General features: G+C 68.3%; 56 protein-coding genes (1 of these 56 running past the window's edge). 28 read left to right on the forward strand and 28 right to left on the reverse strand.

The annotated features are described in order from the left end of the window. Positions 1-62: 62 nt before the first annotated feature. Together ACIRRA_RS39125 and ACIRRA_RS39130 are read right to left on the reverse strand one after the other, a co-directional pair. Positions 63-344 carry a hypothetical protein gene (locus ACIRRA_RS39125; RefSeq protein WP_402779270.1) on the reverse strand — a complete coding sequence of 94 codons (282 nt, stop codon included), beginning with the start codon at positions 342-344 and terminating at the stop codon, positions 63-65. A gap of 790 nt (positions 345-1,134) precedes the next feature. Continuing rightward, positions 1,135-1,653, reverse strand: coding sequence for a hypothetical protein (locus ACIRRA_RS39130; protein WP_402779273.1), 519 nt, complete (start codon positions 1,651-1,653; stop codon positions 1,135-1,137). Between the two features lie 262 nt (positions 1,654-1,915). Between ACIRRA_RS39130 and ACIRRA_RS39135 the strand changes: the two genes are divergently transcribed. Then, complete coding sequence (locus tag ACIRRA_RS39135) at positions 1,916-2,611, forward strand: TetR/AcrR family transcriptional regulator (RefSeq protein ID WP_402779276.1); 696 nt, start codon at positions 1,916-1,918, stop codon at positions 2,609-2,611. A 45-nt stretch (positions 2,612-2,656) separates the two neighbouring features. On the opposite strand, the gene ACIRRA_RS39140 is transcribed toward ACIRRA_RS39135, so the two are convergent. Next, complete coding sequence (locus ACIRRA_RS39140; protein WP_402779279.1) at positions 2,657-3,415, reverse strand: class I SAM-dependent methyltransferase; 759 nt, start codon at positions 3,413-3,415, stop codon at positions 2,657-2,659. Positions 3,416-4,090: 675 nt separating this feature from the next. Here ACIRRA_RS39140 and ACIRRA_RS39145 point away from each other — a divergent pair. Further along, positions 4,091-4,759: a hypothetical protein gene (locus ACIRRA_RS39145; protein WP_402779281.1), complete on the forward strand. Its 669-nt coding sequence runs from the start codon at positions 4,091-4,093 to the stop codon at positions 4,757-4,759. 135 nt (positions 4,760-4,894) lie between these two features. Here the strand turns inward: ACIRRA_RS39145 and ACIRRA_RS39150 are convergent, their stop codons facing one another. From ACIRRA_RS39150 to ACIRRA_RS39170, 5 genes are all read right to left on the reverse strand, one after another. Beyond that, positions 4,895-6,493, reverse strand: a complete 1,599-nt coding sequence (locus ACIRRA_RS39150) for an FAD-binding oxidoreductase (protein ID WP_402779283.1) — start codon at positions 6,491-6,493, stop codon at positions 4,895-4,897. A gap of 113 nt (positions 6,494-6,606) precedes the next feature. Further along, positions 6,607-7,200, reverse strand: coding sequence for a TetR/AcrR family transcriptional regulator (locus tag ACIRRA_RS39155; protein ID WP_402779285.1), 594 nt, complete (start codon positions 7,198-7,200; stop codon positions 6,607-6,609). A 24-nt stretch (positions 7,201-7,224) separates the two neighbouring features. Continuing rightward, complete coding sequence (locus tag ACIRRA_RS39160) at positions 7,225-7,815, reverse strand: TetR/AcrR family transcriptional regulator (protein ID WP_402779287.1); 591 nt, start codon at positions 7,813-7,815, stop codon at positions 7,225-7,227. Positions 7,816-8,206: 391 nt separating this feature from the next. Further along, positions 8,207-9,295 (reverse strand): dihydrodipicolinate reductase, encoded by a 1,089-nt coding sequence (locus ACIRRA_RS39165; RefSeq protein ID WP_402779289.1) that lies wholly within the window; start codon positions 9,293-9,295, stop codon positions 8,207-8,209. Next, the gene (locus tag ACIRRA_RS39170) at positions 9,292-10,116 is read right to left on the reverse strand and encodes an SDR family oxidoreductase (RefSeq protein WP_402779291.1); all 825 of its coding nucleotides are present in this window, start codon (positions 10,114-10,116) and stop codon (positions 9,292-9,294) included. The genes ACIRRA_RS39165 and ACIRRA_RS39170 overlap by 4 nt, the downstream gene beginning before the upstream one ends. A gap of 95 nt (positions 10,117-10,211) precedes the next feature. Between ACIRRA_RS39170 and ACIRRA_RS39175 the strand changes: the two genes are divergently transcribed. From ACIRRA_RS39175 to ACIRRA_RS39195, 5 genes are all read left to right on the forward strand, one after another. Continuing rightward, positions 10,212-10,793, forward strand: a complete 582-nt coding sequence (locus ACIRRA_RS39175; RefSeq protein ID WP_357005620.1) for a TetR/AcrR family transcriptional regulator — start codon at positions 10,212-10,214, stop codon at positions 10,791-10,793. A 265-nt stretch (positions 10,794-11,058) separates the two neighbouring features. Then, complete coding sequence (locus ACIRRA_RS39180; RefSeq protein WP_402779294.1) at positions 11,059-12,378, forward strand: SPFH domain-containing protein; 1,320 nt, start codon at positions 11,059-11,061, stop codon at positions 12,376-12,378. A gap of 76 nt (positions 12,379-12,454) precedes the next feature. Then, on the forward strand, positions 12,455-14,263 hold the full coding sequence (fadD11, locus tag ACIRRA_RS39185) for a fatty acid--CoA ligase FadD11 (protein ID WP_402779427.1): 1,809 nt from the start codon (positions 12,455-12,457) through the stop codon (positions 14,261-14,263). 287 nt (positions 14,264-14,550) lie between these two features. Continuing rightward, complete coding sequence (locus tag ACIRRA_RS39190; RefSeq protein WP_402779296.1) at positions 14,551-15,162, forward strand: TetR/AcrR family transcriptional regulator; 612 nt, start codon at positions 14,551-14,553, stop codon at positions 15,160-15,162. Positions 15,163-15,176: 14 nt separating this feature from the next. Next, the gene (locus tag ACIRRA_RS39195; RefSeq protein WP_402779298.1) at positions 15,177-15,830 is read left to right on the forward strand and encodes an enoyl-CoA hydratase-related protein; all 654 of its coding nucleotides are present in this window, start codon (positions 15,177-15,179) and stop codon (positions 15,828-15,830) included. Positions 15,831-15,892: 62 nt separating this feature from the next. Here ACIRRA_RS39195 and ACIRRA_RS39200 read toward each other — a convergent pair whose 3' ends face one another. Continuing rightward, positions 15,893-16,801: an alpha/beta fold hydrolase gene (locus ACIRRA_RS39200; protein ID WP_402779300.1), complete on the reverse strand. Its 909-nt coding sequence runs from the start codon at positions 16,799-16,801 to the stop codon at positions 15,893-15,895. 131 nt (positions 16,802-16,932) lie between these two features. After that, positions 16,933-20,043 carry a crotonase/enoyl-CoA hydratase family protein gene (locus tag ACIRRA_RS39205; protein ID WP_402779302.1) on the reverse strand — a complete coding sequence of 1,037 codons (3,111 nt, stop codon included), beginning with the start codon at positions 20,041-20,043 and terminating at the stop codon, positions 16,933-16,935. A 154-nt stretch (positions 20,044-20,197) separates the two neighbouring features. Between ACIRRA_RS39205 and ACIRRA_RS39210 the strand changes: the two genes are divergently transcribed. Then, the gene (locus ACIRRA_RS39210) at positions 20,198-20,533 is read left to right on the forward strand and encodes an ArsR/SmtB family transcription factor (protein WP_402779304.1); all 336 of its coding nucleotides are present in this window, start codon (positions 20,198-20,200) and stop codon (positions 20,531-20,533) included. Then, complete coding sequence (locus tag ACIRRA_RS39215; protein WP_402779306.1) at positions 20,530-21,003, forward strand: SRPBCC family protein; 474 nt, start codon at positions 20,530-20,532, stop codon at positions 21,001-21,003. The genes ACIRRA_RS39210 and ACIRRA_RS39215 overlap by 4 nt, the downstream gene beginning before the upstream one ends. A gap of 10 nt (positions 21,004-21,013) precedes the next feature. On the opposite strand, the gene ACIRRA_RS39220 is transcribed toward ACIRRA_RS39215, so the two are convergent. The 6 genes from ACIRRA_RS39220 to ACIRRA_RS39245 form a co-directional block, all read right to left on the reverse strand. Beyond that, positions 21,014-21,895 carry a GNAT family N-acetyltransferase gene (locus ACIRRA_RS39220; protein ID WP_402779308.1) on the reverse strand — a complete coding sequence of 294 codons (882 nt, stop codon included), beginning with the start codon at positions 21,893-21,895 and terminating at the stop codon, positions 21,014-21,016. A gap of 185 nt (positions 21,896-22,080) precedes the next feature. Continuing rightward, the gene (gene mshC / locus ACIRRA_RS39225; protein ID WP_402779310.1) at positions 22,081-23,319 is read right to left on the reverse strand and encodes a cysteine--1-D-myo-inosityl 2-amino-2-deoxy-alpha-D-glucopyranoside ligase; all 1,239 of its coding nucleotides are present in this window, start codon (positions 23,317-23,319) and stop codon (positions 22,081-22,083) included. 170 nt (positions 23,320-23,489) lie between these two features. Beyond that, positions 23,490-24,287, reverse strand: coding sequence for an SCO1664 family protein (locus tag ACIRRA_RS39230; protein ID WP_402779313.1), 798 nt, complete (start codon positions 24,285-24,287; stop codon positions 23,490-23,492). After that, positions 24,271-24,855: a DUF3090 domain-containing protein gene (locus ACIRRA_RS39235; RefSeq protein ID WP_402779315.1), complete on the reverse strand. Its 585-nt coding sequence runs from the start codon at positions 24,853-24,855 to the stop codon at positions 24,271-24,273. Before ACIRRA_RS39235 ends, ACIRRA_RS39230 begins: the two co-directional genes overlap by 17 nt. A 26-nt stretch (positions 24,856-24,881) precedes the next feature. Next, the gene (locus tag ACIRRA_RS39240) at positions 24,882-25,616 is read right to left on the reverse strand and encodes a histidine phosphatase family protein (RefSeq protein ID WP_402779317.1); all 735 of its coding nucleotides are present in this window, start codon (positions 25,614-25,616) and stop codon (positions 24,882-24,884) included. 16 nt (positions 25,617-25,632) lie between these two features. Then, complete coding sequence (locus tag ACIRRA_RS39245; RefSeq protein WP_402779429.1) at positions 25,633-26,583, reverse strand: undecaprenyl-diphosphate phosphatase; 951 nt, start codon at positions 26,581-26,583, stop codon at positions 25,633-25,635. A 273-nt stretch (positions 26,584-26,856) separates the two neighbouring features. Between ACIRRA_RS39245 and ACIRRA_RS39250 the strand changes: the two genes are divergently transcribed. The 4 genes from ACIRRA_RS39250 to ACIRRA_RS39265 are packed head-to-tail and all read left to right on the forward strand — an operon-like array spanning position 26,857 to position 30,975. After that, complete coding sequence (locus ACIRRA_RS39250) at positions 26,857-27,816, forward strand: aldo/keto reductase (RefSeq protein WP_357005662.1); 960 nt, start codon at positions 26,857-26,859, stop codon at positions 27,814-27,816. 20 nt (positions 27,817-27,836) lie between these two features. Further along, entirely contained in the window at positions 27,837-28,874 is a 1,038-nt protein-coding gene (locus tag ACIRRA_RS39255; protein WP_402779320.1) for a hemin ABC transporter substrate-binding protein, read from the forward strand. Continuing rightward, positions 28,871-30,136 carry an iron chelate uptake ABC transporter family permease subunit gene (locus ACIRRA_RS39260; RefSeq protein WP_402779322.1) on the forward strand — a complete coding sequence of 422 codons (1,266 nt, stop codon included), beginning with the start codon at positions 28,871-28,873 and terminating at the stop codon, positions 30,134-30,136. The genes ACIRRA_RS39255 and ACIRRA_RS39260 overlap by 4 nt, the downstream gene beginning before the upstream one ends. Next, positions 30,133-30,975, forward strand: coding sequence for a heme ABC transporter ATP-binding protein (locus ACIRRA_RS39265; RefSeq protein WP_402779324.1), 843 nt, complete (start codon positions 30,133-30,135; stop codon positions 30,973-30,975). Before ACIRRA_RS39260 ends, ACIRRA_RS39265 begins: the two co-directional genes overlap by 4 nt. Positions 30,976-31,035: 60 nt before the next feature. Here ACIRRA_RS39265 and ACIRRA_RS39270 read toward each other — a convergent pair whose 3' ends face one another. The 4 genes from ACIRRA_RS39270 to ACIRRA_RS39285 form a co-directional block, all read right to left on the reverse strand. Beyond that, positions 31,036-31,386: a YrdB family protein gene (locus tag ACIRRA_RS39270; RefSeq protein WP_402779326.1), complete on the reverse strand. Its 351-nt coding sequence runs from the start codon at positions 31,384-31,386 to the stop codon at positions 31,036-31,038. Further along, positions 31,383-33,485, reverse strand: coding sequence for an MMPL family transporter (locus ACIRRA_RS39275; RefSeq protein WP_402779328.1), 2,103 nt, complete (start codon positions 33,483-33,485; stop codon positions 31,383-31,385). The genes ACIRRA_RS39270 and ACIRRA_RS39275 overlap by 4 nt, the downstream gene beginning before the upstream one ends. After that, complete coding sequence (locus ACIRRA_RS39280) at positions 33,485-34,021, reverse strand: hypothetical protein (protein ID WP_402779330.1); 537 nt, start codon at positions 34,019-34,021, stop codon at positions 33,485-33,487. Before ACIRRA_RS39280 ends, ACIRRA_RS39275 begins: the two co-directional genes overlap by 1 nt. A 104-nt stretch (positions 34,022-34,125) precedes the next feature. Next, entirely contained in the window at positions 34,126-34,518 is a 393-nt protein-coding gene (locus ACIRRA_RS39285) for a hypothetical protein (protein ID WP_402779332.1), read from the reverse strand. Between the two features lie 181 nt (positions 34,519-34,699). Here ACIRRA_RS39285 and ACIRRA_RS39290 point away from each other — a divergent pair, with 181 nt between their 5' ends. Genes ACIRRA_RS39290 through ACIRRA_RS39300 form a run of 3 tightly spaced genes read left to right on the forward strand, consistent with a single transcriptional unit; the run spans position 34,700 to position 37,086 of the window. After that, a complete protein-coding gene (locus ACIRRA_RS39290; protein WP_402779334.1) occupies positions 34,700-35,725 on the forward strand; it encodes a hypothetical protein in 1,026 nt (341 codons plus the stop codon). Beyond that, on the forward strand, positions 35,725-35,988 hold the full coding sequence (locus tag ACIRRA_RS39295; protein ID WP_357005688.1) for a DUF5703 family protein: 264 nt from the start codon (positions 35,725-35,727) through the stop codon (positions 35,986-35,988). The genes ACIRRA_RS39290 and ACIRRA_RS39295 overlap by 1 nt, the downstream gene beginning before the upstream one ends. A gap of 18 nt (positions 35,989-36,006) precedes the next feature. Further along, complete coding sequence (locus ACIRRA_RS39300) at positions 36,007-37,086, forward strand: quinone-dependent dihydroorotate dehydrogenase (protein ID WP_402779431.1); 1,080 nt, start codon at positions 36,007-36,009, stop codon at positions 37,084-37,086. 130 nt (positions 37,087-37,216) lie between these two features. Here the strand turns inward: ACIRRA_RS39300 and ACIRRA_RS39305 are convergent, their stop codons facing one another. Further along, positions 37,217-37,630: a hypothetical protein gene (locus tag ACIRRA_RS39305; RefSeq protein ID WP_402779337.1), complete on the reverse strand. Its 414-nt coding sequence runs from the start codon at positions 37,628-37,630 to the stop codon at positions 37,217-37,219. 984 nt (positions 37,631-38,614) lie between these two features. Between ACIRRA_RS39305 and ACIRRA_RS39310 the strand changes: the two genes are divergently transcribed. From ACIRRA_RS39310 to ACIRRA_RS39325, 4 genes are all read left to right on the forward strand, one after another. Then, a complete protein-coding gene (locus tag ACIRRA_RS39310; RefSeq protein WP_402779339.1) occupies positions 38,615-40,123 on the forward strand; it encodes a carbohydrate kinase family protein in 1,509 nt (502 codons plus the stop codon). A 141-nt stretch (positions 40,124-40,264) separates the two neighbouring features. Then, on the forward strand, positions 40,265-41,188 hold the full coding sequence (locus ACIRRA_RS39315; RefSeq protein WP_402779341.1) for a GTP cyclohydrolase II: 924 nt from the start codon (positions 40,265-40,267) through the stop codon (positions 41,186-41,188). A 170-nt stretch (positions 41,189-41,358) separates the two neighbouring features. Further along, complete coding sequence (locus tag ACIRRA_RS39320) at positions 41,359-41,970, forward strand: GTP cyclohydrolase II (protein ID WP_402779343.1); 612 nt, start codon at positions 41,359-41,361, stop codon at positions 41,968-41,970. Between the two features lie 188 nt (positions 41,971-42,158). Further along, a complete protein-coding gene (locus ACIRRA_RS39325; protein WP_402779345.1) occupies positions 42,159-43,988 on the forward strand; it encodes an AMP-dependent synthetase/ligase in 1,830 nt (609 codons plus the stop codon). A gap of 114 nt (positions 43,989-44,102) precedes the next feature. Here ACIRRA_RS39325 and ACIRRA_RS39330 read toward each other — a convergent pair whose 3' ends face one another. Next, complete coding sequence (locus tag ACIRRA_RS39330) at positions 44,103-45,410, reverse strand: hypothetical protein (protein ID WP_402779347.1); 1,308 nt, start codon at positions 45,408-45,410, stop codon at positions 44,103-44,105. Positions 45,411-45,543: 133 nt separating this feature from the next. Between ACIRRA_RS39330 and ACIRRA_RS39335 the strand changes: the two genes are divergently transcribed. Continuing rightward, positions 45,544-46,095, forward strand: coding sequence for a TetR/AcrR family transcriptional regulator (locus ACIRRA_RS39335; RefSeq protein ID WP_402779349.1), 552 nt, complete (start codon positions 45,544-45,546; stop codon positions 46,093-46,095). 63 nt (positions 46,096-46,158) lie between these two features. Here the strand turns inward: ACIRRA_RS39335 and ACIRRA_RS39340 are convergent, their stop codons facing one another. From ACIRRA_RS39340 to ACIRRA_RS39350, 3 genes are all read right to left on the reverse strand, one after another. After that, the gene (locus ACIRRA_RS39340; protein WP_402779351.1) at positions 46,159-46,695 is read right to left on the reverse strand and encodes a YbhB/YbcL family Raf kinase inhibitor-like protein; all 537 of its coding nucleotides are present in this window, start codon (positions 46,693-46,695) and stop codon (positions 46,159-46,161) included. A gap of 76 nt (positions 46,696-46,771) precedes the next feature. Next, positions 46,772-47,296 (reverse strand): hypothetical protein, encoded by a 525-nt coding sequence (locus tag ACIRRA_RS39345; RefSeq protein ID WP_402779353.1) that lies wholly within the window; start codon positions 47,294-47,296, stop codon positions 46,772-46,774. Positions 47,297-47,657: 361 nt separating this feature from the next. Then, the gene (locus ACIRRA_RS39350; RefSeq protein WP_402779355.1) at positions 47,658-48,155 is read right to left on the reverse strand and encodes a flavoprotein; all 498 of its coding nucleotides are present in this window, start codon (positions 48,153-48,155) and stop codon (positions 47,658-47,660) included. Positions 48,156-48,217: 62 nt separating this feature from the next. On the opposite strand from ACIRRA_RS39350, the gene ACIRRA_RS39355 reads away from it, so the two are divergent. The 6 genes from ACIRRA_RS39355 (at position 48,218) to ACIRRA_RS39380 (ending at position 51,639) form a co-directional block, all read left to right on the forward strand. Further along, positions 48,218-48,577: a helix-turn-helix domain-containing protein gene (locus ACIRRA_RS39355; protein ID WP_402779357.1), complete on the forward strand. Its 360-nt coding sequence runs from the start codon at positions 48,218-48,220 to the stop codon at positions 48,575-48,577. A 134-nt stretch (positions 48,578-48,711) separates the two neighbouring features. Next, entirely contained in the window at positions 48,712-49,455 is a 744-nt protein-coding gene (locus ACIRRA_RS39360; protein WP_402779359.1) for a hypothetical protein, read from the forward strand. Positions 49,456-50,342: 887 nt separating this feature from the next. Next, positions 50,343-50,549 carry a hypothetical protein gene (locus ACIRRA_RS39365; RefSeq protein ID WP_402779361.1) on the forward strand — a complete coding sequence of 69 codons (207 nt, stop codon included), beginning with the start codon at positions 50,343-50,345 and terminating at the stop codon, positions 50,547-50,549. Between the two features lie 26 nt (positions 50,550-50,575). Continuing rightward, positions 50,576-50,791, forward strand: a complete 216-nt coding sequence (locus ACIRRA_RS39370) for a hypothetical protein (protein WP_402779363.1) — start codon at positions 50,576-50,578, stop codon at positions 50,789-50,791. A gap of 6 nt (positions 50,792-50,797) precedes the next feature. After that, complete coding sequence (locus tag ACIRRA_RS39375; protein WP_402779365.1) at positions 50,798-51,202, forward strand: hypothetical protein; 405 nt, start codon at positions 50,798-50,800, stop codon at positions 51,200-51,202. Beyond that, entirely contained in the window at positions 51,199-51,639 is a 441-nt protein-coding gene (locus ACIRRA_RS39380; protein WP_402779367.1) for a hypothetical protein, read from the forward strand. The genes ACIRRA_RS39375 and ACIRRA_RS39380 overlap by 4 nt, the downstream gene beginning before the upstream one ends. A 156-nt stretch (positions 51,640-51,795) precedes the next feature. Here the strand turns inward: ACIRRA_RS39380 and ACIRRA_RS39385 are convergent, their stop codons facing one another. The 3 genes from ACIRRA_RS39385 to ACIRRA_RS39395 form a co-directional block, all read right to left on the reverse strand. Beyond that, complete coding sequence (locus ACIRRA_RS39385) at positions 51,796-52,074, reverse strand: hypothetical protein (RefSeq protein WP_402779369.1); 279 nt, start codon at positions 52,072-52,074, stop codon at positions 51,796-51,798. Positions 52,075-52,150: 76 nt separating this feature from the next. Beyond that, positions 52,151-53,500: a M20/M25/M40 family metallo-hydrolase gene (locus ACIRRA_RS39390; protein WP_402779371.1), complete on the reverse strand. Its 1,350-nt coding sequence runs from the start codon at positions 53,498-53,500 to the stop codon at positions 52,151-52,153. Between the two features lie 169 nt (positions 53,501-53,669). Then, positions 53,670-54,887 (reverse strand): hypothetical protein, encoded by a 1,218-nt coding sequence (locus tag ACIRRA_RS39395; RefSeq protein ID WP_402779373.1) that lies wholly within the window; start codon positions 54,885-54,887, stop codon positions 53,670-53,672. Positions 54,888-55,255: 368 nt separating this feature from the next. Between ACIRRA_RS39395 and ACIRRA_RS39400 the strand changes: the two genes are divergently transcribed. Continuing rightward, positions 55,256-56,423: the 5' portion of an FAD-dependent monooxygenase gene (locus ACIRRA_RS39400; RefSeq protein WP_402779375.1), read on the forward strand. The gene runs 350 nt beyond the window's last position; the window shows 1,168 of its 1,518 coding nt (coding positions 1-1,168); the start codon lies at positions 55,256-55,258; its stop codon lies beyond the right edge, outside the window.

The following is a 56,423-nucleotide window of genomic DNA, read 5'->3' on the forward strand; positions in this document are numbered from 1 at the left end:
CAACGCTCAACGTCACGCTCGACAACTTCCGATCTCGCCCACATCGTCAGAGAACTACTTGATCACCATGTCTCGGACGAGAGTGACAGATAGGGTTCTTCGGACGTCCAAATCCCCCGCCAGCCGAGAACCTCACACGTCACAAATGTGTTGAGTTCCCACTGCTCTTCCTCCTTCTCCTCGAACGTGGCCGGGGCATCCGGTTCACCGCCGACATCGTGCGGCGTCTTCATATAAGCCCTGAAGAGGGCGCTATCGATCTCATCCGGGTAAGCCCAGTCCTGAAGCCGATGAAACCCGAGCCGCAGCTGACTGACCAAGTCCCCCATGACCGAATTGGCCACGACCTCACCTCCGCGTGGATCGGCAGCAAAATCACAGCAATCTGACTGTAGCGCCGATAGAACCTCGCCGGAACCGATCACCACCTCCGCCCCCGCCCGGCCCTGGAACACGCACCGAACCCCCCGGGGGTAGAGCTGGTCCAAGCCGGACTGGTCTCGGTTGATGGGGTGTGTTCGCTGCGCCAGATTCCGGATTGGCCCGAAAGCCTGGGGTGCGCGGGCTGCGGGTGCTGCTGGTGTCCATCAAAGCGGTCCAGGTCGTGCATCGGCACGAGGCCGGTCAAAGTGAAGTTCCAGATCTGGCGGACGAGATTCCCTGCGGTACGCCGGGTTTCCGGGCGGGTCGCGTAGCTGCGAGCCATGGTCAGGAAGTCTTCGGGTTCGACGCCGGCGACATCACGGACATGGGTGGTGGGGCCGCCCACCTCCCAGGTTGATACGCTCCGGTTCGGCGCGGCTGCGGACGGCGACTTCACCGGGGTTGCCGTTCATTCCGTGCCGGGGTGCAGAATCGGTGAAAACGAAATATCTTGGCGCATTTGCCCTTTGATGGAAAACTTCCGGATCGAGCCGAAATCTATGGCTGGGTATGCTGGTTCCATCGACCGCTCCCCGACCCGCCTACGGCTCGCCAATTCGTCACAGTGATGTATTGATCTGGACTGCCCGGGATGGTGGAATGTGTTGCCATCAGGGCGAACTCGCGGCCGGATCAGGTCTTCGGTGTCGCGAGATGGCAGGTGACTCGATGTATCCCGCCCTCGCCTCTCGGCAAGCCCCGGGATGGGCCTTACTCCGCGGGTTCGGTGTGCCGGATGCCTCGCCAGCCCAGCGGGAGTTGGACGCGGCCTGCCCGGATATCACCGATGAGGTGCGCGTAGCCGTCACGAACTTCGCCGAGATGGACCCACGCGGAGTGCCGAAGCTCCTCGCAGTCGCTGTGCAGCACCGTCCACCATGCCTCGGCGTAGGTCTTCGCCACATGGCTGATCACCTCGCCGAAGGTGTGGGTGTGACGACGGGCGCACCGGCTGTGGCGCATAGTGGACGCGGCCCAAGAGTTGATCTTGTCGATGACCTTCGCGATATCCGCGCACAGCGCCGCCTCGGTGATCTCCGGTGCATTCCGCCGCGGATTCACAACCGCCGAAATCAGCGCAGCGTGCAGATCACCGAGTTCTCTGGCCCACGTGATGAGCGGGAACGGCTCGGCGAGCCGCCCGGCGATCGCGGCCAATAGCTGATCCGGCGACAGCAGAGATGCCGCGTCCGTCGCCTGATCCCCGTACGCCACTACACCCGCATTCATGGGCGACCACACGTGGCGCTGCCAGAGAAGCCGGTCATGCGATATGTTCTGAGGCTCGTCGCTCAATGACGGCCTCGGCGGGATGGGCGTGTTGATACATGGGCGGTAGGTCAACTTTTCGCGATGAATGGTTGATGTAGAGAACGCGCCGCTGCGACTCGGGGCATAATGCTAATAGTGACTGCGCACTCAGTCAACGACTGATCGAGCAGGCGGTCGATGCGAGGGTGTCCGGAAGATTGGACGAGGAGGGGCGGGATCAGTGAATAGACGTGCGGCGGGACCGGGCAAGTCGGGCGCGATTCTCGATATTTTCACGCGCCATGTCGCCGAGAAGGGCTATGACGGAACGAGTTTCAGTGGCGTCGCAAGCGAGCTGGGCATCTCGCAGGGGTTGATCGTGCACCATTACGGCACGAAGGCGCGGTTGTTGGAAGCTCTGCATGTTTCCTACATGCGGCGCCGTATCGATGAGGCGGAGCGAATCGTGTCGACCTTCGCCACACCGCCCGAGCGGCTGGCCGGGCTGTTGCACGCGGCCATGCTGTATCAGGTGCACGACCGAAATGGGACCGTCGCATTCCAGCGCGAGGTGGCGCGACTCGCGCAGGAGGATGAGGATTCCGAAGGGCGCAAGCTGCGGAGGCAATACCTCGGAATCCTGCTCGGCGTCCTGGACGCGGGTATCGCATCCGGCGACTTCCGGCCCGTCGATACCAGCATCCGGAGCCTGCTCATTTTCGGTGCCGCGCAATGGGCGTGGACGTGGTTCGAGCCGGAAGGGCGCAGATCTGCCCAACAGGTCGGTGCCGAACTGGTAGATCTCGCTCTCGGATCTCTGTTGGTGGACAGGGCATCGCTGCCGCGCCTCAGCGATCCCGAAGGCCAGATCGTCACAACGGTGATCGGCATCATCTCCACTGCGCCGGAGGCGTCTCGAGCAGCGTCAGGGGAATGATCAGCGTCGACCTGAACCAGTCGAAGGTGTGGCGGCTCGGCAGGGCTAGTCGAGGCGCGTGGCGGTCACGGCCCACACGGGCAGGTGCACCCGGTTGTTTTTCAGCAACGGCCCAATGATCTGGAGTTGTTCCAGCATCGGCTTCATCCGATCGGCCCATCCAGAGTCGTCGCTCATCTCCTTGGTCATATAGGTGAACGTCTCTGGGCTGAAGTTGCCCTGGTAGGTGGTGGTTCCCAGGTGGTCGAGGCGCCACCCGGCCGCGGGCAGCACGCGGTCGAAATTCTCGGCCGGCAAACCTTCGAGCTGCAGGCCGTTGACGTTGTGGCGGCCGAATTCGAACATGAACAGTCGCGCCCCCGGTCGAGTGGCCCGGTGCAGGGCCTGCAGGTACCGGGTCTGGATTTCTTCGTCGTCGAGGAACACGTGGTAGAACGCGCTGTCGATGACGGTGTCGAACCGATCCTCCAAGCCCTCGAGTTTGGTGGCGTCGGCCACCTCGAAGTCCACCGTCACCCCGGCGCGCTCGGCGTTGCGCTTGGCCCGCTCGATCGCCGACGGCGACGCGTCGATACCGGTGGTCGAGTAGCCCTTGGATGCGTAGTAGATCGCGTGATGTCCCGGGCCGGTTCCGGGGTCGAGCACCTCGCCCCGCACAGCGCCGTAGGCCACCAACTGCTGCACCACCGGCTGTGGTCCGCCGATGTCCCAGGGGATCAACGCGGGAGCACCCTGTTCCGATGACGCCTCCCGGTACAGCGCTTCGAAGTCCGGCTGATCGTTGTGGTTCGGTTCCCTGCTCATGACTCCTCCTTCTATTGCGGACGGGCAACACCTGAAGGGCCGTGCTAGCGATGAGACCAATGGTTCCGATGGTGGCGCATAAGTTCTCGGATGCTCAGTTTAGTTGGTGGACCACCGGCGCTCGCTCGGTGCTGTTGTTCGGTCCGCTCGGGTGCCGAATATGCTGATCGGACGAAATGAAATCCTTTGGCGTATTTGGCTTTTGGTGGAATTGCCGAATCGGGCCGAGGTCGCCGATCATGGCCCGGCTGTGCGCCGGTCGCCTCTCGTCCCTCCGGCTGCCGCCGGTCCCCCAGCCCGCGGGTCTCGGACTTTAATACGTCACAGTGACGCAATAGAGTGGACTGGCTGGATGGTGGAAACTGTTGCCGCCAGGGCGAACTGAGCCGATGTGGCCATCCGGCGCACCGGAGGTCGCGTGAGGGGCAGTCGGTCGAGCCAGTGCCCAACGGCGGCCATGTTGTCGTGTGGTGTCGGCGATATGGGTGGGGTGATCACATGAGCCGATCGCCACTCCCCTGTGTTGATGGTCGGCCGACCAGGAATCCCTCCGGCCGGTTGGTTCGTGTTGCTAAGAGTTCCGCTCAGTGGGACACGGGCCGGTCGCGGGCCCGAGGACTGGGTTACTGTCCGGGTTGGTTCGATGATCAGCATCACATTCCGGGTGGCAGGGCTATGAAACTGACGTATTTGCTGTGGGGGGCCGAATTGAAGACAAGCCTGCATGATGGCGAACTGCGGCAGGCCCTGTCCTACTGCGGTGTCAGCGAACTGCAGGTGAATATCCGTGACGAGTATGTCGCCGCGGCCGAGCTGTGGATGTGCACCTATGACACGCCCGTCGACGCCGTGGTGACGCTGCGTGGGGTCGAGGATCCAGATCAGATCACCGCTCTGCTGCGGCCCCTGGCCGATCGGCTCGACGGATTCGTCGTCGACGAGCTCACTCCGTTGCGCCCGCCGCGCACCGAGAGCGGTGTCCGCGCCGACGCATTGGCGCGCATTGCGGTGATGAGGATTCCGTCGGGGATGACCCGCGCGCAGTGGCTGGAGAACTGGATCGGCGACCACACCCAGGTCGCGCTGGACAACCAGGCCAGTCTGGGCTACATCCAGAATCCGGTGCTGGGCTCGATCACCCCCGACGGGCGGGTCGACGCCGTTGTCGAGGAACTGTTCCCGATGGCCGCGATGTCGGATCCACACGCCTACTGGGGAAGTGGCGGTGACGACGCCGAACTCGAGCGCCGCTGCACCCGCATGCTCGACAGCATCGCGCGCTTCGGCGCCGACCGCGACCTCGACGTCATCCCGACCAGCCGCTACGTCTACTCCCTGCGCTGACCGGTCCGCCACCCGCACGGGATGCCCCGGCCGGCAGGCGATTCCGGTGCGCAGCGGTATCGGATGGGCGTGGCGTGGATGGTGTAGGCCAGATCCAGCCGCAGCGGGCGCCGAACCGCTCGCGCAGGTAGCTGTTCACGACAGCTCCTCGCGGTCGATGAGGACGCCCGGGTTGAGGATCCATGCGGGGTCGAGGGCGTGCTTGGTGGCGCGCAGGGCGGTGGCGAACGGGCCGGGTCGTTCCCGGTCGTACCAGGGCCGGTGGTCGCGGCCGACGGCGTGATGGTGGGTGATGGTGCCGGAGTTGGCGGAAATGGCTTCGGAGACAGCGGTTTTGATCTCGTCCCATTGTTCGACGGTGCTTCCCCACCGGCCGGCGGCGTAGACGCCGAAGTAGGGTGCGGGCCCGTCGGGATAGACGTGGGTGAACCGGCAGGTCAGCACACCGGTGACGCCGGTGGCCCGGAACGCGTCGGCGGCCGCGGTCTCGATGGCGGCGCGCAGCTGGTCGAATCGGTCCCAGGTGCAGGCGGTTTCGAAGGTTTCGGTGATCATCGACTGAGCGGCGAGGGCATCACGCTGGTAGGGCATGCGCAGGAACGACGAGCGCCAGGTGTCGGAAGGGTCGGCATCGGATGCCGTGGCAGGTGCCACGTCGCGGGTGCGGCCGCCGAACCCGGCGCAGATCTCGACGGCACGGCGCAGGGCATCGTCGACGGGGTGGTCGGCGGATTCGAATCCGAGGACCAGGGCTCCCCCGGCGGCGAGGACTCCGGCGTTGAGGAACGCTTCGGCGGGGTCGAGCAGCCGGCAGTTGGCCGGGTTCAGCCCGGATTGCGCCAGGGTGCGAGTCGCGTCGCCGGCGGCGCGGTAGTCGTCGAACAGGACCGAGGCTTTCGCGCGCCAGCGGGGCCGATCCTGCAGCCGCATCCACGCTTCGGTGATGACGCCGAGGGTGCCCTCCGAGCCGAGGAACAGGCGGTCGGGAGCGGGTCCGGCGCCGGAGGCGGGTAGCCGCCGCGATTCGCTGACCCCGACGGGGGTGACGACGCGCATCGATTCGAGCAGGTCGTCGATGTGGGTGTAGAGGGTGGCGTAGTGTCCGCCGGCGCGGGTGGCGAGCCAGCCGCCGAGGGTGGAGAACTCGAACGATTGCGGGAAGTGCCGCAGGGTCAGGTCGTGGGGTCGCAGCGCGGATTCCAGTGCGGGCCCGAGGATTCCGGCCTGGATGCGGGCGGCGCGGCTGGTGCGGTCGATCTCGAGGACCTGGTCGAGCGCGGTGAGGTCGAGTGCGACGCTGCCGGGATAGTCGTGGCAGTCGCGGGGTTCGACGCCTCCGACGACCGAGGTGCCGCCGCCGAAGGGGATGACGGCGAGTCCCGCGGTGGCGCACCAGTCGAGGACGTCGACGACGTCCTGGTCGGTGCGCGGGCGCACGACCAGGTCGGGGACATCGCCGATGCGGCCGAGCAGGTTGCGCACGATGTCGCGGAAGGCCTGACCGTGGCCGTGCAGGACGCGGTCGGCGGTGTCGTAGGAGGCGAGCCCGGCCAGCGAGTGCGGGGCGCGGGTGCGGGATTGCGAGATCGGGAGTGCGGTGAGCGCGGGTGGCTGGTGGATGGTGAGGTCGGCTTCGGGGAGCAGGGCCGCTATCCGCTGGGTGAGTGCGGTGCGTTCGGCGCCGGTGACGGCGTCCTCGACGGTGCCCCATCCCCACCACGATCTGGTTGCCATGGTCGTGTCCTCCACTCGCCATTAATGACTGCTGGGTAAATTACTACATGGTCAATAATGGTGGCGGCAAGAGGCGACATCGCGGACACCGCTGTGCGGCCACCGGATTCGGGTCATGCGAACGCGGCGATGAGCCGGCGGGTCCGGGCCGCCATCTCCGCCCCGGGCACCTGCGGATGCCGCTGCCACCAGTGGATCAGCGCGGTCACCGCACCGATCCACACCTCGGTGAACGCCGCGAGATCCACCGGATCGGTGATCTCACGCGCCGCCATGAACGCCGACATGCCACGCGCGGCCTGCCCCTCGATCCGCGCCCGCGCGGCGTTCGCGGCCTCCGCGGCCGGACCGTCGGCCGGATGACTGCGATCCAGCAGCACATTCCAGTCGTGCGGGCGGTGCTCGAGCGCGCCGAAGATCGCCAGCAGCGTCTGCTCGGCCATGGTCGGATCCGCGGTCCCCGACAGCACCGGCTCGATCGCCTCGGTGACCGCCCGGGCGGCCCGGTCCACACAGGCGGCATAGAGTCCGTCCCTGGTGTCGAAACACGTGTGCACCAACGTCTTCGACACCCCCGCCTGCTTGGCGACGGCCGCCATCGACAGGCCCGCGTAGCCGACCCGCGCGATCTGTGCGGCGGCGGCGTCGAGGATCTGCTCCTCGCGTTCGGCGCGCGGCACATTCTTGCTGCCCGCGGTGCGTGCCATGTCAGCCCTTCCCGGATACGGCGGTCACGACAGTGCTGTGATCAGGCGGCGGCTGCGCGCGATCATCGCCGCGGCGGATTGTTCGGGATGGCGGATCCACCACGACACCAGCGCGGTGACCGAACCCATCCAGATATCGGTGAACACCGACAGATCCTGCGGATCGCCGACCCCGCGCGCCCGCATGACCGCGTCCGCGCCGTGCGCGGCCTGCGCGGCGATCCGCCGGCGCGCCGCCCGGGCGGCGTCCGCGGCCGGACCGTCGGCGGGATGACTGCGATCGAAGAGCACATTCCAGTAGTACGGGCGATCCTCGAGGACACCGAAGATCGCAGCGAGGGTGTTCGCCGCCATCTCCAGCTCGGCCGGACCGGCGATGACGCTGTCGATCGCGTCACCGATCGCCGCGGCGGCCCGCTCGACACATGCGGCGTACAACCGGTCCTTCGTGCCGAAGTAGGTGTACACCAACGGTTTCGACACTCCGGCCTGGGCGGCGACCTCACCGGGATTCAACCCGGCATACCCGACCGCGGCGATACGTTCGGCGGCGATCTCCAGGATCTGGTTCTCCCGCTCGGCGCGCGGCACACCCTTGGTTCCCGCCGTACCCATTCCACCGTCCTCGGTCACACACCCTGTCATCAGCAACCTACCGAACCGGCGAACACGCCCGGCCCACCCGCCGCGCGCGCCGGGAACCGGGCGGACCTGTCGGGCCCGGCCCGCGACGTGGTCTGCCTCGCCGGCTCTCACGCGTGCCGTGATGGACGCCGGGTGGCTGCCGACAGGTGGAAGCTGTTGCCGCCGAGGAGGATCGGTGGTTGTCGAGCCGACGGCGCACCAGCTCGGGACGCGAGGACCGGCCCACCGCTGCCGACCCCCGCGCGCCCGCCCTGTGCGGCGATCCACCGGCGCGCCGCCCGGGTAACGCTCCAGCGCGACCCGGACATGAGCGGAGCCCCCTCCGGGCAGGTGCCGGAGGGGGCTCCCACGCGCCGTCCTGTCAGCGGATGGTGCCCGCGCCCGGGATCAGCGGCAGATCCAGTGGCGTGACCCAGCCCGGCGGCAGGGCGTTGACCGCGGGCACGGCGTTGAGGGCGCGCATGCCGGTCGCCAGACACCCGGCCACGGCGGGGGTGCGGCCGGAACCGTCGGTGAAGCGGAACGAGGTCTCCTGCGAGATCGACGGGCTGCCGAGGATGTCGACCCGGTAGACGTCGTCCTTGGTACCCGCGGGCCAGTCCGGTGCGGCGTCGAGGCCGATGCGGTTGACGTGTTCGAGAGTGATGACCTCACGGCCGCGATACACGCCGTTGATGGTGAAGCGGATCGCGGCGACCGTACCGGCCTTGATGATGCCCTTGGCCGAGGGCCGGTCCTCGGGCGTCACCCACTTGTCCCAGGTGGTGGTGATGGCGTCGAGCTCGATCCCGGCGGCGGTGGCGATCATGGGAACCGTTGCGCCCCAAGCCATCACAAGCATGTCGGGGTGCTCGAGCAGGGCAGTGAATTCGGGCGGGTGGCCGATACCCATCTCGAATTCGTAATCGCCCTCGTAGTCGGTGTAGTCGAGCAGCTCGGAGGCGCGCACGGATTCGACCTCACCGCACAGGCCCATCAGGGTCATGGGGAACAGGTCGTTCGCGAAGCCCGGGTCGATGCCGGTGGTGAAACACGACGCCCCGCCGGCCGCACACGCCTCGGTGATGGGGTCGCGCCAGAACGCGGGCAGCTTGTCCATGTGCGGCCACACCCACGGGGTCATGGCGGTCGAGCACACGTCGATGCCCGCGCGCAGGAACGACCCGATGACGCGCATGTTCTCATCGGCGAACGCCGCCGTCGGCCCGTAGTGTACGACCGCGTCCGGGCGCAGCGCGATCAGCTCCTCGACCGAATCGGTGGCGAGCACACCGGTTTTCGCGGCCCCGCACAGGTCCCCGGCGTCCTTGCCGACCTTGTCTGGATTGCTCACGCCGACCCCGACCAGGTCGAACAGCGGGTGGCGCAGGATCTCGGCCAGCACCATGGACCCGACCACGCCGGTCCCCCACAGCACGATGCGCTTGTTCACGGTTGCTCCTGTACTCATCGGTGGAACTCGCCGCAGTCGACGGTGAGCATCTGGCCGGTGACGGCGGTGGCGAGATCACTGGCCAGGAACAGGGCCGCGCGCGCGACCTCCTCGGGTCCGGCGAGGCGGCCCAGATCGGTGGGTGCGGCCTTCTGCCGGTAGATGTCGTCGTGGGTGACCCCGGCCTGGCTCGCCAGCCAATCGAAGTAGGCCTTGTTGATGTCCTCGTACACATACGACGGTGCGACGGAATTGACGCGGATGCCGCGCGGCCCGAGCTCGGTGGCCAGCGACGAAGCCAGGTGCGCGAGTGCGCCTTTGGACAGTTTGTAACCCGAGTACTCCGGTTGCGAGCTGTAGGACACGCACGAGTTGAGCATGATGACCGACCCGCGCGAGCGCTCCAGCGCGTCGGCGAACAGCGCCGACAGTCGCAGCGGCGCGAACACGTTCGTCTCGTTGGCGTGGCGCAGCGCCTCCACCTCGATCTGGGTGATCGGGTACATGGGCGGGATGGCGAAGGCATTGTTGATCAGGCAGTCGACCCGGCCCAGTTCGGCCAGTGTGGTCTCGACGAGCGCGGCGCGCTGGGACTCGTCGGTGATATCGGTCCTGGCGACCACGGCGGCGCGGCCCAGGGCGCGGACCTCGTCGGCGTATTCGTGCAGGCGTTTCTCGGTGCGTCCGGCCAGCACCAGATCCGCGCCCATGCGGGCGGCTTCGATGGTGAGCGAATGGCCCAGGCCCGGTCCGACACCGGAGACCACGATGACCTTGCCGGCCAGCAGCGGCACCGGCTGATAGGTGTCGGCGGGGGTGACCTGCGGGGCAGCTGACACGACTCCTCCTCGAGTCCTCAGCGGTTACAGAATGTAACGACTTTGATGTGACAGACTGTATCGACTCCTGCCCGCAGCGACAAGGACGGATTTCCGTGACCACACGCCACCGGCTGGGCCCGCACCGCGACCCCGCGGTGGACGCCGCTGTCCTCGACGCCACCCGCGCCCTCGTCGTCGAACAGGGCTACGGCGCCACCTCCATCGACGCCATCGCCGCTCGAGCCGGCGTCAGCCGCCCCGCCATCTACCGGCGCTGGCCCTCCAAGGCCCACCTCATCGCCCAGGCCGTGTTCCCCGACGTCGGATCCGCGGTCGTCGCACCCGATCTGCTCGCCGAGATCCGCAAGGTCATCGGTGGCACCATCCAGCTGTTCGGATCGGCCGAAACCCGCGCCGCCATGCCCGGACTCATGGCCGAGATGCGCCAGGACTCGGGCCTGTACGAGAAGCTGTCCGCCCGCCTGGACACCCCCACGCGCGACGAGCTCGCCGACTACCTGCCCGGCGACGCCGAACGCCCGGGCCTGGATCCGAACACGGTGCTCGACACCATCGCCGGAGCCGCCCTGTTCGCCATGTGCATCCGCGACATCGACGATCTCGACGGATTCGCCGCCTCCCTCGAGGATCTGCTGCTCTACGGCATCCTGGGGACCCGCCCCGCCGCTGAATGAGCCGGTGCCGCCTCACATCTCGGCGAGACCGACATCGAGCATCGGGGCCGGCGAGTCGAGCAGCGGCCGGCGTTCGACCACCTTGCCCTCGGCCACCCGCATGAAACGCATGAACCTGCCCGTACGCCGCCCGCCGGAGCGAATTTCGCTGGGCGGAACGGTCTTTCGGCGGTAGCGTGCCCGCCATGGCGGCGAAGAGCAACAGCTATCTGGATCAGGTCGTGGCACAGCAGGCCGAGCTGGAGGAGATCTGCAACCTGCCTCCATGCGGCGGATGCGGCGGAGCGCCCCGCCGGCGGCGAGCGCGCCGAGCCCGTTGGGTGCGCCGAGCCCGGCGGGTGCGCTGGCCAAACGCGCGGGACGGGTCGGCCCCACCCGCGAGCACACCCCGCAGGGCCCGGTGGAGGTGCGGGTCACCGGATTCTGGCGCTGGCAGACCGTGCTCGTGCCACCCAACGCGTTCGTGGTCCACACCCGCCGCGGCACGGCCGAGCCGCGGCACATCGGGCTCGGGGTGTCGTTCCGGTTCAACCCGGCCACCGACTCGTATCTGGTGGTGCCGGGCGCGATCCAGACGATCCTCATCAACGCCTACTGCATCTGCCGCGAACTGCAGGGCGTCCTCGTGCAGGGCTACGTGCAGTGGATCATCGACGATTTCGCCACCGCCTACCGCAAACTCGACTTCTCCGACCCACAGGACCCGATGCGGCTGGTCAATGTGCAGCTGCGTGAGCAGGCCGAGGCCGCGATCAAGGACAAGGTGTCCACCATGGCGGTGCGCGATGTGCTCTCCGACAAGCAGCCCATCATCGAGGAACTCACCGCCCGCCTGCGCACCGTCGCCGAAGGCGCGGGCGAGGCCGGGGCGCGCGGTGGCCACGGGCTCGGCCTGTCCATCGTGACCGTGCAGATCAAGGAGGCGGTCGTCTCCTCCAACACGCTGTGGGAGAACCTGCAGAAGCCCTACCGCAGCGAACAGAACCGGGTCGCGCGCCTGGCCGAACTCGATGCCCAGGAAGCGGTTTCGACCCGCGAGGCCGCCGCCGGCCGCGCCGGGGAGGAACGCCGTATCGAGAACGAACGCGAACTGGCCGAACTGCGCGCCCGCAACGACGCCGCCCGCTTCGACCGCGAATCCACCGAACGACTGCGCCGCACCGCCCGCGAGCACGACGTCGACCGCGAGGTCGCCGACCTGGCCCAGCAGACCGCCCTGCACGCGCTGCGCCTGGAACGTGACAAGCACGCCGAACAACTCGAGAACGCCCGCCTGCAGCAGGAGCTGCGCCGCCTGCAGCTCGAGGCGGAACTGGCGCTGGCACAGGCCAAGACGCGCGCCGCGCACGAGGCGGCGCTGCTCGACCTCGACCGCGAACGCGTCGGCATCGACAACGCCAACGCGCGCACCGACACCACCGTGCACGCGCAGCTGATCGAGACCCTGCCCGCCATCGTCACGGGCCTGCCCGCTCCCGCCGAGCTGAAATCGGTGCAGATCGGCGGCGACACCACCGGATTGGCGGGCGTGGTCGCGCAGGTCAGCGAGATCGTGGCCGCGCTGCGGCCCGCCCGGGACTCCTGAGCTGCCGCATTCGGGCCCGCGACACCCACTCCGCGCCTTACCGTCTGAGAAGGCTTCGATGGTGAGTGGATCGAGAATTGTGATGAGCGAACCGAATACGTCCCCCGCCGCATTCCAGGCGACCGCCGCGATCGACCCCGGTGCGGTCGCGGTCCGCGATATCGGCGGCACCCACACCCTGACCTGGGCCGACTACGCCACGCAGGTGCGCGAGGTTGCCGCGGGCCTGGCCGCGCTGGGGGTGGGGCGCGGGGACACCGTGGCGTTCATGATGGCCAACCGCGTCGAGTTCTACCCCCTCGAGGTCGGCGCCCAGCACACCGGCGCCACCTCGTTCTCGGTGTACAACACGCTCTCGGCCGAACAGCTGCACTACGTGTTCGGCAACGCCGGCAACCGGGTCGTGCTGTGCGAGGCCCAATACGTCGACCGCATCCGCGCCTGCGGGGTGCCCATGCAGACCATCGTGTGCGTCGACGCGCCCGCCCCCGGAACGCTGACCGTCGCGCAGCTCAAACAGTTGGGGCGCAACGATTTCGACTTCGACGCCAGCTGGCAGGCGATCCGGCCCGACGACATCGTCACCCTCTGCTACACCTCCGGCACCACCGGCAACCCCAAGGGCGTGGAGATCTCCCACGCCAACCTCGCCTTCGAATGCCGCGCCTACGCCTCGGTCATGTCCGTCGAGTTCGGCGACCGCATCACCTCGTTCCTGCCGACCGCGCACATGGCCGACCGGGTCACCAACCTGTACCTGCACGAATACTTCGGCACCCAGATCACCGTCGTCCCCGACCGCACCCAGCTGCCCGCCGCCCTGGCCGACGTGCACCCCACCATCTGGGGCGCGGTCCCGCGCGTGTGGGAGAAGCTCAAAGCGGCCGTGGAATATTCGGTCACCGCCGAAACCGACCCCACCCGCCGCGCCGCGCTCACCTGGGGGCTCGAGGTCGCCGCCCGCAAAGCCGACGCCCAGCTGGCCGGGCAGCCGATCGACGCGACCCTGGCCGCTGAATGGGACAGAGCCGACGCTGCGGTACTGGGGCCGTTGCGCGCCAAACTCGGCCTGGACCAACTCAAATGGGCGCTGTCGGGGGCCGCGCCGATCCCGCCGGAAACCCTCGGATTCTTCTTCGGCCTGGGCATCCCCATCTCCGAAGTGTGGGGCATGTCCGAATTGACCTGCATCGTCAGCGTCTCCCCGCCCGCCGAAGCCCGCCTCGGCACCGTCGGGCGGCTGCTGCCCGGACTGGAATCCAAGATCGCCGACGACGGCGAGTTCCTGGTCCGCGGGCCCCTGGTCATGCGCGAATACCGGCACGAACCCCAGAAGACCGCCGACGCCCTCGACCCGGACGGGTGGCTGGCCACCGGCGACATCATCACCTGCGACGCCGACGGCTACCTGCGCGTGGTCGACCGCAAGAAGGAACTCATCATCAACTCCGCCGGAAAGAACATGTCCCCGGCCAACATCGAGAACACCGTCAAAGCCGCCACCCCGCTCATCGGCGCCCTGGCCGCCATCGGCGACAACCGCGCCTACAACACCGCTCTCATCGTCCTCGACGCCGAATCCGCCGCACCCTACGCCGCCCAGCACCGGCTGCCCGACGCCTCGGCGGCCGCCCTGGCCGCCGACCCGGGCGTCATCGCCGAGATCGCGCGCGGCGTCGCGGCCGGCAACGCCAATCTCTCGCGCGTCGAACAGATCAAACGCTTCACCATCCTGCCCACCTTCTGGGAACCCGGCGGCGACGAGATCACCCTCACCATGAAACTGCGCCGCACACCGATCGCCCGCAAATACGCCACCGACATCGACCGCATGTACACGCCCACCCTCACCGACGGCGTTCACGAACCCGCCACCACACCCTGATCCGCTGAGGTAGCCGATCCGGCCGTCTCCGCACCCCGTCGCGGAGGCGGCCGGATCGTGTTCGCGCCGGGCTTGATTCGTGACCGGTCCGAATCCCGTCTGCGCGGAAGGGGATTCGGACCGGGGCATGCGTATAACCGGGATATCGGCACCAAACGCCCGCGAGCGCGGCGCGACCCGGACACCCCGCGGGTCGTGTGTGTGATCGGGCTCGGCGTCCCCGCCGGACGGGCGGGCAGGGAACAGACCCCTTCATAACAGAGCACTTGCTCTGTTATGGTCGGTGCATGCCCCGCCCCCGCACCCACGACCCCGACCTCGTGCTCGACGCCGCCGAGGCCCTGGCCGTGCGGTCCGGGCCCACCGCGGTCACCATCCGCGCGGTCGCCGCCGTCACCGGCGTCTCCAACGGAGCGCTGTACCACACTTTCGGGTCACGGGCGGAACTGCTGGGGCGCACCTGGATTCGGGCCGCCCACCGGTTTCTCGCACTCCAGGCCGCCATGGTCGGCGAGGCCGGGGACGGTGTGGAAGCCGTCATCGCTGCCGCCGAGGCGCCCGCGGAATTCGCCGCCCGCCACCCGATGTCGACCCGGCTGTTCTTCACCGTCCGCCGAGACGACCTGCTCGGCGACGACCTGCCCGAACCCGTCCACGCCGAACTCGCCGCCACCCAGGCCGCCCTCGTCGACCTGATGAAAACCCTCGCCCGCCGACTCTGGGACCGCGCCGACGCCGCCGCCGTGGACACCCTCACCCTGTGCCTGGTCGACCTGCCGACAGCGATCCTGCTCGACCGCGACCGCCTCGCCAATCCCCTTGCCCGCGATCAGCTCCGGGCCGCCGTCCGCGCGGTCCTCGACCTCGGGCCCGCACCCGCACGACCGAGAACCTCCTGAGGAAGGACACCCCCATGCCCACACTCACCTACCACGACAAGATCGCCGTCCTGGATCTCGGCGGCGACGAGAACCGCTTCTCACCCGAGTTCCTCGACCAGATCGGTGCGCACCTCGACACCGCCGTCGCCGACGGCGCGCACGCCCTGGTCACCACCGCCTCCGGCAAGTTCTACTCCAACGGCCTGGACCTGGACTGGCTCTCGGCCAACGGCGAACGCGCCGAATGGTATGTGGCGCAGGTGCAGTCGCTACTGGCCCGCATGCTCACCTTCGAGCTGCCCACCGCCGCCGCCCTGCCCGGGCACGCCTTCGGCGCCGGCGCCATGCTCGCCCTCGCCCACGACTTCCGGGTCATGCGGGCCGACCGCGGCTACTTCTGCTTCCCCGAAGCCGACATCCGCATCCCGTTCACCCGCGGCATGGCCGCGCTCATCCAAGCCAAACTCACCCCCAGGACAGCGGTCGCGTCCATGACCACCGGACGCCGCTTCGGCGGCCCCGACGCCCTCGCCCACGACCTCGTCGACGCCACCACAGACCTCGACACCCTCACCGACACCGCACTCGGGATGCTCACCCCGCTCGGGGTCAAGGACCCGGCCACCCTCGGTGCCATCAAGGCCACCATGTTCGCCGACGCCGTCGCCGCCCTGAACAACGCCTGACCCTGCTCACCGGGTGCGGCCGACCGTCGACACCGCCGGCCGCACCCGGTAGCGGGGCTTCCTCAGCCGGCGTTCCCGTTCGCCGCATGCAGATGCGGTAACAGCAGTTCCGCCACGGCCTCCGGACGTTCGGCCTGCAGGAAATGCCCGCAGCCGGGTAGCTGCGCGTGCTGCACACGTGCATGCTCCGCCAGCACGCGCTGCAGATCCGGCGACATACAGCCATCGCGCAGCCCGGCCAGCGCCAGCGTCGGCAATGGCGCGGCCTCGGCCATCAGGATGTCGCTGAACTCGCGAGTCGCCCTGCGCTGCACCGTGAACAGCGACCGGTAATACCGTGTCGCCGCCCACGCCATCACCGGATCGGTGAAAACGGCCGCCACAGGCGCGAATTCGTCCTCGCTGAAATCCCATCCCGGCGACCATCGCCGCCACAGCGCTCGCACGAACCCCGCACCCCGGCGCGTCAGTAGCCGCGGCGACCACCCCGACTGCATCACCGGGATGTACGACGACAACACCAACTGCCGCGGCAGATACCGCCACATCCCCGCCGCCACCCCGCCCCCGAACGGCGGAATCGCCAGCAACGTCAACGACTCCCACCGCTGCGGCTCCTGCTTCGCCAGAATCGTCGCCACGAACGCACCCCAGTCGTGCCCCACCAGGTGCGCGCGCGGCCCACCCAGCTCCGCATGCCAGGCCGCCACATCCGCACTCACCGCCATCAGGTCATAGCGCGCCGCCCGCGACGCCGACCCCGGCGTATACCCGCGCAACCACGGTGCCAGCACCTGATACCCGGCCTCGACCAGCAGCGGGATCAACCCGTCCCACGTATGCGGCGTATCCGGAAACCCGTGCAGCAGGATCACCAGCGGCGCGTCGGCCGGACCGACCTGACGAGCGGACAGTTCCAGGCCATCACGGCGCAACGTCAGCGTGCGCGCAACAGGATGATCGATCGGCATGCACACACCTTCTCACTAGTGTCGATTGTCGAATTCCATGACACCTGAACACATTCGGCCACCACCACGCGAATCCTCGACCCGGTGGCGGGTTCACCGGCGGTCACCCGCCGAACCCGCCACCGCCGCGGTCAGCGGCCCTGCCAGGCGGGGGGACGCTTCTCCACGAAAGCGCGCATACCCTCCCCGGCGTCCTGCGACGACAGGGCGGCCGCGGCGACCTGACCCTGCTTGCCGAACGCCTCGGCCACCGGCCAGTCCGGGGCCTGCTCGATGATCTGCTTGCTCGCATCGATACTCAGCGGAGCATTCACCACGATCCGCTCGGCCAGCGCCAGCGCCGCCTCGAGAGCCTTACCCGGCTCGGCGACCTCGTTGATCAACCCGATCTCGGCGGCCCGGGCCGCGGTGATCGGGTCACCGGTCAGCGCCAGCTCCATGGCGATCGCGCGGGGTAGGCGCTGCGACAGGCGGAGCACGCCACCCCCGACGGCGACCAGGCCGCGTTTGACCTCCGGGATGCCGAACGTCGAATCGCTCGCCGCGACAATGAGATCTGCTGCCAGCGCCAATTCGCAGCCCCCGGCCAGCGCGGGACCCTCCACGGCCGCGATGAGAGGCTTGCGCGGCGGCTGGGAGACGATGCCGAGGATGCCGCGCTTCTCGGTGACCGGCACCTCGCCGCGGGCGGCCGCCTTGAGATCCATACCGGCACTGAAATATCCACCCGCACCGGTGAGAATCGCGATGCGTGCATGCGAATCGCCCTCGTAGGCGTCGATCGCGCGTTCCAGGCCCAGCGCAGTGGCCAGGTTGATCGCATTGCGCGCCCGGGGCCGGTTGATGGTGATGATCATGATGTGGCCGCGGCGTTCGATGAGCACCGGTGCGGGCGGCGGGGGCGGCAACGCGACCCGGGGCAGACCCGCCGTGCTCAACCCGTGACCACTGGCGTCGGATTCGGCCGCGCCGGACTCGGAGGTCACCGGGCCGCCATCGGATTCCCCTGTGCTGGACTCGGATTCGGTGACCCGCGCGGGCACCGGGGTGATCGCGTCGCCGTCCACGGTCACCGGCAGGCCCAGCCAGTCGTCCGCGGTGAGGGCGGAGAGCAGGGCGGAATCGGTGGAGCGCACCAGGACTCGCTCACCCTTCGGGGTCAGCACGCTCACGATCGCGGCCTCGGGACGGCCGTCGCGGCCATAGGGCAGCGTGTAGGCCTCCACCACAGCCTCGCCGGTGTAGCCGGTGCGGGCCGGGCGCGCCGGGGGATGCTCGATGACCGGGGTCAGATGCCGGTAGCCCTGTCGCGGCGGGGTAGCCGAGTACACCCCGAGGGCGTGCTTGGTCAGATACCAGCCCAGAGACGTTGCCAGACCGAAGGATTCCGGTTCGGCGCGCAACCGCTGCACCAGTGTCGCCACCGCGTGACCGCCGTAGTTGTTGCCCGGCCCGCCACCGAAGGTCAGGCCCCCCGTCACCGACAGCGGCCGCTTCGGATCCTCCACCGGCAGCCCCAGCTCACGGGCCGCGATCTGCACCGCCACCGGGAAACAGGCATACAGATCGACATGGGCCAGCGCGTCGGCGGTGATGCCCGCATGGTCGAGCACCGCCGCACCCAGCGTGCGGATCGCAGGTGACGCCGCCAATTCGCTGCGCTCACTGACGAACCACTCGTCGGTGCCCGAGGCGCCCGCGTGCAGGAACACCCACTTGTCCTGCGGAATACCCGCCGCCTCGGCGGCCGCCGCGCTGGCCACGATGATGCCCGAGGCCATGTCCACCGTCAGGTTCGCGCACTCGAGTTTGGTGTAGGGCGCGGAGATCATGCGATTGGCCTCGGTCACCGTCGCGATCTCGAGGGCCGGGAACTCCTGCGGCTGCCAGGCATTCGGATTGGCCGCCGCCACCGCCGAGAACCGCGACCACAATTCGGCCACCGCCGCCGCATGCTCGGCCAGCGTGCGACCCAGCCGGCCCCGATTGGCCGACTCCAGCAGCGCGTACATATTGATCGGCGCCTGCAGCCCGGCCGCCGACTCGGCCGCATTGTTGGCCCCCTTGTCGATCCCCACCGTGCGCGTCGGCGCCACCGCCGGATCCTGCACCGGCCAATCCAATTCGATCCCGGCGCGCTGCGCCGCCGCCTGCGTGGCCCCGGCCTCGGCACCGGTGACCAGCACCAGGTCGTAGTCGCCGGCCGCGATCGCCGCAGCCGCCTCATTGAGCACCAGCTGCCCGCCGTCACCCCCGAACGGGCTCGACTGCGCCGTCTCCGCGGCGCCCGCGCCCACCGCGCGCGCCACCAGCGCACCCAGATCCCGGTACTGCCACGACGTCGGCGACACCGCGAACACCGCATTCGCCTGTGCCAGCAGCGCTTCCCCCACCCCGGCATCGGCGGCCGCCGCGCGCAACGCCCGCACCGCCAGCTGCGCGGGATCACCGTAGGACGGGTCGGGGGTGCGCTGCACCACCTGCCCGACGCCCACCAGCACCGGCGTGCCCGGCGCCAGCAGCGTCCCGGAAGCCCGGTGCCGCACCGCCTTGTGCGCCGTCCGTCCCGTCGAGCCCGACCTGGCCGCCGCCACGGCCGCGGGCAGCGCCGCCAGGGAATCACGCAGCGCGTCACCGAGCGCCCGCGCCACCGTCGCGCCCAGCGGCCCGTCGACCGGCTGCCCCGACAGACCCGCGTCGAGGTACACGCTCGACCCGGACCCGTTGGGCGCCACCGTGATCCACAACCCCAGACCCAGCCCCTGCGGCCCGCGGCCGCGCATCGCCAGCCCGGTGTCGCCGACCTCGGTCACCGTCCACACCACATCCGCCGGGATCCCCATGAACTTGGCCACCTGCGTGTACTCCATGCCCACCGCCGCCGCCCCCGGCGCCTCCCCACGCCAGCCCGCATGGAACACCACCCACTCCGGAAGCCGTTGCAGCTGCGCCAGATACGCCAGCGTCGCCGCCGGGCCGGTCTCGAGATCGTGATGGGCGTGCGCGGCGCGCGGGTAGTCCGCCAGCCCCGCCGGCACCGCGTGCCCGACCGGGACCGCCGCCTCGCCGGCACCGCCGTGACCGGTCAACCCGGCGATCAGTTCCCGCACGATGCGCGGATCGCGGCGCACACTGTCGACCAGCTGCCCACCCGCGCGCAACTGTTTGAGCACCGACGCACTCCGATCGAGTCGCTGCCCGACCGTCGCACGCAAACGCTCGAAACCCGGCACCGCACTCACGGCCCACCTCCTCACCGAGGGTCCACACCATCCGGCCCTCACGGTATCGGCCGCTCACCGGCCGCGGGAAGGGCAACGGCGACTTCGCACCCCGCCAACCGGATTCGCCACCACCCCTTCCGGCCGTCTTTGTGTAAGCGTAGACTTACGGTTCGTGGGTACTTACCAAAGCGCCGCTCTCGACGCCCTCGGTGACCCGACCCGGCGAGCCATCTTCGAACGCCTCGGCCAAGGCCCGTGCGCGGTCGGCGAACTCGCCCGAGAACTTCCCGTGTCCCGGCCCGCCGTCTCGCAGCACCTCAAGGTGCTCAAACAGGCGGGACTGGTCCGCGACGAAGCCGTCGGCACCCGGCGCGTCTACCGGCTCGACCCCAGCGGCATCGACGCGCTGCGCGCGTACTTCACCCACTTCTGGTCGACCGCGCTGTCGGCCTTTCGCGACGAAGTGAACCGCCAAGCCCAGCAGGACAACACCCAGGAGCAGTCATGACCCAGCACGCCGACACCGTCACCGTCGAACTCACCGTCGAAGCTCCCCTCGACAAGGCCTACCGCGTCTTCACCACCGGCATGGACAGTTGGTGGCCGCGCGAGCACCACATCGGCTCCGGCCCGCTGGCCGAAGTCGTCGTCGAACCCCACGTCGGCGGCCGCCTCTACGGCCGTGAGGCCGACGGCACCGAATGTCCGTGGGGCCGGGTGCTGGTGTGGTCACCCGACACCCACTTCGCGTTCTCCTGGGACATCGACCTGAGCTGGAAACCCGAATCCGACCCGGCCCGCACCAGCTGCGTCGATGTCACCTTCACCGCCCTCGACCCCGGCCGCACCGCCGTCACCCTGGTGCACTCCGGCTTCGAGAACCACGGCCCCGGCTGGGAATCCATGCGCGACGCCGTCGGCTCCCCGGACGGCTGGCCCGCACTGCGCGACAACTACGCCAAGGTCGTCGCCGCCTGACCCGGCACCCTCACCACAGGCGGGTGAACCACACCTGATCCCGCAACCGGATCCCGTCCACCAGGATCTCCTCCGAATACCCGGCCGCGGCGGTGAACACATCGGGCACCACCCGCGACATCCGGAAACCGCACCGCTGATAGAACCGCAGATTCCCCAGATCGGCGGTGGCGGTGGCCACCTCCAGCCGGCGCACCCCGGCGTCGGTGGCCGCCGCCACCACCCGATCGATCAACCGCCTGCCCACCCCGGTACCCCGCACCGGTTGCGCCACAGCGGTATTGACGATCTCCCAGGTCGACTCCCCGGCCCCCGGCGCGGCCTGGATATGGCCGACCACCGCACCGGAGTCGTTGCGCGCCACCCACACCCGCCCCCGGCCGATATACCCGGCCAGCAACTGCTCGGAATCCTCGGCCATCCGGAACGACCATGCGATCTCGGCGCGATCACCGAGGAACTCCTCGATCCGCACCGCCCCCGCCGCCGGCGGCACCACGATCAACATCCACCTCTCCGGATCCAACACCGCGAACGCCCCCGCCGCCACCCAATACGGATTGTCCGGAACCACCTCGGCCACACCGTGATCGGCCAGCCGCGCCCGCAACCGCGCGAACCCCGACCGCGGATACAACACCACCGCATGCTCGGGGCCGGGCGGCGCGGGCGGCGGCGCGCCCTCGCGGCGCACCAGCTCCAGCTGCGCCGACGCGTCCGGCATCCCGAACACGAACCCGCTGTAACCGGCATGATCCTCGAACGCGGCAAGTTCGGTCAGCCCGACGATCTCCCGATAGAACGCCGCGCACTCCACCAGCCGATCGGTCTGCCGCGCGAAACGCGCCGCGGCCAGCGACCACTCGCCGCGACCGGACTCCGAGGCAACCACAGGCAATCCTCCTCACAGACAACGACACCCGCAGGCCAGCATCCTCGGTCCAGCGGCGAGCAGTCGACCCATTTCTCTCGAACCACCTGCCCGCCCGGCCCCGCGGCCCCGTCGCCGAACGGCCGAAACACGAACGCGCGAGCCCGGATCCGGGCTCGCGCGTTCGATTCACGCTCTCGTATGGCTCAGAGCGCGACACCCAGCAGCGCGTCGACGGTGTCCTTGATCAGACCCGGCGCCGCGGTATCGGGCCCGCCGTAGGCCAGCGCCTGCTGCGCCCACGCATCGATCGCCGCGATCGCCTTCGGCGTGTTCAGATCGTCGGCCAGATGCCGTCGCACCCGCGCCACGGTGTCACCGGCCTCGGGACCCGACTCCAGCGCCACCGCCGCCCGCCACCGCTCCAGCCGCGAAACCGCCTCGGCCAGCACCGCATCCGACCACTCCCGGTCGGCGCGATAGTGGCCCGCGAACAGCCCCAGCCGGATCGCGGCCGGGTCGGTGCCCGCGCGGCGCAGCTTCGACACGAACACCAGATTGCCGCGCGACTTCGACATCTTCTCGCCGTCGAGCCCGATCAGGCCCGCGTGCACGTAGTGGCGGGCGAAGCGGCGTCCCTTCACCAGCGCCTCGGCGTGCGCGGCCGAATACTCATGGTGCGGATAGATCAGATCGCTGCCGCCGCCCTGCACATCGAACTCGGTGCCGATCCGGTTGAGTGCGATCGCCGCGCACTCGATGTGCCAGCCGGGACGGCCCGCCCCGAACGGCGCCGGCCACGACGGCTCACCCGGCCGCTCCGCGCGCCACAGCAGCGCGTCGATCGGATCCCGCTTGCCCGGCCGCTGCGGATCCCCGCCGCGCTCGGCGAACAGTCGCTCCATCGTCGCCCGGTCGTAGCCGGACTCGTACCCGAACTGCTCGGTCGCGTCGTGACGGAAGTAGATGTCGGCGTACTCCGGATCGTCGACCACGTACGCCGCCCCCGAGGCGAGCAGCTTGTCGACCAGCTCCACCACCTCCTGCACCGACTCGATCGCGCCGATGTAGTCGCGCGGCGGGACCACCCGCAACGCGGCCATGTCCTCACGGAACAGGTTGATCTCCCGGGTGCCCAGCTCCCGCCAGTCGATGCCGTCGCGCTGCGCGCGCTCGAACAGCGGATCGTCGACATCGGTGGTGTTCTGCACGTAGTGCACCTCGTGCCCGCCGTCGCGCCACAACCGGTTGACCAGATCGAAGGTCAGGTAGGTGGCCGCGTGCCCGAGATGGGTCGCGTCATAGGGGGTGATGCCGCACACGTACATCGTCGCGGTGGCGCCGGGGGTCACCGGGCGCACCTGCTTGTCGGCGGTGTCGAACAACCGCAACGCCGGTCCGGATCCGGGGACGGTCGGGACAGCGATATCGGACCAGGACTGCATGAATCGAGGTTATCGCTGTGATCGCGCCCCATCCCCGCCGCCCCCGCACCGGTGTGCTGTGCGACACCCGCCCGCCGTGGCCGACCAGCACCCTAGTCGCGGGCGCGAGGGTGTCAAGAGTTGCAATCACGACGATGCGAACGTCGCCGCCGACCGCGCGGCCGGCCGGGTCAGAACGCGGGCCAGGGAATCGGGCGCTGACTCACCGGCATCGGCATCACCGGTTCCTCCAGCAGTGCCCGCCCGCGCGTCTCGAGCGCGTCGAGCTCGGTGTCGGTGAGGAACTCCGCCAGCCGATCGCCCAGCTCACCGGGCAGTGCCTTGACGAAAACCGTGATGTCGGTGAGCAATTCGTCCCCGATCGGCTCACCGGCCCAGCCCCACAGCACCGTGCGCAACTTCGGCTCACTGTGCAGGCAGATGCCGTGATCAACACCGTAGACCCGCCCGTCGAGCCCCTCGAGGGCGTGCCCGCCCTTGCGGTCGGCATTGTTGAGTAGCACATCCAGCACCGCCATCCGATGCAGTCGCGGATCATCGGCGTGTACCAGCGACACCGGATGCCCACCCGGATCCAGCGCCCGCAACACCTCCCGATACCCCTCGGGCACCGCATCCACCGGGACCAGATCCACCAGATCCGGGCCCGGGGCATCCTCGGCGGTGTCGATCCAGCGCTGCACCATGCCCGGCCCGAAAGGCCCCTCCCGTAACACGGTTTCGGGGATCACGCCCCAGCCGATCGCCTCTGACACCAGATACGAGGCCACCTCCCGCCCGGCCAGGGTGCCGTCGGGGAAATCCCACAGCGGCCGCTCCCCGCGTACCGGCTTGTACACCACCCGCAGCCCCGCACCGTCGGCCTCGCAGACGAGCGTGACATTGCTGGCGGTGGTGACCTGCCCGATCACCGTCAGCTCGGCGGTGCGCAGCCCGTCGTCGCTCACGCCGTCATTCCTCGAGTTCATCGGAGCCGAAGATGTCACCGCGCTTGTAGCCATTGGTGCGCACGCACATGTGCCCCTTGGACGACAGCGGTTCCCCGCACAGCGGGCACGGCGGGCGCCCCGCGGCGATCACGCGCGCCGACCGTAGCGCGAACTCGCGTGCCTGCACCGGGGTCAGGAACACCCGCACCGCGTCGGGGCCCTCCTCGGTGTCGTCGAGCACCACCGATTCGTCCACCTCGGTCTCGGTGATCGCCAGCAGCTCCACCACCACCGCGCCCGCGTCGGCGTCCCAGCCCAAACCCATGGTGCCGACCCGGAATTCGGCATCGATAGGGGTGATCAACGGCGCGGTGTCGGCCACATCGGCGGCCTGCGGCGGCACCGTGGTGCCGAAGCGTCGTTGCACCTCGTCCAGCAGCAGACCCATCCGATCGGCCAGCACCTTCACCTGCTGCTTCTCCAGCAGCACGCTGATCACCCGCGGGTCCTGCACGGCCTGCAGGTAGAACGCGCGGTCGCCCGGCTCGCCGACGGTGCCGGCGACGAAACGATCGGGGGTGCGGAAGATATGGATTGCTCGGCCCATTGCACCTCCATTCGGTTCACTCACACTTATGAATCGGGGCGTTCCGCTACCCCATTATCCGTACTGTCGGTGGTACCCGTTTCTCCGCCGGGAACCGGCCCCGAGCGCGATTCGCCGCCGGTTCGCGGTGAAATCGCCGCCAACCCGGACAGGTCCGTCCCGGTGTCGTTGACCCGCCACACGTACGGGGCGGTCGGGGTGTAGCGGATGACACTGATCGACGCCGGCTCCACCACGATGCGCTGGAACCCGTCGAGGTGAATGCCGAACGCGTCGGCCAGCACCGATTTGATGACGTCGCCGTGCGTGCACGCAATCCACAACACATCGCTACCATGCCGGGCCGCGAACTGCCGATCCCGTTCGCGGACAGCGGACACGGCCCGAAACTGCACCTGTGCCAAGGACTCTCCGGAGGGGAAGGTCGCGGCCGAGGCGTGGCGCTGCACCACCTTCCACAACGGCTCGCCCATCAGGTCCGCGAGGGCCTTGCCGGTCCAGTCGCCGTAGTCGACCTCGAGCAGGCGCTCGTCGGGTTCGGGTTCGAGTCCGAGCTTGTCGGCCAGGGGTGCGACGGTGCGCTGACAGCGCAGCAGCGGCGAGCACACGATGTGTTCGATGGGCAGTGATCCCAGCCGCTCCATCAGGCTCTGCGCCTGTTCGCGTCCACGGTCGGTCAGATCGACGCCCGCACTGCGGCCGGCCAGGGTGCGAGCGGTATTCGACGTGGACACGCCGTGCCGCAACAGGATCACCGTCACCGGGACAGCCTACTGGCTACGTCGCCGACACGACGCCGGTCGCCAGCAGCGCCATCAGCGTCGACCCCAGCAGGATGCGGTAACCGACGAACCAGTCCAGCGAGTGCCGCGCCACGAATTTCAGCAGCCACGCCACCGACGCGTACCCCACCGCGAAGGACACGATGGTCGCCACGAGCAGCTGCGGACCCGATGCATTGAGGCCCTCACCAGCGGGTTCGAACGCATCGGGGAGGCTGAACAGGCCCGAGGCCACCACCGCCGGGATCGCCAGCAGGAACGAGAACCGCACTGACGCCTCCCGGGTCAGACCGCAGAACAGGCCCGCCGACGAGGTTGCGCCCGAACGCGACACGCCCGGAATGAGGGCCAGGCACTGCGCCAGCCCCATGATCAGGCCATCGCGGGTGGTCAGCAGCTCGATCGGACGGCGCCGGCGACCGTATGCCCTGCCCGAGTAGTACTCCGCGGCCGCGATCACCAGAGCGAACACGATCAGCATGATCGACACCAGCCACAGATTCCGTGCGCCGGTACGGATCTGGTCCTTCAGCAGCAGGCCCAGCACCCCGATCGGGACGGTGGCGATGATCACATACCAGCCGATCCGATAGTCCAGCTCGCGCTGCATATCGGGATCGGGGCCGAAGGAGAAGCGCCCGTCCTCGGTCAGCACCGGCAGCCGGGTGGTCGCACGCTCGGGCAACGGCACCGAAACCCGTTGCGGCGCGGCAACCTTCGACCACATCGTGGTGCACCAGGCGACCAGGATGCGCCAGATGTCCTTGGCGAAGTACACCAGCACCGCCGCCTCGGTGCCCAGCTGGGTGACCGCGGTGAACGACGCGCCCGCATCGTCGCCGAAGAACACCGCCGAGGTGATGCGCAGATGCGCCGAGGAGGATATCGGCAGGAATTCCGTCACACCCTGTACCAGGCCCAGCACCAGCGCCTGCACCCACGTCATCGACTCGCCCACACACCCTCCAGTCCCGAATCGTCGCTCCCGGTGCGGATTTCGGCGCCACACCGCGCCCGAATCGCCACCGCCCCGGCGCGTCCGCGCCGCAACACCGCAGCGACCCTACCGGGCGGATGTCCGAATTCGGACATGCATGCGGGAAATCCGAGGTATCGCCACGGCCCGGCATCGACCCGCCGCGCTCGCCGCGGGCCGTAGCCCAGCAGATGCGACAGGTGGGCCTAGGCTGACGCGTGTGACGAAAGTGCAAGCGCGGTGATGGAACAACGGACGGTCGGCCGCAGCGGACTGCGGGTCTCGAGGCTCGGGCTGGCCACCCACACCTGGGGCAGGGAAACCGACGCCGAGGACGCGGCCGCCCAGCTGATGGCGTTCGTCGAAGCAGGCGGCACCCTGGTCGACACCTCCCCCGCCTACGGGGACGGCGCCGCGCAACACATTCTCGGCGAACTACTCTCCGAGGTCGGGCGCGAGGACCTCGTGCTGTCCGGAAGTGCCGGATACACACCGATACTCAGCGACGCCGCCGCCGAAGCGCCCGCCGCAGTGCGCTGGACCGTCGATGCCTCCCGGCGCACCATGATGCGCCAGCTCGACCACACCCTGCGCCAGCTCGGCACCGACCACCTCGACCTGTGGACCGTCGCCGCCTGGGACCCGCACACCCCCCTCGAGGAGATCGCCGACACCCTGTCGTGGGCGGTGCGCTCGGGGCGGGTGCGCTACGCGGGCGCGCGCGGCTACGACGGCTGGCAGCTGGCCACCCTGGCGGCCGCGGCACCCATCACCGCCGCGACCACCCAGTACTCGCTGCTCGCACGCGGGGTCGAACACGAATTCGTGCCCGCCGCACAGCATCACGGCATCGGCCTGATCGCCACCGCGCCACTGGCCGGGGGCATCCTGACCGGCAAATACCGCGACGGCGTGCCCGCCGACTCGCGCGGCGCCGACGAGGCCACCGCCGCCGAGATCACCGCCCACCTCGACGATCGCGCGGTGCGGGTGGTCGACGCGGTGGTCACCGCCGCCGACGGGCTGGGCACCTCACCGCTGGCGGTGGCGCTGGCCTGGATCCGCGATCAGCCCGCGGTGGCGACGATGCTGGTGGGGGCGCGGGATATCGGGCAACTCACCGGGATTCTGGCCGCCGAAACCCTCGAGCTACCGCGCGCCATCACCGCCGCACTGGGAGACGTGAGCGCACGCACAGAATGAGCAAGGCTAACCTTACCTGCATGAGGTGTCTCGTGAATGCCCGCTCGGCCGCCCGCACGCTGCTGATCATGCTGCTCGGCATCGGCCTGGTCGCGGGCGTCACCGCCTGCAGCAGCGGCACCTCCGGCACCAGCGGCACCCGCGGCCCGGTGACGGCCAGTGTCGGCGACCTCGACCCGGTGGCGATCGGACCCGAACCCACCCCGGTGCTCCCAGCGACCGTGAAGTCCTTCGACGGCAGCGACGTCACTGTCACCGACACCAGCCGCATCATTGCCGCCGACCGGTACGGCACCCTCGCCCAGACCGTCGTCGCGCTCGGCCTCCGGTCAAAACTGGTCGGCCGCTCCAACTCTGCGGCGTTCCCCGCCGTCCAGGACCTGCCCACCGTCTCCAGCGGCGCGGGCACCCTGAGCGTGGAATCGGTTGCGGCACTGCGGCCCACGGTGTTCCTCACCGACACCACCGCCGTCACCCCCGCCCTGCGCGAGCAGCTCAAGGCGCTGGGCATCACCGTGGTCTACTTCGACCCGCAGCGCACCATGGACGGCGTCGTCCCCCAGATCCAGGCCGTCGCCGCCGCGCTCGGCGTCCCCGACGCCGGCAAGGCCCTGGCGCAGCGCACCCGCGACGAGATCTCCGCGGCCACCGCCTCGGTGCCGCACCAGGATTCGAAGCCCAAGATCGCGTTCCTGTACCTGCGCAGCACCGCCATCACCATGATCGCGGGCCCCGGCTCCGGCGCCGACTCGCTGATCACCGCTCTCGGCGGCATCGACGCCGGCACCGCGTCGGGCATCACCCAGGAATTCCTGCCCATCACCAGCGAAGCCATGATCGCCGCCGCCCCCGACGTCTTCCTGCTCATGACCGACGGCCTGGCCTCCGTCGGCGGCGTCGACGGGCTCGAGAAGATCCCCGGCGTCGCCCAGACCCCCGCCGGGCGCGACCGCCGGGTGGTCGACATGTCCGACGCCGTGCTGCTGTCCTTCGGCCCGAACACCGGCCGCGTCCTCACCGCCCTCGTCAAAGCCGTCTACGGCACCAGCAACGCATGACCGACCCGCAAGCCCCGCAACCCGATTCGGCCACCACACCGGGCACTGACGCACCGGATGCCAACGGGGCCCACCCGGCCGCGGGCAACGCGACGAACCCACCCTCCGGGACACCGAGGAACGCAACTACCGGTCACAGGGCAGTCGAGGTCTCCGAATCCGAGCAGGAATCTGTTGCCGCACACCGGTTTCCGGCCAGCGTCGACCGGGCTCCGGCCGGTCGGCGCAGCCGCTCGCGCACCACGCTGATCTTCGCCGCGGCCCTGGCCGGACTGGTTGTGCTGGCCCTGTTCTCCGCGGCCATCGGACAGGTGCCGACCAGCCCCGCCGAGGTCGCAGGCAGCGTGTTCCACCGCATCGGGCTGGATTGGGGGCCGTTGCCGCACCATCCCGCCGGATACGTGACGTTGTGGGAGGTGCGGTTCCCGCGCGTCGTGCTCGCGGTGCTCGTGGGCGCGGCACTTGCCACCGCGGGCGCGCTGCTGCAGGGTGTGTTCGCCAACCCGCTCGCCGAACCCGGCGTCATCGGCGTGTCCGCGGGCGCGGCGGTCGGGGCGGGTGCGGTCATCGTGGTCGGCGGCGCGTTCACCGCGGCCTGGTCGGTGGCGGCGGGTGCGTTCGTCGCCGGGCTGGGCACCACCCTGCTGGTGTATCTACTCTCGCGCTCGGGCGGCCGCACCGAAGTGGTGACCTTGATCCTCACCGGTGTCGCCATCAACGCCTTCGCCGGTGGCGTGATCTCTTTCCTGCTGTTCAAGGCGTCCCCGGCGGCACGCGATCAGCTGGTGTTCTGGCAGATGGGCAGCCTCAACGGCGCCACCTGGCAGGCGGTCAACGTGGTGTGGCCGCTGACCCTGCTCGGTATCGCGGCCGCGATCTGGATGGCCCCGCGCCTGGACCTGCTCGCCCTCGGTGAATCCGCGGCCCGCCACCTCGGTGTCGACGTGGAACGGTTGCGGCGCAACATCATCGTGGTCGTCGCGGTGCTCGCCACCGCCGGCGTCGCCTTCACCGGCATCATCCTGTTCGTCGGATTGATCGTGCCGCACCTGGTGCGCATGCTCGTCGGGCCCGGACACCGGGTGCTGATCCCACTGTCGGCGATCCTCGGCGCGGCGGTACTCGTTGCCGCCGACATCGGGGCCCGCGCCCTGGTCCACAACGCGGACCTGCCGCTGGGCATGATCACCTCGCTGGTCGGCGGGCCGTTCTTCTTCTGGCTGCTGCGCCGCACCCGCGCACGATCGGGAGGCTGGGCATGAGCGGTCTCCGTGGGCTGGCAGCGGTTTTCGGGCGTTCCCCGGCACTGCCGGAGATGCCCGAACCGGGCGCGGTCACCTTGCGCGCCCGCAACGTCAGCGCCAAGCGCGGTGACCGCACGGTCCTCGAGGGCGTCGATTTCCCGGTGATCGCCGGGCAGATCGTGGCGCTGGTCGGACCCAACGGCGCCGGTAAGTCCACGCTGCTGGCCGCGCTCGCCGGGGAACTCGAACTGTCCGGCGGCAGCGTCGAACTCGACGGGCACGCCCTGACCCACTGGACCCACCTGGACATGGCGCGCCGCCGCGCGGTGCTGCCGCAGTCGCATACCGTCGGATTCCCGTTCCGCGCACGCGAAGTCGTGGCCATGGGACGCTCCCCGTGGGCGCGTACCGACCGTCAGGACCACGACGACGAGGCGATCGCCGCCGCCATGGCCGCCACCGACGTCGAACGCTTCGCCGCCCGACCCTTCCCGGCCCTGTCCGGCGGTGAACGCGCCCGTGTCGCCCTGGCCCGGGTACTGGCCCAGGACACCGCGACCCTGCTGCTCGACGAGCCGACCGCCGCACTCGATCTCGGCCACCAGGAGCAGGTGCTGCACCTGGCGCGCGAGCGCGCCGCCGCGGGCGCGGCCGTCGTGGTCGTGCTGCACGACCTCGGTGTCGCCGCCGCCTACGCCGACCGGGTCGCCGTCCTGGAAGCCGGGCGCATCGCCGCCGACGGCCCGCCCCGCCAGATCCTCACCCCGGAACTGCTCACCCGCGTCTACCAGCACCCGGTCGACGTCTTCGACCACCCGGTGACCGGCGCGCAACTGGTGCTGCCCGTCCGCGGCTGACCCGCCGAAACCCGTGCGGGCCATGCGCATTCGGCCCGGCCCGCACGGCGGCAGCGCCGATCAGAGCTGCTGCTGACCCCACAGCAGCCGCAGCACGCCGTTGCCCAGCCACACCGCGAACATCACCACACCCGCCACCGGAGTCCAGGCCAGGCCCAGCAGCACCGACGCCGCGCCGAACCACCCGACCTCCAAGACCACGCGCCGCCAACCGGTTTGCGGGAACCGGGGATCCTTGGCCGCGCCGAACAGCGCCCACACCACGATGAACACCGCCGGGGCTGCCAGCCCCAGCAGCACCCGCACCACGATCGGGGCGGACACGGTGAAACCCCACCACGCCGCCGCACTCAGCACCAACAGTTCCAGCAGGAACATCACCAACAGGTTCGCGCCTTTGAGCACGCTCATCGCCAGACCAACTTCAACACCGCAGGAGTCAACAACATGCGGATCACGGTGGCGTCCAACACCAGTGCCGCGATCATGCCGTAGGCAATGTATTTCATCAGCACCAGATCTGAGAACCCGAACGCCCCGGTCACCACGATCAGAATCGCCGCCGCCGAGGTGATCACGCCGCCGGTGTGTGCGATGCCGTAGCGGATCGCCTCGGGCGCACCGGCTCCCGCCGCGCGCGCCTCCGCCATCCGCGACTGCAGGAACACCTCGTAGTCGGTCGACAGGCCGAACAGCACAGTCACGATCAGCACCAGCACCGCGAACATGAGCGGGCCCGGCGTGAAATCGAACAGGCCCGCGCCGTGGCCCTCCACGAAGATCCAGGTCAGCACCCCCAGGGTGGCGCCGAGGCTGAGCGCGCTCATCACCACCGCCTTGATCGCCAGCACCAGCGACCGGAACGCCGCGTACATCAACGCGATCGCCGCCACGACCAGGATCGCCGCCAGCAGCGGCAGCCCCTTGATGAGCCCCTGGATCGAATCGCGTTCCAGTGCGGGCACACCCCCGACCATCACCTGCACCCCGTCCGGTTGCGGGATCGAACGCAGCGCCGCGATCACACTGTCGGCGTCGCGTTTGTCGCGCAGCCCGCTGGCCAGCACCGTCACCCGATCCTTGGTCGGCGCGGCCGGATCGAACGGCCCCGTCATCTCCGGGCCGACGATCTGATCGGCCGTATAGCGGATATCGGAGAGCTGCTGCGGGTTCGCGCCCACGACCACCAGCTTCAACGGCTCGGTGCGGAACTGCGGGAACACGCGGTCGAAGTCCTGCTGTGCCACCCGCGCCGGATTGTCCGACGCCAGATACCGCTCGCTCAGACCCCCGAACTCGATACTGCGGAACGGCAGGATCAGCACCAGCAGTATCAGCACCACCGGCACGATCACCAGCCACGGCTTGCGCATCGCGAAGAGCGCCAGCCGCGAGAAGAATCCGGCATCGATCTGCTCGGCGGTGCGAACACCGGCCGGCCCGTACCGGCCCCACAGATCAATACGCCGCCCCACGATCGACAACACCGCCGGTAGCGCCGTCACCGATAGCACCGCCGCCAGCAGAACCGAGGAGATACCGCCCAGCGGTACCGATCGCAGCACACCATTGGGGTAGATGAACAACGCGCCCAGGCTCACCGCGATGATCGCCGCCGAGAACAACACCGTCCGCCCTGCCGTCGCCACCGTCCGCGCGGTCGCCTCCTCGACGCTGCGGCCCGCCGCCAGTTCCTCCCGGAACCGGGTCACCGCGAACAGGCCGTAGTCGATCGCCAGCCCCAGGCTCACGAGCGTGACCACCGCCGAGGCGAACACGTTGACCTGCAGATGATTCGTCAGCAGCCGCATGATGCCCTGACTGCCCAGGATCGTCATGCCGCCGATCAACACCGGCAGCAGCGCCCCCACCACGCCGCCGAACACGAAATACAGCAGGATCGCCACCAGCGGCAGCGCGATCAGCTCCGCCCGGTGGATGTCGTCCTGCATGCCGGTGTTGATGCCCTCCACCACCGGCTGCAATCCGGCCAGCTGCACCGTCGTCCCGCCCGGCCCGGAACCGGTTGCGCCCGCGTGGAATTCGCTCTTGATGGCCAGATAGTTGTCGACGGTGTCGGTGCCGCCGCGCCCGCGCAGCCCGATGCTGGCGAAGGCGTGCGTGCGTGAGGCGTCGGCGAACTGCCCCATCAGCGCGCCGTCCCAATACGAGTCGATCTTCAGGATCCGATCGGGATGCTCGGTGCGCAGGCGGGTCAACTCCGCCGCCACCGCCGAGCGCACCGGCTCGTCGTCGACGGTCAGCCCGGGCGGGGCGGTGTAGATGGCGATCAGATCCGCGTCGGTGTCGCGCCCGAAGGTGGCATCGGCCAGCTTCGACGCCGCCACCGACTGACTCGATTCGTCGAACCAGCCCTCCTGGGTGAGGTGATCGCCCAGGTCCCGCCCGTAGAACCCCGACGCCAGCACCACCAGCCCGAACACGGCGAACACCGCGAACCGGAAACGGTGGATCAGCCGCCCCCACCGCAGGGATCCGGCCTCGAGCATCAGCCGCAGGCCGCGGTCTTGTAGTCGGCCGAACGCAGAATGCCGCACAGGTCGGTGCGCGAGATCTTCCAGCGCCCGTCCTTGTACACGAAATGCACCACCGTGGTGCGCACATCGGTGCCGGTGCCGTCCTTGTCCAGGCTCAGCGTCGCGGTCAGAGTGCCGTCGTGATTGTCGAACACCGGGTCCTTGACCCCGTACACCGCGCGCGGATGATCGGCCAGCGCCTTGTACATGTCCGGGATCGCATCCTTGAACGTCTCCCCGTCCTCGATCAGCGCGGTCCGGTCACTGTCGGGCAGATTGGGATCCAGCGCGCTCTTGATCTGGGCGTCCAGCTCCTGCGCGGTCGGGATGGTCGGCTTGTTGGCGCTGCTCTGCGCGGCCGCGGCGGCCGAGGACGAGCTCAGTGCCGCGTACGCCGAGGACCGTGCCTGGGCCACCTTGGACTCGTCGTCGGAGCCGCCGCACGCGGCGATCGACGCGCCGAGCACGATCAGCAGGAGCGCGGCGGCGGCCGGTCGTCGAAGTCGCATCAACATCCTCGTCAGCTCGAACTGCGGTTGTGTGCCGCTAGTTTGTCACGCGCTGCGCCCGAGGATGATTCCTGTGTCGCAGACATCGCTTCCGCTCGGCCGGCTCACATGCCGTCGATGACCGCGCTGAGCCGGCCCAGCAGCGCCCGCACCGTGATGGCCTCGCGCGGCTGCGTGGCCGGCACCCGCGTGGCCTGCGGAATCAGATCGCGTACCAGCGCCACCACGCTGCGCTCGTCGTCGAGATCGATATCGGTCACCGGCGCCAGCGCCACCGCTTCGACGTCCTCCGGGCCCGGCACGGCGGTGGCCAGCCCGGGCCGGTAGATCTCGAGGGTGAGGGTCGCGCGGTGGGTGCGGAACGCGAAGGACCGCCCGTCCGCGGTGACCCCGAACCCGTGCGCGTAACGACCCACGGTCACGTCTTCGACGGTGAAGCCCGAGGTGTGGTCGGCTACCAACAGATCTCCCTGATACAGCACGCTTTTGCCATCCACGGTAACCGCACCCGCCGACAGCGCCACCGAAAGCCCATGTCACATCATGCAAATCGGCCGGGCAGGCGCGCGCCACGCCGCCGCGAAGACCCCCGCTTGTGGGGTGTGGTGACCGATCATGGTCAGATAAGGGAGCACGCATGATTTCGTCGGTCAGTTCGGTCAGTAAGGAGTTCGCTGCATGCGCCGTCGCGGCTGGATCGGTTCAGCCCTCGCGGGTGTGACCGTGGTGACCCTGCTGGCGGGCTGTTCCTCCCAGGAGAACAACGCCGACAACGCCACTCGCGACCCTGCCACCCCCGCCGCCGCGCCCGCGGCCACCGCGGCGCCCGCCGGGGAGGTGACCCCCAGCACCCCGATCTCGCTGCTGGTCTCCGAACCGGCCACCGGAATCCTCGCCGCGGCGACCATCGTCGGCGACGCGCCCGTGCTGCGGCTCACCGACAACGCCACGCCCGGCAACCACAAGACCACCGATGTCCCGCTGCCGGGCAGGGCCGCCTCGCTGGCGCTCGGCAAGCCCGGCGAGATCCTGGTCGCGGTGCCCGGCAAGATCCTTCGCGTCGACGCCGCCTCGGCCAAGGTCGGCGAGATCACGATCGACGGCGACGTGCACGCGGTGGCACTGCGCCCCGACGGCTCGCTGGTGGCGGGCCTGGCCAACGGCAAGGTGCTGCTGCTGGACGCGGACGGCACTGTGCGCCACAGCATTTCGGGTCTGTCCTCCGCCGATGCCGTCGAGGCCGGTGACGGCGCGGTGGTCGTGCTCGATCGCCGCCAGACCGCTATCGTCCAGCTCGACGGCACCAGCAAGCTCGGGCTGTCGCTGCGCGCGGGCGACGGGGCCTCGAACATGATCGGCGACCACTTCGGCCGCCGCATCGTCACCGATACCGCCGGGCAGGAACTGCTGGTCTACACCGCCGATCCCTTGGTCCTGCACCAGCGTTTCCCGGTAGGCTCTTCGCCCTACGCACTCGCCTACGATCAGCGGTCCGAGACCGTGTGGGTGACGCTGACAGGCAGCAACGAAGTCGTCGGCTACGACCTGTCGACGGGTATACCGGTAGAGGTGGGGCGCTACCCGACGGTGCGCCAGCCCAACGCGGTGACCATCGACGGTCGCACCGGTGACATGTTCGTGGGATCCGCGACCGGTGACGGTCTGCAACGGATCGGCGCGAACCAGCGGAAGAGAGGGCAGTGATGGCTCGGGCCTCACGATCGGCGCACCAATCGCGCACATTACCGGAGGGCTGGGAGGAATCCAGCGACGAATGGGAATACGTGCCCCTGCGGCTGCCGCCCGGCATCAGCAGGGTCACCGCCTCCATGCGGCTGTCCATTCACGCCGAATACGGCGGCTGGGAGTTGTCGCGGGTGCGCGCCTACACCGACGGCAGCCGTCGCGTGTTACTGCGCCGCCGCAAGACCCCCCTGCTATCCCCGACACCCGAGGCGGTGATGTAACCCCCCATGTATGAGCGCCTGTACAGCCTGTTGCTGAAGGTGATGTTCCTGTTGCCGCCGGAACGCATCCACCACCTGGCCTTCGCCGCCATGCGGCTCGCGACTCGTTTCGCCCCGGGCCGCGCGCTGGCCGGCAGGCTGCTGGTGGCCGACGATCCGATCCTGCGCACCCGCGTGTTCGGCGTGGACTTCCCCGCGCCCCTGGGTCTGGCCGCCGGCTTCGACAAGAACGCCGACGGCGTCGACGCGTGGGGCCCGCTCGGTTTCGGCTATGCCGAGATCGGCACCGTCACCGCCCAGGCCCAGCCCGGCAACCCGGCCCCCCGGCTGTTCCGCCTGCCCGCGGACCGGGCGCTCATCAACCGCATGGGTTTCAACAACTTCGGCGCGGCCGCCGCCGCCGAACACCTGGCGGCGCGGCTGCCCGGCGGCGTCCCCATCGGCGCCAACATCGGCAAGACCAAGGTCGTCGAACCCGAGGACGCCGCGAGCGACTATGCCATCAGCGCGAAGCTGCTGGGCCCGCTGGCCGACTTCATGGTCGTCAACGTCAGCTCCCCCAACACCCCCGGCCTGCGCGACCTGCAGGCGGTGACCTCCCTTCGCCCGATCCTGCAGGCGGTCCTCGACACCGTCTCGGTCCCCGTCCTGGTCAAGATCGCCCCCGACCTGTCCGACGAGGACATCGACGCCGTCGCCGACCTCGCCGTCGAACTCGGCCTGGCCGGCATCGTCGCCACCAACACCACCATCCGCCGCGACGGCCTGCGCACCCCCGCCTCCGAAGTGGAACCGATCGGCGCAGGCGGGCTCTCGGGCGCCCCCGTCGCCGACCGCTCCCTCGAAGTCCTGCGCCGCCTCTACGCCCGAGTCGGCGACAAACTCGCCCTGATCTCGGTCGGCGGCATCGAAACCGCCGATCAAGCCTGGGAACGCATCCTGGCGGGTGCATCCCTCCTCCAGGGCTACACCGGCTTCATCTACGGCGGCCCCTTCTGGGCCAAGCGAATCCACCGCGGCCTTGCCGCCAAACTCCGCACCCACGGCTACACGAACCTCTCCGAAGCCGTCGGCGCTGAACACGAAACCAGCGCCTGACCGTACAGTTCCGCTCGCCCGGCCGCGACGTTCCGTCCGGCCGGGTGCAGTGGACGGTCATCCGTACCCCTCCGCCGACCATGATTCCCGGTCGGCGAAGCGGCCGAGCCTCGGCGGCAACGCTTTTCGATCAGCCCCACAGATGCCGTGAGCGAGCACCGGCGTGCGCGGGTGTCCGCGAGCCGGGAGAAGAATCGATCAGAGCCGGTATCGGCGCCTCGACGTCGGTGGTATGGCCCGGCTCCAGATCGAGATACAGGCGCTCGGCCAGACGCTGTGCCAACAGCATCACCACCCGGTCCACCCCGATCCCCAACCGAGCCGCGTGCTCCGCGGCCGCCAGATGCGCCTGCTCGTCGTGGACAACCGCAGGATCTGACAACAACTCATCCAGTTCCATCCCCGCCTGTGCCTGCTCCCGAGACAGCCGCTGCTGCGGCAACCAACTCAACCGCCACTCGCGTTCCCGGCGCCCCACCACCCGAAACGCATACTCGGGACTGAGATCGCTGGTCATGGCCCGCGCGGTGATATCCAGAGTCACAAGGTCCTCCCAAGGCTGTGGACGCGAGCCACGGGATCTCCGCCCCCGCGCCATCTTCCGCCCGCCGCGGTCGATAACCGCACCGGGCCTTGCCATCCCCTCATCGAATGTCCTCCCAGCATCGCATTCCAATCAGTCGGTATTTCACCGGTGTCACGAATTCCTCCCCGCCCCAAAAAGACTTCGAGATGTCGCTTCCCATCGCCACCCATCTCGTCGAAGTAATAGATCATGAAGTAATAGATCATCACGAAGGTTCCCCCCTCTGTCGCCGACGCTGCTGCAATATGGCCATCACATGTCGCACCGTGGTCCCGAGCTCGGCGGCGAGCACATCGGCATGCTCATCGGGTTCGGCACTGCCGCTGCATATCTCGGTCAGTTCGAGGGCTGCTCGGGCCTGTTCCCTGGTCAACAGTGGCTCAGGTCGCCAGCTCAGCGCCCATGCCGGCTCCGGGCACCTCGCTAGGCGCCGGGCCCATTCCGGGCTGTCGCTGCATGTGATCGATGAGTTGCTCTCGTAGATCACGACGGACTCCGATTCCGTGAGGGTCGTCGCCGAGAGGGCCGGCGGTTTCCGGAACGCCTCGAACCGGCCGATCGACTGGCGATGATCGGCCGGTGAAAGTCGTTGCCGAGGAGTGGTGAACGCGATTCCAGCGGACGACAACGTAGACGAATGTGGTTGTGCTGAAACGAAAAGAACCAATCAGCTGGCCTGGATACCCGCGACTTCGCCGTCGCGCTCCGTCTCGGGCTCGCCCGCCGCCGCGCGTACCCCGCGGTGAAAGCGACGAATCAGGAGAATCGCTCCCAGCATCAGGACCTCCGAACCAGCTGGAGGGGGACGACTTTCGTCTAGTCCAGTATGGCATTTGCCGTCATGGTTCGGCATTTGCCGTTGCCACAAGGGAATTGACGTTTTCCCTGTTCGTTAAACCTGCCCGGCGGTACTGTTGAGTCGAACGGCGAGTGTTGAGACGGATGGCGAGCGACGAGACCCCTCGAAATGCCGGTCCGGCCAAGGTGCCTCAGGATCCCGGCATGGCCGCCGTGCGCGGCATCCTCATCCGCCTGCGCAAGCGCTCGGGACTCAGCCTGGTCCGGCTGGACAATACCGAGATCGACACCACCGCACTCCTGCAGCTCAGCGTCGTGCGGCGCTATGCGCACCGGCTCCGGACGACACCCCAGGCAGCAGCGTCGGCGGTCATTTCCCAGGCGGCCGGTGAATTGCCCGCCACCCTTCGACTGATCATCGATGCCGAGCTCTGCCTTGGTCTGCTTCGTGAAACATCCCCCGCCGGAATCGATCTCGAGCATCTGTATGCTCCCGATCTCGGTGAGCGGCGTCGATTCCTGACTCTGCGGTGGCGCGAATTGCATGAGGCGTGGCAGACCGACGATATTCCTCCGGCTCCGACGGTGCGGAGTCTGCGAGGGGCGCCCGAGACGCAGGCGTTCACCGCACTGGCAACGCTGCTGGTTTCGGGCTCGGTCCCGATCACTCCCGGGAGCGGCACTGTGATGATCGTCGGGGACGCCGTCATCGATGACATCTATGTCGTGGAGGAGATCCCACAGGTAGGTAGGTCGGTGTGGGGTGACCACCGTCGCCACCCTGGCGGAAAGGGCTTGAATCGCGCGGTGGCGCTGGCCAGGTTCGGGCTCGACGTCAGGCTCATGACCGCTGTCGGAGACGATGCAGAAGGTCGCTGGGTCCAGGACTACCTGACGGAGAACGATGTCGATACAAGCCTGATACGGGTCAAGTTGCGTGCTCGCACGCCGGTGACCGCCGTGCTCATGACGTTGAGCGGACAGTACGGGGCAATCGCATTCAAGGAGAGTCGTCTCCGGCTGGATGAGGACGACCTGAATGCCTTGCCGACCCGTCAAGTCATCGGCCAATCGAAGGCAGTGGTGATCACCTTCGAACAATCGGTGGACGTCGTGGAACAGGTGCTACGCGTGGTGGACGCACTCAAGGCCGGCCGTCGAGGGGCTGCGAAGGCGCCGTGGCTGATCGTGAATGTGTCACCGGCGCAGGTCCTTCCGATGGCCATCCACCGTTACCTGCGCGCGATCGACTACTTGATCGGTACCCCGGCCGAGCTGGAAAGCCTCTGGCCGGGAGAATCGTCTGATGAAGCAGTAAAGCGGATACTCTGCTTCGGCACCGATGCCGTATGTGTTCTCGACGGCTCGCGTTGCGCGGTGTATCGCAGCCGTCATGCCCCGCTCGAGATCTCGCGGACCCCAGTGGTGTTGCCGGGCGCCGCCGGTGCGGCGTCAGCGTTCGCCTCGGCCTTGACCTACCGATTGGTGACATCTGGCCGAAGGGCCGACCGTGCGGACTTCGAATGGGCGATGGCGGCAATGGCTGCGACCGAACCCGTTTTCAACGCCGACGCTATGCCATCGATGGAGCGCGTCGAGGATTTCGCTGCCCGTGATGGCAGCGATCCTGGCGAGTCGGCTAACTTTCAGTAACCAAACTCTGTGTCGAAGGCGAGCCTGGCGGGTTCCGTCGCGCTAGACTGCGCCGGGCCCATGTCTGTGCCGCGAATTCCGCGCGGTCACACGGGCCTTTTTGCCTATCCGAAGGAACGTTCGAGGACAGCAGGGGATCGCGTGGACACAGCAGGTACACAGGAGTGCCGCCCGTCGACCTGGCGCACCCCTGCTCAGGCGCCGGAATTGGTTGAGCCGCAACACCGTTTCACGCGTCGCGGACATGATGTGGACGTCCGGATCGTCGAAGTGAACCACAGTGCGAGCTTTGGTCATGCGCTAATCTTCGGCAATCCCCGGAATGGCTGCCTGGTCCGTGTCCACTCACGCTGTCTGTACGGCGATGCCCTCGCGTCGGAAGACTGTGATTGCGGGCCGGAGCTGATGGAGGCTTTGGACCAGATCCAATGCGAAGGTCACGGAGTCCTCGTCTACCTCGAGCAGGAGGGCAGGGGCGCTGGATTGCTCAACAAGGCGCGCGGCTATCGCCTCAGCCAAGAGCGCGGCATCGACACGTTCGCCAGCTACCGGGCGCTGGGGTTGCCGCCCGACTCGCGCACGTATGCCCACGCTGCAGAAACCCTCCTGCAGTTGGGCTTGCAGTCGATTCGGCTGCTGACCAACAACCCGGACAAAGCAGAGGCTCTGCGCGAGGAAGGTTTGGCCATCACCACGGTGCCTCTCGTCACTGAGCCACGCAACCAATCCGTCCGCGACTACTTGGCCGCGAAACGAGTTCACCGTGGGCACCGCATTCCGCGGTGGTGGTGGCTTCATCGCTGGAGCAACCGTGTGTGCAGCGCCGCGACGTTGCTCCTTTTCGGGCTGGCCTCGGCCGCACTGGCCATTGCGGCGCGTCCGGCGGCGATTGCGGTCTGGGAACGTGCGGTTCCGTCTGCAGTGCTCCCCGCTGGTGGATTCGCTGCTTGCGCGGTCGGATTCGCTGCCGCCGCCGGCCTGGTTGCAGGACGGTACCTGTCGCCGCGACGTCGTTTGCTGGCAGCCCGAGTCCGCACATTGAACACCCGTAATCGATTGCGGTAGAGCGATCTTCGGCGTTCGAAGCTGCGTCGATTTTCCAGAGGCGGCGGCGGATCTCCGGATGGTTCGGCCATAATTACTCGAGGCGAACTATCGACGGGGATGCGGTGGAAGACCTTCAGCTGACCGAGCATTCACTCTCTCGTAAGGGTCGGGAGATGCCGGTGCGGGTGGTGGAACTGCGCGACGATCCCGATGGGGCCTCCGGACAGATCCTCGGCCACGTTTTGGTTTTCGGCCACCCGGGTGATGGATGCCTGGTTCGCATCCACTCACGGTGCCTCTATGGAGATGTCCTCCAGTCCGACGATTGTGACTGCGGACCGGAATTGGAGCTGGCCATGGACCTGATCCAGGACGAGGACGGCCAGGGCGTGCTCATTTACCTGGAACAGGAAGGCCGGGGCGAAGGCCTGGTGGTCAAGGCGATGGGGCTGCGAACCGGCGAACAGACGGGGGCGGACACCTTCGACGCGTACCGAATGCTGGGCCATCCCATCGACTCTCGCTGCTACGACCATGCGGCGGACGCACTGTCCGATCTTGGTCTGCGTGAGGTGCGTCTGATGACCAACAATCCGGACAAGGTGCAGGCCGTACAGGATGCAGGGCTGAAGGTCGAAGCGGTACCGCTGGTGACCGAGCCGCGTAGCGAGCGGGCGGCACGGTACATGGAGGCCAAACGGCGAACCACCAACCACGGCTATCCGCGCCCGGCAGCAGAAGGATCGGCGGGATTCGGTTCACGGACCAGAGATTCCACCGGGCATCGCCCCGATCGATAATTCCGGCCACCGGTATGGCCGATGTAGCCCGCGACACAACCGTGATGGTCTGGTTACGATGAGTGAGCCGCGCCACAGATGGCGCGTGGCCATCGCGTGATCGGGTTGGTCGTTCTCTCGGACGTCGAGGTTCGCGCAGGTGGGTGCGCGTGTGGCGGGTGAAGCGAGAGGCAATCGGGAAAAGGGTTATGACGACTGACATCGGGTATGCGCACGCAACTGGGAAGACCGTTCACACGATTCCGCAGGCGTTCCAGGAGACATTGACGCTGCGGCCGGGGCAGGTGGCACTGCGGACGGTCGGGGGGACACAGCAGATCACCTGGCGCGAGTACGGGGAGCGGGTGCGCGCCATCGCGGCGGGGCTGGCCGGGCTGGGGGTGGGGCGCGGGGACACCGTGGGGATCATGTTGACCAACCGGCCGGAATTCAATCTGGTCGATACCGCGGCGTTGCACGTCGGGGCGACGCCGTTCTCGATCTACAACACCAGCTCCCCCGAGCAGATCGCGCACCTGTTCACCAATGCCGAGAACAAGGTCGTGATCACCGAGCCCGCGTTCCTGGACGTGGTGCGCGCGGCGGGCGTCGAGCTGGAATACATTGTGCTGGTGGAGGGTTCGGCGGCGGGCACGCTGACCCTGGCCGAGGTGGAGGCCGCGCCGAAGGAGGACTTCGACTTCGATGCCGCCTGGCAGGCCGTGCAGCCCGACGATGTCGCGACGCTGATCTACACCTCGGGCACCACCGGCCCCTCCAAGGGTGTGGAGCTCACCCACGCCAATGTGGTGGCTCAGATCGTGGGCCTGGTCGAGGGCCCGCTGACCGTCGGCCTCGACGACCGCTCGGTGTCCTACCTGCCGGCCGCCCATGTGGCCGACCGTATTTCGGGCCACTGCGCCAATCTGTTCACCGGCGTGCAGGTGACCTGCGTGCCCGACCCGCGGGAGATCGCCGCCGCCCTGCCCGACGCCCGCCCGACCGCGTTCTTCGGCGTGCCGCGCGTGTGGCAGAAGATCAAGGCCGGGATCGACGCCAAGCTCGCCACCGAGGCCAGCCCGGTGAAGAAGGCCCTGGCCAACTGGGCGCTCGGGGTCGGCGCGCAGGCCGCCCGCGCGGATCTGGCCGGCACCGGCCGTGGCCCGCTGCTGGATGTGCAGCACAAGCTGGCCGATGCGCTGGTGCTGTCGAAGCTGCGCCACGCCCTGGGCTTCGACGAGTTGCGCGTCGCCGCCTCCGGCGCGGCCGCGATCCCGCCGGAGACCCTGGAATACCTGCTGGGCCTGGGCTTCACGGTGACCGAGGTGTGGGGAATGTCGGAGACCTCCGGCGTCGGCACCTACACCCCGCTGGCCAAGCCGAAGCCGGGCACCGTCGGTGTTCCGTTGCGCGGGGTGGAGATTCGCCTGGGCGAGGACGGGGAACTGCTCGTCCGCGGCGGCATCGTCACCCACGGCTACCGCAAGATGCCCGACAAGACCGCCGAAGCCATCGACGGCGACGGCTGGCTGCACACCGGTGACGTCGCCACCATCGACGGCGACGGCTACGTCAGCATCGTGGACCGCAAGAAGGAACTCATCATCAACGAGGCGGGAAAGAACCTGTCTCCCACCAATATCGAGAACACCGTCAAGGCAGTGTCCTCGCTGGTCGGCCAGGTGGTGGCGATCGGTGACGCCAAGCCGTTCATCTCCGCGCTCATCGTGCTCGACCCGGACACCGCGGTGGTGCGGGCCAAGGCCCTGGGCACGCCCGACGCCGAGCTGAAGACCCTGGCCGCGCACCCGGAGATCGTCGCCGAGATCAAGGCCGCGGTCGCCGAGGCCAATGCCAAGCTCTCGCGGGTGGAGCAGATCAAGCGCTTCACCATCCTGGATCTGGGCTGGGAACCCGGCGGTGACGAACTCACCCCGACCCTCAAGCTCAAGCGCAACCCGATCGCGGCCAAATACGCCACCGAGATCGCCGCGCTGTATCTGACCCCGCCGCCGGGCGGTGTGATCAACATGAGCTGATCCGGGGTCGCGCGGCCACCACACGCCACCGGAACAAATGTGGGCCTGGACGAGTCGTCCAGGCCCACAGCTGTTTTCGCGTCCGCGGCTACGGGCGCCGCGTCGCCGGTGGTGTCACCCGCGCGCCGCGGCGGACCGGGTCACCCGTGCCAGCAGATCGCTCATCGACTCGGCGATCCGCCCCATCCGGCGGTGACTGTGCTCGGCGGTGTCGTACTCCACCTGAATCGTCAGCCGATCTCCGACAGTGAAGATCGTCATCTTCGGCGGCATGCCGGCCGCCATCGCGAACACCTCGTCCCGCACGAACTCCAGGCCCGCGGGCATCGGATGCGCGGGCAGCCGGCCCATATTCGACAGTGCGATCGCCGGCGCACTCGACAGCACCGCCGCCACCTCCGGCGCCAGCGCCCGCTGCGCGGCCCGCATGAACAGCGCCGGGAACCGGGTGTCCAGCATCTGCCGCATGGTCGCGTCGACCACCGCGCCCAGCGCCCGCGGATCGGCATCCCGATCCACCAGCGCCGGGGTCCCCGCCCCCGAGGCGCAATTGAGCATCGTCGAGACCGGCAGTCGCGGCGACAGTTCCGGTCGCAGATCTGCGGCATGCCCACACATCAACGGCAGCGGCCCGTCCTCGGCGAGCTCGGCGCGCACCGCCGCCAGGGCGGCACCGGCCAGCAAGCTGTTGACCGAGATCCCTTGTCCGCGTGCCACCTCCACCAGTTCGTCGGTGTGACCGGGCGACAATTCGACGCGGCGCAACGCCAATCGCCCGCCGGGATCGCCCGACCCGTCGCCGTCGTGCGGCAAGGTCCGCGGTGCCGCCTCGGGCCCGACGTTCGCCGCCATCTCCCCTACCTGCGTGAGGAATCCGTCGACCTCGGCGTCGGTCGTGACCCGCGCCAGCAGTTGATCGACCCCGTCGAGCAGGTCCCGATCCGAATCCTCCAGCGGTAGTGCCGTTCCCGCGAAGTGTGCGCTGTAGCGCCGCCACATCTCGTCCAGCAGCGCGAAAGCCGAACGCCCATCGCTGATCCCGTGATGGATGACCAGCACGATGCGGCTGACCACGGGCCCGCGCAGCAGCACCGCCCGGAACAACCCCGCACTCCAGTCCGGGCGGGTATTGACCAGTTCCCAGTACTGGTCGGCCTCGCCGTCATACACCTCCAGCGGCGGCACATAGGTCTCGTTCACGTCGAACCGCGATACCCCCGCCACGGTGACGGCCAGGCTGCGTAGCAGCACATGCCCGGCCGCGAGTTCGCCGAGCACCCGCCGCAGCACGGCGGGGTCGATCGCACCGCGCACGGTGGTGCCGATGAACAGCGGCATCCCGCCGATCGGCACGCTGCCGAGGCGGGTGTCGGTGGCGAAGTAGCTGGTTTCGAAGGGGGACAACAGTCTCTGCTGAGTCATCTCGGGGCTCGTACTTCCGTGTGATGGATCGTGCCGAACTCGACCATACACACGTTTCATACGAGCGTACAAAACAACTGTTTGAAACAACTGTTACAAACGACCGTTTCACCCGGTGCTAGGCTCTAGCGCCGTGGGAACCCGAGAAGACCTCCTCGCCGCGACCAAGCAGTGCCTGGCCGACCGCGGCTACGCCCGCACCACCGTGCGCGACATCGTGGCCGCCTCCGGCGCCAACCTCGCGGCCATCAACTACCACTTCGGCACCCGCGACAAGCTGCTGAACCAGGCCATGCTCGAGGCCACCGCCGCCGCCGTGCAGCAGATCCTCGACTCCCTGCCCGCCGATCGCACCGGCGACCCGGCCACCCGCCTGAACACCTTCTGGCACAAACTCATCGACTCGTTCACCACCGACCGGGTGATCTGGACCGCCAATATCGAATCCACGGCTCAGGCCCTGCACTCCCCCACCCTGCGCGCGGAAACCGGTGCCGCACAGCAACAAGCCCGCGCCGGCCTGACCGCAGCCCTCGGCACCGGCGACCCCGCCATCGGCGCACTCCTGCAAACCCTCATCGGCGGCCTGCTGGTCCAATACCTCATCGACCCCGATCACTCCCCCACGCCGGAAGATCTCGCCGCAGGTCTGCGCGGGCTCGCCGAACTCTCGACCCCCGACTAGCCGGACACGACTGTGGCCCTGAGCGAATCGCTCAGGGCCACAACGGTTTCGCAGACGAAGCTACTACTTCTCCTCGTAGGTGGCGATGATCTGGGCCCGCGCCAGCGTGTGGAAGAACAGGTTGAAGCCCAGGTAGGCCGGGGTGCCGTTGGCATCGATGTCCAAGGCGTCCACGTCGACGGCGTGCACGGTAATGAAGTAGCGGTGGTACCCGTGCCCGGCCGGCGGAGCCGCGCCCACATAACCGGGGAACCCGCCGTCATTGCGCAGCTGGACGGCGCCAGTGGGGAGGCTGCCGCCCTCGCTGCCGGCGCCGCTGGGCAGCGAGGTGACCGAGGCGGGGATATTGGCCACGGCCCAGTGCCAGAAGCCGGACGAGGTGGGAGCATCCGGGTCGTAGACGGTGACCGCGAAACTCTTGGTCTCGGCCGGGAATCCGGACCACGACAGCTGGGGGGAGATGTCCTTGCCGCCCGCGCCGAACACTCCGGAGACCTGATCGTTCGCGAACGGCGCTCCGTCGGTGACGTCGGCGGAGGTAACGGTGAAGCTGGGGACCTGGGGCAGCGGGGCGTAAGGGTTGTACGAATAGTCGGGCACGAGCGGTCCTTTCGAATCGTCAGCTGTGCAACAGGAAGTGTTCCAGAACTGCCTCGATCGAGGTCAACCGCCTCGATCACGTCCGGGCTGCATCAGAATTCCAGTCTCCCTCCAGTTTTGAGGGCCTCGACGATTCCATCGCCGCCGAGTTGTCCACTGCCGGGCGAATGTAGCCCTCCTTGTCAATGTAATGGACGATCGTGACCGTCGATGCTTCCGCATGCCCCAGTTGAGCGCTCGCCCGCGACGCATCACCGGTCTTACCCCTGACATGGGTCGCGGCGGTATCTCTGAAGTTGCCGTACTGCACCCAGTCCATCGATATGCCCCCCACGACCCGCCGCAGCAGTCCCTCGGCCCCTGCGATGGACAGGTGCTTTTTCCGCATCGTCACCAGGACGTGCGCGCCCTCGTCGATATCGCCCGCGCGGCGTCGCCATTCCCGAAGCTCGAGGGTCAGCCGCATCGGAACAGTCAGGTAATAGGGGGACCCGTTGTTCTTGTGCTTGTCCTGCCGGTGCGCGTTGCCGCCGTTGGACGCCTGCACCACGGTGCCGCAGATATGGATGACGGCGCTGGGTATGCAGCGATTGGCGCTCAACTGCGTTACCATTCAACTGTCCAACAGTTCGTGCTACTCCAAGATACGGAAACTGTTGGGATGCCAGCAAACCGACCGCCTGCGCATGAATGAATTCACAAGCAGCGCAAGGGACTTCGCGCAACGCAATGTCAATGACAGATCATGCCGTCTGCCGGGCACCACGTGCCATACCCGAATCCCGTGTAGGGCTTAACGATCCCCCTAAACGGACAAATAAGACCCGGCGGCCGGCCGGTACTCGCACCCGAAAAACCCGCCCATCAACAACACCACGAACCCGCGAGTAATACCCACGCACGTCCAGGCGAAAAACACACCTACCGAGATGCCCCCTGGCCGATCGCGACACCACCCTCTGTCACGAATTGCGCCGCGGATGGTCGAGTAGCGCCTGCCACGCCTTGGACAACGGCAGAGACGCGCCGGGCTCGCCCGGAATCACGGTGACGCCCCACTGGCCGAGGTTGCGAAGGGCGTCGCGGATCGGCGGGAAACTCATCTGAGCGTCGTTCGAATACGGCACCGCCACAACCGGCTTCTGCATCCCCACGGCCTCAACCAACAGCCCGAGCGGAAGGGTATCGGAGATCCCGGTAGCCCACTTCGCTGCCGAATTGCACGTCAGTGGCGCGACGATCAACCCATCGGCGGGTGGGAGCAGATCCGGTGTCCCAGGGTCCTTATACGTACTCCGCACTGGCCACCCCGTCTTGGATTCGAGAGCCCCGGCGTCGATGAACCTGAGCCCGGACGGAGACGCGATCACGCACACATCCCAGCCACCGGCCTGCGCGAGATCAACCAGCGTCGCGACTTCCGGTGCTCTCGACGAGCCGGTAACGATCGCATACAGCACCGGGACTCCCTGATCATTCATAGGATTAGCATGAATCATCGAGCCGAAGGGGAACCGCGGAGATGGCCACTGCAGCGAAGACCGGCACCGACGATGGCTGCTTCGTCGGAGGCAGGGTTGCCGCAATTCGCAAGCGCCGCGGGATGACCCAGCAGATGCTGGCGGACCTTACCGGCAAATCGCGGGGCGCGATCGCCAAGTACGAGAACGGCGAACGGCCGGTCGACAGCCGCGACACCCTTCACGCCCTCGCGAAAGCATTGCAGTGCGATGTCCGTGATCTCACAGGGCACGAACAGGACCGATTCGATCCACGCACAGCCGAGTTCCACGCGACCGTCCCGACATCGAGGTCGCCCTGTGGACCTCCGGTAACACGACACAGACAGGACCTATCCGGAGCCTCGACGAACTCTGGGTAGCAGCGAATACCGCACGCGACCTTCGCATCGACTGCCAATACGGCCGAGTCGCTCCCATGCTCGCACCGCTTCTCACCGACTGCTACCGCCACACCAGAGACGCATCCGGAATCGAACAGGAAACGGCGTGGGATGTGCTGTCCTCCGTCGCTGACACGGTAGCGAAGGCTCTGCGCGCCTGGGGCTATCCTCAGCTGTCGTGGACCGCCGCTGACGAGTCCGAACGGGCCGCAAGCCATCTCGGGGGCACAGCCGTCACCGCAGCCGCCGCCTTCGACCGATCTCAGGTGCTCCTGTCCCGACCAGGCGCACTCCCCCGCGCGCTGCAAATCGCCGAGGACACCGTCGACAAGCTCACCGCAGACGCGAGAACGATCGGCGAGCTGGAGACGCTCGGCATGCTCCACCTCCAGGCCGGACTGGTCACGGCCAGCCTCGACGGTGACCCCACCGCACACCTCGATGAAGCCGACGAACTGGCAACACGCCTCGGCACTGCGCCCGCAGGGCAGTCGATTCTCCGCAACCCGACCTTCGGCGCGAATAATGTCGCGTTGTGGCGGATGTCAGCTGCGATGGAAAAACGAGATGCCAGCACCGTGATCAAGCTCGCCCCGACAGTGGATCCCGAACTGATTCCAGCGATGGGCCGACGGGCACAGTACTTCGTTGAGATCGGACGCGCCTACGCAATGGACAAGCAGTGGAACGCTTCACTGGCTGCCTTGCTCCGAGCCGAACACACCGCACCGCAACATGTCCGGAACATGAGCGTTGTCCGTGAACTCGTCGGATACATGATGCGCAGCGCGCGTCGAGACCTTGCCAGCGGCGACCTCGGACGACTCGCACAGCGGATAGGCGCAGTCCCCAGCTAGGCAGACGCCGCGCGAGCACATCCGCGGACCCAGCGGGGGTCATAGCGCCTCCACCTGCATGTGCCGGCGACCGGTTTGCCGGACAACCTGATCGTCCCTCGGCAATGCGTGCTCATACCGCCGACGAGAATCTGCCGCGCAAGATCTTCGAACGCCGCTACAGGATCGCGGTGCTTCTCGACGATGATCCGAGTTCCTCGATACCGAACAGACACAAACCAACCTGCCTCCGCGACCGGCACCCCCCTCGTGGAGGAATCCGAGCTCGATCTCCGTTGCGCCACTATGTCTTACGAGATCCAGGGCCGCATTCACCGCGTCCTCGTCCAACGCCGTCGCAGGTTCTGCCGTGTCCATATCGCCCAGTGTGACGCCAGGATGTCGAGTCGTGTCCCGCTGCGGGACAAAACCTCCGACGGTATCGGCAAGTCTATTGATCAGCGCCCGTTGCCCGGGTTGCCCCGACCCCCCAAAGGGGGAGCGTCGCCGACCGGACGACCGCAGCTGCGTTCGTAGCCAACCGGTCGGCGACGCCTCGGGCATTGGGGCACAACAACATCCACCGAACTGAACACAGTCCCCGAGGTTTCGATGCTGACGACATCGCTCCTGATCACCCTGGGTATATCACTCTCGGCGTTCACCGCCGCCGTGGTCTTCCGGCCACTACCCGTCCCCAAACGTGCCCCCGCCGCGCTCCCGGCCGACACCGCGGACGATCGACACCCGGACTGGCCTCACGAAGCACCCGAGTATCCATTGAGCCCCGAAGCGGCGCACCGAATCATGCAGAGCCACTGCGCTTGGAACGCCGAACACTGCGCGCGGAAAGCCGCCGCGTTCGATGTGCTCGTCGGAACAGGCGCGATCAAACCCAGGAGGCGGTGATGAAGAACAGGAACATCGGTCCCGTCGCTCAGAAGTGGGTCGACGACGGCTGCGAACAAGGCTATATCTCCAACCTCTGCCGGAGACGCGCCGAGGGAATCGCCAAGATCCACGCCACTTGCACCCCGCCGTGCCCCCGCGTCACCACCGCCCGGGAATACCTCGACCAGCACCCCGAACCGACGCCCAACGGCGAAACACGGTGAGACCGCACTACGTAGGAGGCTCGACGGTGGAAATCATCCACGCCTGGGCACACGACCTGGCCGACGCGGCAGGTCCCGGCTGGCGGGTCGAGGCAGAGCCGCAACCCCCATGCGGGTGGAACCTCATCGCTCCGGACGGCGCTGTGAAGTGCAGCGGAAGCCTGGACCAGATCGAAGCCTGGCTGATCCAGCAGGCCCGCAAACAAACGAAAGCACAAAAGAACAACAACTGGATGAGGTGAATTGCCTTGCGAAAGATCATGATCCGCACCGCACTGATTGCATCCACCGCCGCCGCACTCATCGTCGGCGCCGCATCCACGGCCAGTGCCAACGCTGACACGCAGGATGGCCCGGTCAGTCTCTCCGTCAAGGGCACCGGCCTCGACGTCAGGGAAATCGTCACCACCTATGCCAGCTCCGGCGGCGAAGGGCAGGTGCAGGCGTACTACATCGTCGTCGGCCCCGGAGGCGAGCCCAATCGCACCAACAGCGAGGCCATCCAGAACGGCGCGACGGGCGCTGGCGTCTACCGGGACAGCTACGGCCCGACCGGGACTTTCCTGGACGGGACCAAGATCTGCGCTGGGTGGTTCGACCCCACAGGGAAGGTCCACATCCCCGGCTACCCGTGTGTGACAATCCATTCATGACCACCCTTCGTGAGAAAGGCTGGGAGCCGGTCACCCCGATCGGCTCCCAGGGCGAATTCACTTGGCGCGTCTGGTGCGACGCACGTCGGCCCCCGGAGGCCGACTTGATGGGCTGGCCCGAAGGCGCTGATTTCTTGACGACCTTCATCGAAGTCACCAACGGCGCGGGCAAGCTCCACTCCGGCGGCATCGGCGGCATCCGTGAACCCGGCGAGCAACTCCGCTACTGCACCGGTGGACGCGACGGATTCCCGAAGTTCGTCACGGTCCGCGTTGCCGAAGATCGGCCTGGGATTCTGATCGAGACCAGTGAGCGGCGCATCGAAGTCCCCGCGGTCGAGCTCGGCGACCCTCATTTTGGGATGCGATTTTTCGCGATGCCGCTCGAAGACGGGGAAGACCTCGTAGCCGTCGTCAGCGGCGATGTCCGGCGTTGACATGTCGCGTTGACTGTCCGCCGCAACGGTCGACCTGAAATGCAAAGAATCGGCTCCGATCCTTCGGGATCGGAGCCGCTTTCGTACGTTCAACTGCTTGTTACCTTCGGCGGGTTGACCCAGTGCGCCAAGCGGACCAGCACGCCAGCGATGGCCTCACGCATCTGCAGCCCACCGCGGAACAACCTTCATCTCGACGACAGCACCTATAGCGTGGGCGTATCGGAGCAGGAAATCGAAGGTTGGGTCAGCCAATTCGGGATCGTCCTCAAAAGCGGCAACCTCGGCCGCGGTCAGTCCGGTTGCCTCGGCGATCTCGGACTGGAGGATGCGCTGATGCTTCCGCAGGCCAATCAAGTCGTTCAGCATCCGACGCCGAGTCTGGGTGAGGCGCATCGCGATTTCGACGTGGCGATCGTCGGCGAGCGGGATCATCCGGGAATCCCGGGCCGAATGACGAAGATCGCCCAAGGTGATTCCGTCCCTAAGTCCCTGGATAATTCGCTGTTCGTTAACTCTGCAACAGGAAGTGTTCCAGCACGCGGGTGCCGAATTCGAGCGATTCCACCGGAACCCGCTCGTCGACCCCGTGGAACAGGGCGGAGAAGTCCAGTTCGGGCGGTAGTCGCAGCGGCGCGAAACCGAAGCAGCGAATCCCCAACTTGGCGAAGGCTTTCGCGTCGGTGCCGCCGGAGAGCATATAGGGCACGGTGCGCCCGTTCGGATCGTGGGCCAGGATGGCGTCGTTCATCGCGTCGACGAGGTGCCCGTCGAAGGTGGTCTCGTAGGAGTCGAGCTTGGTGATCCACTCCCGCTCCACATCCGGGCCGATGAGCGCGTCCACCTCCTGCTCGAATTCGGCCTGCCGTCCCGGCACCACCCGGCAGTCGACGACGGCCTCGGCGGTCTGCGGAATCACATTGGCCTTGTAGCCTGCCCGCAGCATGGTCGGGTTGGCGGTATCGCGCAGGGTCGCGCCGATGATGCGGGAGATGGTGCCCAGTTTGGCCAGCTGACCCTCGATATCCGGTGAGCCGGGATCGAATTCGAGCCCGGACTCCTCGGCGACGGCGGCCAGGAACTCCGCGACCGAATCGGAGACCACCAACGGGAAGGTGTGGGTGCCCAGCCGCGCCACCGCCTGCGACAGGATCGTCACGGCGTTGTCCTCGTGCAGGAACGAGCCGTGCCCGGCACGGGCCTTGGCGCGCAACCGCATCCAGCCCAGGCCCTTCTCCGCGGTCTCGACCAGATACAGCCGCCGCTCGCTGCCGTCGGGCCGCGGCACGGTCAGCGAGAACCCGCCGACCTCGCCGACCGCCTCGGTGACGCCCTCGAACAGGTCGGGCCGGTGCTCGACCAGCCACTGGCAGCCCCAGCGCCCGCCGTTCTCCTCGTCGGCCACGAACGCCCACACGATGTCGCGCGGCGGCACCGTGCCCTCGATCTTGAACTGGCGGGCCACCGCCAGCATCATGCCGACCATGTCCTTCATGTCGATGGCCCCGCGTCCCCACACGTAGCCGTCACGCACCGCACCCGAGAACGGGTGCACGCTCCAGTCGGCGGCCTCGGCGGGTACCACGTCCAGATGCCCGTGGATCATCAGCGCCCCGCGCGAGGAGTCCGCGCCCGGCAGCCGCGCGAACACATTGCCGCGTCCCGGCGCACCCGATTCGACGTATTCGGTGGTGTACCCAGCCTCCTCGAGCTGTGCGGCCACCCACTGCGCGCACTCGCGCTCGCCCTTGGTGGTTTCCAGTTCGCCGGTATTGGAGGTGTCGAACCGGATCAGCGTGCTGACCAGGTCCACCACTTCCGAGACGGCGCGGGGGGTGCGGGTTTCGGCGGTTTCGGACACGTCACCTTTCCTACCACCTCCCCGGCACACCGTCGCCCACCGCCGCCCGCACGATCCGGCCCGCCGCAGGTCGGCAGACGACGAGGAATTGGAATCATCCGTGGCACAAGGGTTCCCGTGCCCGGCGGGAAAGCGCCCCGTGCGAATTCGATCGACGATGGCGGCGCGCTCAGCGCAGGAAACGGATCGTGTTGGTCAGCGTGGCCAGCAGCGAATCCAGGTGCTGGTCGGCGATGCGGCGTTCGAGGACCTGGAGGTCGAGGCGGGTGGCGGTGGCCCACAGCTCGCCCACGTGGGCCTGGACATCGACATCGGTCGCGGCCAGCACCCACAGCAGCGGCGGCCACAATCGGGCGGCCTGGGCCAGCGCGGGCAGCATGAGCAGGGTCGGGGCGTCGAGGGTTGCCAGGCGCAGGCCCGCACGGCGGCGCACCTCGGTGGGAGTGCGCGCGAGGGGTTCGAGGACCCCGCGCCACACGGCCAGGTCGCTGTTGCCGTCGACGGCGTCGACGAGGGTCTCGGCGATCTCCGTCAGCACCGGGTTGAGGGCCAGTCGGGTCAGGGCGTGCGGGCTCAGTCGCCCGAAGAAGCGCAGCATGTCGTCGGTGGCGTCGGCGGCGATATAGGTGGTGATCAGGTCCGCCACCGCCGAGGGCGGGGCCACGTCGAAGAGGATGTCGCCGACCGCGGCGATCACATCGGGGGCGCAGCGTGCGAACACCGACAGCGCCGCGAGCCGTAATTCCTTGGAACCATTGATGACCGTGCCCAACAGCCGCGGCAGCCGCTGACTGCTGCCCGCGAGCAGCTGCCGCATCACCGCACTGAGGGACTCGCCCGAATACGCGTAGGCGGCCGAGCGTATGAGGCCCTCGTCGTCGGAGACACCCTCCTCGATCGCCTGGATCAATTCCGGTGTCGCATAGGCCAGGAACGGCCCCGCGGTGATGTAGTCGCGCCGGGCGAGCAGCTCGTTCAGGATCGCCACCACCGGCGCGGGCGGCGCGTCGTCGGCGAGCTGACCGACCGTGCGCGGATCCAGATACGGCGCACAGTCCGCGGCATACCCGACATCGAGTCGCAGCAGCGCCTCGATCGCCTTGGCCGGATACTTCACCCCGATCGCGCCGGCCGCGCGCCCGGTCATGGTGGGCGGCACCAGCCGCTGCACGATCGGCAGCGAGATGCTCAGGGGGATGACGGGGACCAGCTTGGCGATGCGCTCGAACACCGGTGCATGCTGGTCGAAGAGGTTGCCCGCCATGCGTTGTTGCAGCTCGTGCAGCCGATGCGGGCCGAGCCGTTCGAGGTGGGCGAGCCGTTCCACCGGCACGTGCAGGGTCCGGGCCAGGAGGACGAGCTGGGCTCGCGTCACCAGTTCGGTCATAAGCCCGGTCGCACCGTGTACGCGTGGCAACCCGCGAATTCGACTGTGGCGGACATACTTTCCCCGTTTCCCCGGGTGACCCGAGCTGGGCCTCCGGATGTCGACCGCCCATCATAGAGGTGACCAGCGGGCGAAAGGTGCAAAAAGTGCAGAGTCCCTGTACACCGTTGGGATGCGGCCATGAGTCAACCCGCGGGGTGGTACCCCGAGCGTCCCGGCTCCCGGGTGATCCGCTGGTGGGATGGCAGCCTCCGGCCTGGCCATCGACACCGCCCCGAAGCAGGATTCGCGCGGCTGGAACCGACCGCGCAAGCGGTGCGCAAGCCGACGCAAGTGCCCGGTAATCGGCCACCACCACAGTGATTCTCATGAACGAGACACGAGATGTGGTGGTGGCCGGGGCCGGACCGGTCGGGCTGATGCTGGCCTGCGAGCTGCGGCTGGCGGGGGTGGACGTGCTGGTGGTCGAGCGTCTCGCCGAACCGGATCTGACGATCAAGGCGGGCGCGATCAATGTGCCCACCGCCCAGGCGCTGGGCCGGCGAGGTCTGGTGCCGGAGCTGCGGGCGGCCCACCAGGCGGCGCTGGCCCGCATGGGCCGGATGTTCGCGGGCGCAGCGGTTCCCACCGCGCCGCGGCGTCAACCGGCCGGCGCGCACTTCGCCGGGATCATGCTGTGGGCCGACAATGTCGACGGCGAGGATCCGGCCTTCGCCGATCTGGGCCCCGCGGCCGAATACCGCTTTCTCGATCAGCAGACCATCGAATCCGTCCTGGCCCGCCGCGCCGCGGACCTCGGAGTACCGGTGCGCCGCGGGGTCGAGGTGACCGGATTCGACGACGACGGGGTCGGTGTCACCGTCGACTGCGGCGGGCGGACCGTGCGCGCGGGCTGGCTCGTCGGCTGCGACGGCGGCCGCAGCACCGTGCGCAAGCTGGCCGGATTCGAATTCCCCGGCCTGGACCCCGAGATCACGGGCCGCCAGGCGCTGGTCGAGATGACCGGCGCGGAGGCCGTACCCCTGGGCTGGCACACCACGCCCACCGGAATCTTCGTCCACGGCCCCCAACCCGGCCGCATCCTGACCGTGGAACTCGACGGCCCACCCGCCGACCGCACCAACCCGGTCACCGCCCAGGAACTCGAGGACAGCTTCGAACGCGTCACCGGCGTGAAGGTGCAGATCTCCACGGTGGTTTCGGCCACCCGCTTCACCGACAACAGCCGCCAGGTCCCCGACTACCGCAGGGGCCGGGTCCTGCTGGCCGGCGACGCCGCCCACGTGCACTCCCCATTCGGTGGCCAGGGCCTGAACCTGGGAGTCGGCGATGCGGTCAACCTGGGCTGGAAGCTGGCCGCTGTGATCCGCGGCCGGTCCCCGGAGGCGTTGCTGGACACCTACACTCGCGAACGCCACCTGATCGGCGCCTGGGTGCTGGACTGGACGCGCGCGCAGATCGCGCTCATGCGCACCGATCCGCGCAGCCGGGCGCTGCGGGCGGTCACCACGGATCTGCTCGACACCCCGGCGGCCA

Origin of the sequence: Nocardia sp. NPDC101769, assembly GCF_044766925.1 — a bacterium.
Taxonomy (GTDB): Bacteria; Actinomycetota; Actinomycetes; order Mycobacteriales; family Mycobacteriaceae; genus Nocardia.

What these genes read in the sequence shown, in the direction of transcription:
- ACIRRA_RS39160 (WP_402779287.1), bottom strand. Translation starts at nt 7,815, where the DNA reads ATGGGTACGGCGGGAACCAAGGGTGTGCCGCGCGCCGAGCGGGAGAAC.
- ACIRRA_RS39245 (WP_402779429.1), bottom strand. Translation starts at nt 26,583, where the DNA reads ATGACGTGGGTGCAGGCGCTGGTGCTGGGCCTGGTACAGGGTGTGACG.
- ACIRRA_RS39230 (WP_402779313.1), bottom strand. Translation starts at nt 24,287, where the DNA reads ATGAACTCGAGGAATGACGGCGTGAGCGACGACGGGCTGCGCACCGCC.
- ACIRRA_RS39330 (WP_402779347.1), bottom strand. Translation starts at nt 45,410, where the DNA reads ATGACTCAGCAGAGACTGTTGTCCCCCTTCGAAACCAGCTACTTCGCC.
- ACIRRA_RS39235 (WP_402779315.1), bottom strand. Translation starts at nt 24,855, where the DNA reads ATGGGCCGAGCAATCCATATCTTCCGCACCCCCGATCGTTTCGTCGCC.
- ACIRRA_RS39215 (WP_402779306.1), top strand. Translation starts at nt 20,530, where the DNA reads ATGACCCAGCACGCCGACACCGTCACCGTCGAACTCACCGTCGAAGCT.
- ACIRRA_RS39250 (WP_357005662.1), top strand. Translation starts at nt 26,857, where the DNA reads ATGGAACAACGGACGGTCGGCCGCAGCGGACTGCGGGTCTCGAGGCTC.
- ACIRRA_RS39155 (WP_402779285.1), bottom strand. Translation starts at nt 7,200, where the DNA reads ATGGCACGCACCGCGGGCAGCAAGAATGTGCCGCGCGCCGAACGCGAG.
- mshC (WP_402779310.1), bottom strand. Translation starts at nt 23,319, where the DNA reads ATGCAGTCCTGGTCCGATATCGCTGTCCCGACCGTCCCCGGATCCGGA.
- ACIRRA_RS39270 (WP_402779326.1), bottom strand. Translation starts at nt 31,386, where the DNA reads ATGAGCGTGCTCAAAGGCGCGAACCTGTTGGTGATGTTCCTGCTGGAA.
- ACIRRA_RS39290 (WP_402779334.1), top strand. Translation starts at nt 34,700, where the DNA reads ATGCGCCGTCGCGGCTGGATCGGTTCAGCCCTCGCGGGTGTGACCGTG.
- ACIRRA_RS39150 (WP_402779283.1), bottom strand. Translation starts at nt 6,493, where the DNA reads ATGGCAACCAGATCGTGGTGGGGATGGGGCACCGTCGAGGACGCCGTC.
- ACIRRA_RS39145 (WP_402779281.1), top strand. Translation starts at nt 4,091, where the DNA reads ATGAAACTGACGTATTTGCTGTGGGGGGCCGAATTGAAGACAAGCCTG.
- ACIRRA_RS39325 (WP_402779345.1), top strand. Translation starts at nt 42,159, where the DNA reads ATGACGACTGACATCGGGTATGCGCACGCAACTGGGAAGACCGTTCAC.
- ACIRRA_RS39395 (WP_402779373.1), bottom strand. Translation starts at nt 54,887, where the DNA reads ATGACCGAACTGGTGACGCGAGCCCAGCTCGTCCTCCTGGCCCGGACC.
- ACIRRA_RS39255 (WP_402779320.1), top strand. Translation starts at nt 27,837, where the DNA reads ATGAGGTGTCTCGTGAATGCCCGCTCGGCCGCCCGCACGCTGCTGATC.
- ACIRRA_RS39260 (WP_402779322.1), top strand. Translation starts at nt 28,871, where the DNA reads ATGACCGACCCGCAAGCCCCGCAACCCGATTCGGCCACCACACCGGGC.
- ACIRRA_RS39200 (WP_402779300.1), bottom strand. Translation starts at nt 16,801, where the DNA reads ATGCCGATCGATCATCCTGTTGCGCGCACGCTGACGTTGCGCCGTGAT.
- ACIRRA_RS39130 (WP_402779273.1), bottom strand. Translation starts at nt 1,653, where the DNA reads ATGAATGCGGGTGTAGTGGCGTACGGGGATCAGGCGACGGACGCGGCA.
- ACIRRA_RS39380 (WP_402779367.1), top strand. Translation starts at nt 51,199, where the DNA reads ATGACCACCCTTCGTGAGAAAGGCTGGGAGCCGGTCACCCCGATCGGC.
- ACIRRA_RS39190 (WP_402779296.1), top strand. Translation starts at nt 14,551, where the DNA reads ATGCCCCGCCCCCGCACCCACGACCCCGACCTCGTGCTCGACGCCGCC.
- ACIRRA_RS39310 (WP_402779339.1), top strand. Translation starts at nt 38,615, where the DNA reads ATGGCGAGCGACGAGACCCCTCGAAATGCCGGTCCGGCCAAGGTGCCT.
- ACIRRA_RS39280 (WP_402779330.1), bottom strand. Translation starts at nt 34,021, where the DNA reads ATGCGACTTCGACGACCGGCCGCCGCCGCGCTCCTGCTGATCGTGCTC.
- ACIRRA_RS39295 (WP_357005688.1), top strand. Translation starts at nt 35,725, where the DNA reads ATGGCTCGGGCCTCACGATCGGCGCACCAATCGCGCACATTACCGGAG.
- ACIRRA_RS39275 (WP_402779328.1), bottom strand. Translation starts at nt 33,485, where the DNA reads ATGCTCGAGGCCGGATCCCTGCGGTGGGGGCGGCTGATCCACCGTTTC.
- ACIRRA_RS39195 (WP_402779298.1), top strand. Translation starts at nt 15,177, where the DNA reads ATGCCCACACTCACCTACCACGACAAGATCGCCGTCCTGGATCTCGGC.
- ACIRRA_RS39165 (WP_402779289.1), bottom strand. Translation starts at nt 9,295, where the DNA reads ATGAGTACAGGAGCAACCGTGAACAAGCGCATCGTGCTGTGGGGGACC.
- ACIRRA_RS39355 (WP_402779357.1), top strand. Translation starts at nt 48,218, where the DNA reads ATGGCCACTGCAGCGAAGACCGGCACCGACGATGGCTGCTTCGTCGGA.
- ACIRRA_RS39180 (WP_402779294.1), top strand. Translation starts at nt 11,059, where the DNA reads ATGCGGCGGATGCGGCGGAGCGCCCCGCCGGCGGCGAGCGCGCCGAGC.
- ACIRRA_RS39265 (WP_402779324.1), top strand. Translation starts at nt 30,133, where the DNA reads ATGAGCGGTCTCCGTGGGCTGGCAGCGGTTTTCGGGCGTTCCCCGGCA.
- ACIRRA_RS39140 (WP_402779279.1), bottom strand. Translation starts at nt 3,415, where the DNA reads ATGAGCAGGGAACCGAACCACAACGATCAGCCGGACTTCGAAGCGCTG.
- ACIRRA_RS39365 (WP_402779361.1), top strand. Translation starts at nt 50,343, where the DNA reads ATGAAGAACAGGAACATCGGTCCCGTCGCTCAGAAGTGGGTCGACGAC.
- ACIRRA_RS39385 (WP_402779369.1), bottom strand. Translation starts at nt 52,074, where the DNA reads ATGATCCCGCTCGCCGACGATCGCCACGTCGAAATCGCGATGCGCCTC.